This is a genomic window from Klebsiella sp. OBRC7 (assembly GCF_000293135.1).
Lineage (GTDB): Bacteria > Pseudomonadota > Gammaproteobacteria > Enterobacterales > Enterobacteriaceae > Klebsiella > Klebsiella michiganensis.
Genome location: NZ_ALNJ01000076.1, coordinates 1 through 57,671, shown reverse-complemented (window position 1 = coordinate 57,671; position 57,671 = coordinate 1). Strand labels below are relative to the sequence as shown.

General features: G+C 55.2%; 45 protein-coding genes (1 of these 45 running past the window's edge). 30 read left to right on the top strand and 15 right to left on the bottom strand.

The features are described 5' to 3' along the window. From pflB to ycaO, 3 genes are all read right to left on the bottom strand, one after another. Window positions 1-1,373 carry the 5' portion of a formate C-acetyltransferase gene (pflB, locus tag HMPREF1144_RS15050; protein WP_004130933.1) on the bottom strand. The gene continues 910 nt to the left of window position 1, outside the view, so only the first 1,373 of its 2,283 coding nucleotides appear in the window; it begins with the start codon at window positions 1,371-1,373; its stop codon lies beyond the left edge, outside the window. Window positions 1,374-1,424: 51 nt separating this feature from the next. Beyond that, window positions 1,425-2,282 carry a formate transporter FocA gene (focA, locus tag HMPREF1144_RS15045; RefSeq protein WP_004849465.1) on the bottom strand — a complete coding sequence of 286 codons (858 nt, stop codon included), beginning with the start codon at window positions 2,280-2,282 and terminating at the stop codon, window positions 1,425-1,427. A gap of 386 nt (window positions 2,283-2,668) precedes the next feature. After that, entirely contained in the window at window positions 2,669-4,429 is a 1,761-nt protein-coding gene (gene ycaO, locus HMPREF1144_RS15040; protein ID WP_009653290.1) for a 30S ribosomal protein S12 methylthiotransferase accessory factor YcaO, read from the bottom strand. A 114-nt stretch (window positions 4,430-4,543) separates the two neighbouring features. Here ycaO and HMPREF1144_RS15035 point away from each other — a divergent pair, with 114 nt between their 5' ends. The 13 genes from HMPREF1144_RS15035 (at window position 4,544) to HMPREF1144_RS14975 (ending at window position 19,622) form a co-directional block, all read left to right on the top strand. Beyond that, window positions 4,544-5,236, top strand: a complete 693-nt coding sequence (locus HMPREF1144_RS15035) for a DUF421 domain-containing protein (RefSeq protein ID WP_004849469.1) — start codon at window positions 4,544-4,546, stop codon at window positions 5,234-5,236. Window positions 5,237-5,422: 186 nt separating this feature from the next. Further along, entirely contained in the window at window positions 5,423-6,511 is a 1,089-nt protein-coding gene (gene serC, locus HMPREF1144_RS15030; RefSeq protein WP_004849472.1) for a 3-phosphoserine/phosphohydroxythreonine transaminase, read from the top strand. Window positions 6,512-6,584: 73 nt separating this feature from the next. After that, on the top strand, window positions 6,585-7,868 hold the full coding sequence (aroA, locus tag HMPREF1144_RS15025) for a 3-phosphoshikimate 1-carboxyvinyltransferase (RefSeq protein ID WP_004849473.1): 1,284 nt from the start codon (window positions 6,585-6,587) through the stop codon (window positions 7,866-7,868). A 292-nt stretch (window positions 7,869-8,160) separates the two neighbouring features. Continuing rightward, window positions 8,161-8,844 carry a (d)CMP kinase gene (cmk, locus tag HMPREF1144_RS15020; RefSeq protein ID WP_004849475.1) on the top strand — a complete coding sequence of 228 codons (684 nt, stop codon included), beginning with the start codon at window positions 8,161-8,163 and terminating at the stop codon, window positions 8,842-8,844. A 137-nt stretch (window positions 8,845-8,981) separates the two neighbouring features. Beyond that, window positions 8,982-10,655 carry a 30S ribosomal protein S1 gene (rpsA, locus tag HMPREF1144_RS15015; protein WP_009653307.1) on the top strand — a complete coding sequence of 558 codons (1,674 nt, stop codon included), beginning with the start codon at window positions 8,982-8,984 and terminating at the stop codon, window positions 10,653-10,655. Between the two features lie 150 nt (window positions 10,656-10,805). Continuing rightward, on the top strand, window positions 10,806-11,093 hold the full coding sequence (gene ihfB, locus HMPREF1144_RS15010; protein ID WP_004100704.1) for an integration host factor subunit beta: 288 nt from the start codon (window positions 10,806-10,808) through the stop codon (window positions 11,091-11,093). Between the two features lie 215 nt (window positions 11,094-11,308). Then, window positions 11,309-13,564: a ComEC family protein gene (locus HMPREF1144_RS15005; RefSeq protein WP_009653267.1), complete on the top strand. Its 2,256-nt coding sequence runs from the start codon at window positions 11,309-11,311 to the stop codon at window positions 13,562-13,564. A gap of 45 nt (window positions 13,565-13,609) precedes the next feature. After that, the gene (msbA, locus tag HMPREF1144_RS15000; protein ID WP_004849478.1) at window positions 13,610-15,358 is read left to right on the top strand and encodes a lipid A ABC transporter ATP-binding protein/permease MsbA; all 1,749 of its coding nucleotides are present in this window, start codon (window positions 13,610-13,612) and stop codon (window positions 15,356-15,358) included. After that, window positions 15,355-16,335 (top strand): tetraacyldisaccharide 4'-kinase, encoded by a 981-nt coding sequence (gene lpxK / locus HMPREF1144_RS14995; RefSeq protein WP_004849480.1) that lies wholly within the window; start codon window positions 15,355-15,357, stop codon window positions 16,333-16,335. Before msbA ends, lpxK begins: the two co-directional genes overlap by 4 nt. Before the next feature lie 45 nt (window positions 16,336-16,380). Then, window positions 16,381-17,610 (top strand): winged helix-turn-helix domain-containing protein, encoded by a 1,230-nt coding sequence (locus tag HMPREF1144_RS14990; protein ID WP_009653305.1) that lies wholly within the window; start codon window positions 16,381-16,383, stop codon window positions 17,608-17,610. 52 nt (window positions 17,611-17,662) lie between these two features. Next, window positions 17,663-17,845 carry a Trm112 family protein gene (locus HMPREF1144_RS14985; protein WP_009653293.1) on the top strand — a complete coding sequence of 61 codons (183 nt, stop codon included), beginning with the start codon at window positions 17,663-17,665 and terminating at the stop codon, window positions 17,843-17,845. After that, window positions 17,842-18,588, top strand: a complete 747-nt coding sequence (gene kdsB, locus HMPREF1144_RS14980; protein WP_032748911.1) for a 3-deoxy-manno-octulosonate cytidylyltransferase — start codon at window positions 17,842-17,844, stop codon at window positions 18,586-18,588. The genes HMPREF1144_RS14985 and kdsB overlap by 4 nt, the downstream gene beginning before the upstream one ends. 140 nt (window positions 18,589-18,728) lie before the next feature. After that, window positions 18,729-19,622, top strand: a complete 894-nt coding sequence (locus HMPREF1144_RS14975) for a YcbJ family phosphotransferase (protein ID WP_004849488.1) — start codon at window positions 18,729-18,731, stop codon at window positions 19,620-19,622. Here HMPREF1144_RS14975 and elyC read toward each other — a convergent pair. Beyond that, entirely contained in the window at window positions 19,599-20,378 is a 780-nt protein-coding gene (elyC, locus tag HMPREF1144_RS14970; protein ID WP_009653263.1) for an envelope biogenesis factor ElyC, read from the bottom strand. The two genes, HMPREF1144_RS14975 and elyC, sit on opposite strands and share 24 nt — an antisense overlap. A 121-nt stretch (window positions 20,379-20,499) precedes the next feature. Between elyC and cmoM the strand changes: the two genes are divergently transcribed. From cmoM to HMPREF1144_RS14935, 7 genes are all read left to right on the top strand, one after another. Further along, window positions 20,500-21,279 carry a tRNA uridine 5-oxyacetic acid(34) methyltransferase CmoM gene (cmoM, locus tag HMPREF1144_RS14965; RefSeq protein ID WP_004849490.1) on the top strand — a complete coding sequence of 260 codons (780 nt, stop codon included), beginning with the start codon at window positions 20,500-20,502 and terminating at the stop codon, window positions 21,277-21,279. Between the two features lie 3 nt (window positions 21,280-21,282). Continuing rightward, window positions 21,283-22,605 (top strand): chromosome partition protein MukF, encoded by a 1,323-nt coding sequence (mukF, locus tag HMPREF1144_RS14960; RefSeq protein WP_009653260.1) that lies wholly within the window; start codon window positions 21,283-21,285, stop codon window positions 22,603-22,605. Continuing rightward, a complete protein-coding gene (gene mukE / locus HMPREF1144_RS14955) occupies window positions 22,586-23,290 on the top strand; it encodes a chromosome partition protein MukE (protein ID WP_004100725.1) in 705 nt (234 codons plus the stop codon). The genes mukF and mukE overlap by 20 nt, the downstream gene beginning before the upstream one ends. Then, complete coding sequence (gene mukB / locus HMPREF1144_RS14950) at window positions 23,290-27,738, top strand: chromosome partition protein MukB (RefSeq protein ID WP_009653255.1); 4,449 nt, start codon at window positions 23,290-23,292, stop codon at window positions 27,736-27,738. Before mukE ends, mukB begins: the two co-directional genes overlap by 1 nt. 183 nt (window positions 27,739-27,921) lie before the next feature. Then, the gene (gene ldtD, locus HMPREF1144_RS14945) at window positions 27,922-29,715 is read left to right on the top strand and encodes a L,D-transpeptidase (RefSeq protein ID WP_009653282.1); all 1,794 of its coding nucleotides are present in this window, start codon (window positions 27,922-27,924) and stop codon (window positions 29,713-29,715) included. Between the two features lie 301 nt (window positions 29,716-30,016). Beyond that, window positions 30,017-30,568, top strand: a complete 552-nt coding sequence (locus HMPREF1144_RS14940) for a YcbK family protein (protein ID WP_004130967.1) — start codon at window positions 30,017-30,019, stop codon at window positions 30,566-30,568. 13 nt (window positions 30,569-30,581) lie between these two features. Then, window positions 30,582-31,229 (top strand): MBL fold metallo-hydrolase, encoded by a 648-nt coding sequence (locus HMPREF1144_RS14935; RefSeq protein WP_004849494.1) that lies wholly within the window; start codon window positions 30,582-30,584, stop codon window positions 31,227-31,229. A gap of 59 nt (window positions 31,230-31,288) precedes the next feature. Here HMPREF1144_RS14935 and HMPREF1144_RS14930 read toward each other — a convergent pair whose 3' ends face one another. The 4 genes from HMPREF1144_RS14930 to pncB all read right to left on the bottom strand — a co-directional run bounded on the left by HMPREF1144_RS14930 (window position 31,289) and on the right by pncB (window position 37,246). Beyond that, complete coding sequence (locus HMPREF1144_RS14930; RefSeq protein ID WP_009653304.1) at window positions 31,289-32,479, bottom strand: amino acid aminotransferase; 1,191 nt, start codon at window positions 32,477-32,479, stop codon at window positions 31,289-31,291. Between the two features lie 187 nt (window positions 32,480-32,666). Then, on the bottom strand, window positions 32,667-33,749 hold the full coding sequence (locus tag HMPREF1144_RS14925; protein WP_009653256.1) for a porin: 1,083 nt from the start codon (window positions 33,747-33,749) through the stop codon (window positions 32,667-32,669). 591 nt (window positions 33,750-34,340) lie between these two features. After that, window positions 34,341-35,741, bottom strand: a complete 1,401-nt coding sequence (gene asnS / locus HMPREF1144_RS14920; protein ID WP_004130975.1) for an asparagine--tRNA ligase — start codon at window positions 35,739-35,741, stop codon at window positions 34,341-34,343. Between the two features lie 302 nt (window positions 35,742-36,043). Further along, window positions 36,044-37,246: a nicotinate phosphoribosyltransferase gene (pncB, locus tag HMPREF1144_RS14915; protein WP_042927853.1), complete on the bottom strand. Its 1,203-nt coding sequence runs from the start codon at window positions 37,244-37,246 to the stop codon at window positions 36,044-36,046. Between the two features lie 327 nt (window positions 37,247-37,573). On the opposite strand from pncB, the gene pepN reads away from it, so the two are divergent. Further along, a complete protein-coding gene (gene pepN / locus HMPREF1144_RS14910; protein WP_009653283.1) occupies window positions 37,574-40,189 on the top strand; it encodes an aminopeptidase N in 2,616 nt (871 codons plus the stop codon). A gap of 66 nt (window positions 40,190-40,255) precedes the next feature. On the opposite strand, the gene ssuB is transcribed toward pepN, so the two are convergent. Genes ssuB through ssuE form a run of 3 tightly spaced genes read right to left on the bottom strand, consistent with a single transcriptional unit; the run spans window position 40,256 to window position 42,449 of the window. After that, complete coding sequence (ssuB, locus tag HMPREF1144_RS14905) at window positions 40,256-41,029, bottom strand: aliphatic sulfonates ABC transporter ATP-binding protein (protein ID WP_009653309.1); 774 nt, start codon at window positions 41,027-41,029, stop codon at window positions 40,256-40,258. After that, window positions 41,026-41,817, bottom strand: coding sequence for an aliphatic sulfonate ABC transporter permease SsuC (gene ssuC, locus HMPREF1144_RS14900; protein WP_004849501.1), 792 nt, complete (start codon window positions 41,815-41,817; stop codon window positions 41,026-41,028). The genes ssuB and ssuC overlap by 4 nt, the downstream gene beginning before the upstream one ends. 56 nt (window positions 41,818-41,873) lie before the next feature. After that, window positions 41,874-42,449, bottom strand: a complete 576-nt coding sequence (gene ssuE / locus HMPREF1144_RS14895; protein WP_009653287.1) for an NADPH-dependent FMN reductase — start codon at window positions 42,447-42,449, stop codon at window positions 41,874-41,876. A gap of 248 nt (window positions 42,450-42,697) precedes the next feature. On the opposite strand from ssuE, the gene pyrD reads away from it, so the two are divergent. Then, window positions 42,698-43,708 carry a quinone-dependent dihydroorotate dehydrogenase gene (pyrD, locus tag HMPREF1144_RS14890; RefSeq protein WP_004130996.1) on the top strand — a complete coding sequence of 337 codons (1,011 nt, stop codon included), beginning with the start codon at window positions 42,698-42,700 and terminating at the stop codon, window positions 43,706-43,708. Window positions 43,709-43,876: 168 nt separating this feature from the next. After that, window positions 43,877-44,419 (top strand): cell division protein ZapC, encoded by a 543-nt coding sequence (gene zapC, locus HMPREF1144_RS14885; protein WP_004849504.1) that lies wholly within the window; start codon window positions 43,877-43,879, stop codon window positions 44,417-44,419. Here the strand turns inward: zapC and HMPREF1144_RS14880 are convergent. Next, a complete protein-coding gene (locus tag HMPREF1144_RS14880; RefSeq protein WP_009653270.1) occupies window positions 44,416-45,525 on the bottom strand; it encodes a YcbX family protein in 1,110 nt (369 codons plus the stop codon). The two genes, zapC and HMPREF1144_RS14880, sit on opposite strands and share 4 nt — an antisense overlap. A gap of 98 nt (window positions 45,526-45,623) precedes the next feature. Here HMPREF1144_RS14880 and rlmKL point away from each other — a divergent pair, with 98 nt between their 5' ends. The 6 genes from rlmKL (at window position 45,624) to rmf (ending at window position 53,545) form a co-directional block, all read left to right on the top strand. Next, window positions 45,624-47,729 (top strand): bifunctional 23S rRNA (guanine(2069)-N(7))-methyltransferase RlmK/23S rRNA (guanine(2445)-N(2))-methyltransferase RlmL, encoded by a 2,106-nt coding sequence (gene rlmKL / locus HMPREF1144_RS14875; protein WP_009653258.1) that lies wholly within the window; start codon window positions 45,624-45,626, stop codon window positions 47,727-47,729. 12 nt (window positions 47,730-47,741) lie between these two features. Next, window positions 47,742-49,649, top strand: a complete 1,908-nt coding sequence (locus HMPREF1144_RS14870) for an ABC transporter ATP-binding protein (RefSeq protein WP_009653281.1) — start codon at window positions 47,742-47,744, stop codon at window positions 49,647-49,649. A 14-nt stretch (window positions 49,650-49,663) separates the two neighbouring features. Continuing rightward, window positions 49,664-50,932 carry a membrane integrity-associated transporter subunit PqiA gene (pqiA, locus tag HMPREF1144_RS14865; RefSeq protein ID WP_042927837.1) on the top strand — a complete coding sequence of 423 codons (1,269 nt, stop codon included), beginning with the start codon at window positions 49,664-49,666 and terminating at the stop codon, window positions 50,930-50,932. Then, the gene (gene pqiB, locus HMPREF1144_RS14860) at window positions 50,922-52,559 is read left to right on the top strand and encodes an intermembrane transport protein PqiB (protein ID WP_004849511.1); all 1,638 of its coding nucleotides are present in this window, start codon (window positions 50,922-50,924) and stop codon (window positions 52,557-52,559) included. The genes pqiA and pqiB overlap by 11 nt, the downstream gene beginning before the upstream one ends. Beyond that, window positions 52,559-53,122, top strand: a complete 564-nt coding sequence (gene pqiC, locus HMPREF1144_RS14855) for a membrane integrity-associated transporter subunit PqiC (RefSeq protein ID WP_004849513.1) — start codon at window positions 52,559-52,561, stop codon at window positions 53,120-53,122. Before pqiB ends, pqiC begins: the two co-directional genes overlap by 1 nt. A 255-nt stretch (window positions 53,123-53,377) precedes the next feature. Continuing rightward, window positions 53,378-53,545, top strand: a complete 168-nt coding sequence (rmf, locus tag HMPREF1144_RS31600) for a ribosome modulation factor (protein ID WP_004100764.1) — start codon at window positions 53,378-53,380, stop codon at window positions 53,543-53,545. Between the two features lie 64 nt (window positions 53,546-53,609). Here rmf and fabA read toward each other — a convergent pair whose 3' ends face one another. Together fabA and HMPREF1144_RS14840 are read right to left on the bottom strand one after the other, a co-directional pair. Next, window positions 53,610-54,128: a bifunctional 3-hydroxydecanoyl-ACP dehydratase/trans-2-decenoyl-ACP isomerase gene (gene fabA / locus HMPREF1144_RS14845; RefSeq protein ID WP_009653308.1), complete on the bottom strand. Its 519-nt coding sequence runs from the start codon at window positions 54,126-54,128 to the stop codon at window positions 53,610-53,612. A 69-nt stretch (window positions 54,129-54,197) separates the two neighbouring features. Continuing rightward, window positions 54,198-55,955 carry an AAA family ATPase gene (locus tag HMPREF1144_RS14840; RefSeq protein WP_004849516.1) on the bottom strand — a complete coding sequence of 586 codons (1,758 nt, stop codon included), beginning with the start codon at window positions 55,953-55,955 and terminating at the stop codon, window positions 54,198-54,200. A 185-nt stretch (window positions 55,956-56,140) separates the two neighbouring features. On the opposite strand from HMPREF1144_RS14840, the gene matP reads away from it, so the two are divergent. Then, the gene (matP, locus tag HMPREF1144_RS14835) at window positions 56,141-56,593 is read left to right on the top strand and encodes a macrodomain Ter protein MatP (RefSeq protein WP_004849517.1); all 453 of its coding nucleotides are present in this window, start codon (window positions 56,141-56,143) and stop codon (window positions 56,591-56,593) included. A 99-nt stretch (window positions 56,594-56,692) separates the two neighbouring features. Here the strand turns inward: matP and ompA are convergent. Beyond that, window positions 56,693-57,671: porin OmpA (gene ompA, locus HMPREF1144_RS14830; protein ID WP_009653297.1), on the bottom strand; the 979-nt coding region annotated here is incomplete at its 5' end.

Here is a 57,671-nt window from a genome sequence, read left to right as displayed (position 1 = left end):
TGCATTTTCAGTTTTTCATCAACGCCGCCGTTGATTGCGTACAGCATGGTTTTCGCCAGGTTAGCACGCGCCCCGAAGAACTGCATCTGCTTACCAACAACCATCGGGCTTACGCAGCAAGCGATAGCGTAGTCATCGTTGTTGAAGTCAGGACGCATCAGGTCATCGTTCTCGTACTGCAGAGAAGAGGTATCGATGGACACTTTCGCGGCGTATTTTTTGAAGCTCAGCGGCAGTTTTTCAGACCACAGAATGGTGATGTTCGGCTCCGGAGACGGCCCCATGGTGTACAGGGTGTTCAGGAAACGGAAGCTGTTTTTGGTGACCAGAGTACGGCCGTCAACGCCCATACCGCCGATAGATTCGGTTGCCCAAATCGGGTCGCCAGAGAACAGTTCATCATATTCAGGGGTACGCAGGAAACGAACCATACGCAGTTTCATGACCAGGTGGTCAATCATTTCCTGTGCGTCTTGCTCGGTGATTTTACCGGCTTTCAGGTCACGTTCGATGAAGATATCCAGGAAGCTGGAGGTACGACCGAAGGACATTGCCGCGCCGTTCTGAGATTTAACGGCAGCCAGGTAGCCGAAGTAGGTCCACTGGATAGCTTCCTGAGCGGTGGTAGCAGGACCAGAGATATCGCAGCCGTATTTAGCCGCCATTTCTTTGATCTGACCCAGCGCGCGGTGCTGTTCAGAGATTTCTTCACGCAGACGGATCGTTGCTTCCAGATCTTCGCCGTTTTCCAGTTTCTCTTGCAGAGAGACGAACTGAGCGTATTTGTCTTTCATCAGGAAGTCGATACCGTACAGCGCAACGCGACGGTAGTCACCGATGATACGACCACGGCCATAGGCATCCGGCAGACCGGTCAGAACGCCAGATTTACGGCAGTTCAGGATGTCTTTGGTGTAAACGTCAAACACGCCCTGGTTGTGAGTTTTGCGGTATTCAGTGAAGATTTTCTTCAGCATCGGGTCCAGCTCGCGATCGTACGCTTTGCAGGAACCTTCTACCATTTTGATGCCGCCGAACGGGATAATCGCGCGTTTCAGCGGAGCTTCAGTCTGCAGGCCAACGATTTTCTCGAGACCTTTCTCGATGTAGCCAGCGTCATGAGAAGTGATGGTGGACGCAAGGGAAGTATCAAAATCAACAGGCGCGTGAGTGCGGTTTTCCTGTTTAACGCCTTCCATTACGGTGTCCCACAGCTTGGTGGTCGCGTCAGTTGCGCCAGCCAGGAAGGACTCGTCACCTTCGTACGGGGTATAGTTTTTCTGGATGAAGTCGCGGACGTTGACTTCGTTCTGCCAGTCACCTTTCGCAAAACCTTCCCAGGCTGTGGCTAACTTTTCATTAAGCTCGGACATGTAACACCTACCTTCTTAAGTGGATTTTTTATTTACTGCCTGAAACAACCCTTAGTGATGGTCGTCGCCACGCAGGTAAATGACCCAGTATGTCAACCCAACCAGCAGACCACCGCCGATGATGTTCCCGATAGTTACCGGAATCAGGTTATCAGTGATGAAGTTCATGACGGTCAGGTGAGAGAAACTTTCCGGAGTTGAACCGACAGCGGTCCAGAATTCCGGGCTTGCAAAGTCGCGGATAACGATACCCAGCGGGATCATAAACATGTTCGCGATACTATGCTCAAACCCGCTGGCAACAAACATTGCCACCGGTAAAACCATAATCATGGCTTTATCCATCAGGCTGCGGCCGGAGTAGCTCATCCATACCGCAAGGCAGACCATCAGGTTTGCCAGGATACCCAGGCACACGGCTTCAACAAAAGTATGGTGCATTTTGTGGTCGGCGGTTTGCAGAACGTTAAGTCCCCATTGACCGTTGGCAGTCATATATTCGCCTGAAAGCCACATCAGCAATACAAAGAGTAAGCAACCAATCAGGTTACCAACATAGACGTTGAGCCAGTTTTTCGCCAGTTGACCCCACGTGATTCTTCCGCTGGCTTTCGCGACAACGATAAGAACGGTTGAGGTAAACAGGTCGGCACCGCAAATAACGCAGAGAATCAAACCTAGTGAGAAGCAGATGCCTCCAATCAGTTTGGCAACCCCGAATGGCATCCCGGCCGTGCCGGTTGTCGCGGTAATATAGAAAACAAAAGCGATAGAGATGAAGACACCTGCGGTGATCGCCAGATAAAACGTCTTTATCGGATGTTTTGTCGCTTTATAGACACCCGCTTCTTCGGCGACTTTCGCCATGGCAGCAGGGAGTAAAAGATCAAAAGGGTTGTCAGCTTTCACACTAACTCTCTCTTTATGTAAGTTGGCGGTGAGATACTAACAAAGCATTATAGAAGGGAATTTGATGTAGATCATATCCTACCGGAACTATAGGCCTTTTGAGTGTGTGGATTTGCCCCGATGTTGCTTTAGGTTGTTGTTTTTTAATAAAAAAATAAATTTTAAAATTTACAAATAATGTTGATTATTTTCATTTTACCCCCGTTTTTCGGTTAATTAAAATGGGGTATTTTTATTAAAATTAACAATATTTGCGGTGGGATTTTATTATTTCTCACCACTAATTAACTTTATGACTACAATCGGGCCTTGGGGTTGCGGAAAGCATAAAAAATGGGGGCCTTTGCGGGCCCCCATCATAGGGTTATTCAGGCAGTAAAGCGCGCTTATTTACCCCAAAATGCTGCTTTTGCGCGCTGCAGCTTTTCGTAGGCTTTCAGCAGCGACTGATGAGCCGGGAACGCGAGCAGGTCGCTGTCTACTGCCTGCAGGCCGTAGAACGGCGCTTCTCCGCTCAGCGCGGCGCTGGCGGCTTCTACGGCATCGGCGCCGTACATGCGTATAAAAGCGTTCAGATACTGCAGCGGCTGGCGCTCCTCTTCCTGGCTCAGCAGCAGCAGGGTTTGCAGGCAGCGGTAGTAATTGGCGCGCTCGGCGCTAAAGATTGAAGCGTTGAACTCCATGGTCCACTCGGTCCAGATGAGCGCCTGCTCGAGATCGCCGCCCGCCAGCGCGAGCATGGCTTTCAGCTCGCCAACGCGCAGCGTATACCAGCCGTTGTCTTTGCCGGTCGCCAGACCCAGCAGTTCGCGCACGCGGGTGAAGTCATCAAGGCCTTCATCGTCCATTTGTTCGATAAGCGCCAGATAATCTTCTTTTTCCCACTCGCTTTCCGGCAGGGAAAGAATCGTTTCCCGCAGAGGCGCGCCCATGCTGTTATTCGCCAGCCAGAGGTCTTCCGCCGGATAAATATCAGACATGCCCGGGACAATGATGCGGCAGGCGTAGACGCTCAGGTGTTCGTAATCGGCGATGTAAACTTCTTTATCTTCTTGTTTAAAGATAGCCATCAGGGTGGCGAACTCTTCCTCCGTGGTTCCGGAGAAGCTCCAGTCCACGAACGGGTAGTCGGCATCCTGCTTAAACATATCCCAGGAGATCAGGCCGCTGGAATCGATAAAGTGCGTTTCAAGGTTCGCATGTTCGGCGACCTCTTCATCATCGAAGGTGGGCGGCGTGAAGACGTCGAGATCTTTCAGGCTGCGGCCCTGGAGCAGTTCGGTAACGGTACGTTCCAGCGCCACGCCGAAATCGGGATGCGCGCCGAAAGAGGCGAAACAGGTGCCGTTAGCCGGGTTAAACAGCACGACGCAGATAACCGGATATTTGCCGCCGAGCGAACCGTCATAAGCGAAAATCGGGAAACCTTCGGCCTCCAGCTTATTGATCGATTCGACTACGCCCGGATCGCGCGCCATCACCTCCGCCGGGATCTCCGGCAGGCTGATGCTTTCGGCGATAATGCGGTTTTTAATATGTCGTTCGAACACTTCTGAGAGGCCCTGAACGCGGGCTTCGTTGCGGGTGTTACCCGCGGACATTCCGTTAGAAACGTACAGGTTGCCGACAATATTCATCGGAATATAGACCGTTTCACCATCAGACTGGCGGGTGAACGGCAGACCGCAGACGCCGCGATCGTCATTCCCTGACTGCAGATCGACCAGCATGCTGGCGGTTAACTGATCGTCAGGATCGTAGAACGCGCGCAGGCGGGTATCCAGCAGGCCTTCCGGTACTTCGTCATCGTCGGTTAACGGGAACCATTTTTCATTGGGATAGTGAACGAAGGGACCGTTGGCGATAGTCTCGCCCAGCCAGAAGTCGGCAAAGAAATAGTTGGTCGAGAGGCGCTCAAAGTACTCTCCGAGCGCGGAGGCCAGCGCGGCTTTTTTGGTGGCGCCTTTGCCGTTGGTGAAGCACAGGGCGCACTCTTTATCGCGGATATGCACTGACCAGACGTGCGGAACCGGGTTGAGCCATGAGGCCTCTTCAATATCGAATCCGAGGTCGTGCAACTTCTGCTGGAAGCGAGCGATGGAATCTTCCAGGGCGGCATCTTTGCCGGGAATAAATGTTTGAGTCATGGCAGTCACTTTTATCGTACGTAAAGCGCGCAATGATACGGGTTTTAGATGACGGGTGCTATCTCCATCGTCTGGCTATGCTTATGTCACTCAATAACTGTTCAGGCGTTAATCATGAAGACATTTGACTGGCATCGTATGGCACTGGATAAAGTGCCCGTGGAATTTCTGGCCGAGGTGGCATTACGGAGCCTCTACACCTTCGTACTGGTATTTATTTTTCTCAAGATAACCGGGCGGCGGGGCGTTCGTCAGATGTCACTGTTCGAAGTGCTCATCATTTTGACCCTCGGTTCGGCCGCGGGCGACGTCGCATTCTATGATGACGTTCCGATGCTGCCGGTACTGGCGGTTTTTATCACTCTGGCCCTGCTGTACCGATTGATTATGTGGCTGATGGGGCATAGCGAAAAACTGGAAGATCTGCTGGAGGGTAAGCCGATTATTGTTGTGGAAAACGGCGAGTTGGCCTGGGAGAAACTGCAGGCGGAAAACATGACCGAATTTGAATTTTTTATGGAGCTGCGAATCAGCGGGGTTGAGCAACTGGGGCAGGTGCGGCTGGCTATTCTGGAAACCAACGGGCAGATCAGCCTCTATTTCTATGAGGATGACGATGTTAAAGCCGGACTCTCCATTCTTCCTTCCCGCTTTACCGATCGTTTTACCACGATACCCCGGAACGACGAGTATGCCTGCGTTCGCTGTAGCGCAATCCTTACGCTACGAGCCGGGGATAAACAATTATGCCCTCGCTGCGCAAATGCAGAATGGTCGAAGGTCAGCCGGGCAAAAAGAGTCACCTGACAGCAATTATGTCGGTTTTATGACGTCAAGCTGGCAGATTCTTTTGTGTGAGCGAGGCCGCATTTCCCCGACGCTCAGTTTTAGCCATTGCGGTGCGTGTCACTGAATGATAAAACCGATAGCCACAGGAATAACTTATGCCCGCGACGGTTCGCGGGTAAATAACATAGCAAGTGGTGAGGGGAAATGGCTCAGGTCTATAACTTCAGTTCAGGCCCGGCAATGCTGCCGGCGGAAGTACTCAAACTGGCACAAAAGGAACTGTGCGACTGGAACGGTTTGGGGACGTCGGTGATGGAAATCAGCCACCGTGGTAAAGAGTTCATTAAGGTGGCTGAAGAAGCGGAACAGGATTTTCGCTCCCTGCTCAATATTCCTTCCAACTATAAAGTTTTATTCTGCCACGGCGGCGGTCGCGGACAGTTTGCCGGTATCCCGCTGAACCTGCTTGGCGATAAAACCGTTGCCGACTACGTCGATGCCGGCTACTGGGCGGCCAGCGCGGTAAAAGAAGCGCATAAATACTGCACGCCCAACGTGATCGACGCCAAAATCACCGTTGACGGCCTGCGCGCGGTTAAGCCGATGAGCGAATGGCAGCTGACCCCTGGCGCGGCCTACCTGCACTACTGCCCGAACGAAACCATTGACGGTATTGCCATTGAAGAAGCGCCAAACTTTGGCGACGATGTGGTCGTCACGGCGGATTTGTCATCGACGATTTTATCCCGTGAAATTGACGTCAGCCGCTATGGCGTGATCTACGCGGGCGCGCAGAAAAACATCGGTCCCGCAGGTCTGACGCTGATTATTGTGCGCGAAGATCTGCTGGGTAAAGCCAGCGTAGCCTGCCCGTCGATTCTTGATTACTCCATCCTGTCCGCTAATGACTCCATGTTTAACACGCCGCCGACGTTTGCCTGGTACCTGTCAGGTCTGGTGTTTAAATGGCTGAAAGAGCAGGGCGGCGTTGCCGCTATGGATAAAATCAACCAGCAGAAAGCCGACCTGCTGTATAGCACCATCGATAACAGCGGTTTCTATCGCAACGATGTCGCTGCGGCGAACCGCTCGCGCATGAACGTGCCGTTCCAACTGGCGGACAGCGCGCTTGATAAACTGTTCCTCGAAGAGTCCTTTGCCGCAGGTCTGCATGCGCTGAAGGGCCACCGCGTGGTGGGCGGCATGCGTGCTTCCATTTATAACGCCATGCCGCTGGCGGGCGTGAAGGCGCTGACCGACTTTATGCAGGACTTCGAACGCCGTCACGGTTAATCGCCGCCGCGTTTTTTCATCCCCGCAGCCGGTCTGCGGGGTTTTTATTCTGTTTGTTTGAGAGTTGAGTTTAATGGAATCCCTGACGTTACAACCCATCGCACGCGTAGATGGCACGATTAACCTGCCCGGGTCCAAGAGTGTCTCTAACCGTGCCTTGCTGCTGGCGGCTTTGGCCCGCGGCACGACGGTGCTGACCAACCTGCTGGATAGCGACGATGTACGCCACATGCTGAATGCCCTGAGCGCGCTGGGAGTTCATTACACCCTGTCTTCCGATCGTACCCGCTGTGAAGTCACCGGCAACGGCGGCCCTCTGCAGGCGGCTGAAGCATTAGAATTGTTCCTCGGTAATGCCGGAACGGCGATGCGTCCGCTGGCGGCGGCGTTATGTTTAGGCCGTAACGATATTGTGCTGACCGGCGAGCCGCGAATGAAAGAGCGGCCGATTGGCCACCTGGTTGACGCGCTGCGTCAGGGCGGGGCGCAGATTGATTACCTGGAGCAGGAAAACTACCCGCCGCTGCGCCTGCGCGGCGGTTTCAGCGGCGGCCAGGTTGAAGTGGACGGCAGCGTTTCCAGCCAGTTTCTGACCGCGCTCCTGATGACCGCCCCGCTGGCGCCTCAGGATACCGTCATCGCGATTAAAGGCGATCTGGTTTCCAAACCTTATATTGATATTACGCTGCACCTGATGAAAACCTTTGGCGTTGAGGTTGAAAATCAGTCTTACCAGCGTTTTATCGTACGCGGCAATCAACACTACCGCTCGCCGGGTGACTACCTGGTTGAAGGCGATGCCTCCTCGGCATCCTACTTCCTCGCCGCCGGCGCGATTAAGGGCGGGACGGTGAAAGTCACCGGTATTGGCCGCAACAGCGTCCAGGGCGATATCCGTTTTGCCGATGTGCTGGAAAAAATGGGCGCAACCGTTACCTGGGGCGATGACTTCATTGCCTGCACCCATGGTGAACTGAACGCCATCGATATGGATATGAATCATATTCCGGATGCGGCGATGACTATCGCCACGGCAGCCCTGTTCGCGAAGGGCACCACGACGCTGCGCAACATCTATAACTGGCGTGTCAAAGAGACCGATCGTCTGTTTGCGATGGCCACGGAGCTGCGTAAAGTGGGGGCAGAGGTGGAAGAGGGGGAGGATTACATCCGCATTACTCCGCCCGCGAAGCTCCAGTTTGCTGAGATCGGCACCTATAACGACCACCGTATGGCAATGTGCTTCTCGCTGGTGGCGCTTTCCGATACGCCGGTCACCATCCTTGATCCGAAGTGTACGGCGAAAACGTTCCCGGACTACTTCGAGCAGCTGGCGCGAATCAGTACGCTGGCCTGAATAACGCGCGTTTAAGGTAAAAACGCCGGCCATCGTGTCGGCGTTTTTTTATGCCCGCGTGTTAAACCGGCAAGCCCTGGCACAGTACATTCGCGCTGGCATCGCCGCAGATTAACGGTAAAACGGCATCATCTTCCGGGCTGTTGCTCTCTCAGCCCGCTATAATTGCACAATTCTTCCACAGGAGATTTCCTGTTATCCGTAATTTACAAGCAATGCTCACTTTCCGTCGAAGAGATGCGTATAATGCGCGGCGTTTATATATTGATGCGCCTTGCTGAAGGAGAAAAAGATGACGGCAACAGTTCCGGTAATCACCATTGATGGGCCTGGCGGTGCGGGCAAAGGCACCTTATGCAAGGCAATGGCAGAAACGCTGGGCTGGCATCTGCTCGACTCTGGGGCGATTTATCGCGTGCTTGCTCTCGCTGCGCTACATCATCATGTGGATGTTGAATCCGAAGAGGCGCTGGTGCCGCTGGCTGCGCACCTGGATGTTCGTTTTGTCTCCACTAACGGTAGCCTGGAAGTGGTACTGGAGGGGGAGGACGTTAGCGCTGAGATTCGCACTCAGGATGTTGCCAACACGGCCTCTAAAGTGGCGGCTTTTCCCCGCGTGCGTGAAGCGTTGCTGCGCCGCCAGCGGGCCTTTCGCGAATTGCCAGGCCTGATCGCCGACGGACGCGATATGGGCACCGTCGTATTCCCTGATGCGCAGGTGAAAATTTTCCTTGACGCCTCCGCGGAGGAACGTGCTCATCGCCGCATGCTTCAGTTGCAGGAGAAGGGCTTTAGTGTTAACTTTGATCGCCTTTTATCCGAGATAAAAGAGCGCGACGATCGCGATCGCAATCGTACAGTCGCGCCGCTGATCCCGGCTGCCGATGCTTTAGTTCTTGATTCAACAGAACTAAACATTGAGCAAGTGATTGAAAAAGCGCTACACTATGCGCGCGAAAAACTGGCTTCCGCTTAATCGTCTTATCGATAAAGCACAACAGCCTCCAAATTTTAGCAGTACCCCCGCAGCAATGGAGTGTTAGCGGGTATGTTAAACAACCCCATCCGGCATGGAGCCAGGTGGACGTTAAATATGAAACCTGAAGATTAAACATGACTGAATCTTTTGCTCAACTATTTGAAGAATCCTTAAAAACAATCGAAACCCGTCCGGGTTCCATCGTTCGTGGTGTTGTTGTTGCTATCGACAAAGACGTAGTACTGGTTGACGCCGGTCTGAAATCTGAGTCTGCCATTCCGGCAGAGCAGTTCAAAAACGCCCAGGGCGAGCTGGAAATCCAGGTTGGTGACGAAGTTGACGTTGCTCTGGATGCAGTAGAAGACGGCTTCGGTGAAACCCTGCTGTCCCGTGAGAAAGCTAAACGTCACGAAGCTTGGATCACGCTGGAAAAAGCTTACGAAGACGCTGAAACTGTAGTCGGTATTATCAACGGCAAAGTTAAAGGTGGCTTCACTGTTGAGCTGAATGGTATTCGTGCGTTCCTGCCGGGCTCCCTGGTAGACGTTCGTCCGGTGCGCGATACGCTGCACCTGGAAGGCAAAGAGCTTGAATTCAAAGTCATCAAGCTGGACCAGAAACGTAACAACGTTGTTGTTTCTCGTCGTGCCGTTATCGAATCCGAAAACAGCGCAGAGCGCGATCAGCTGCTGGAAAACCTGCAGGAAGGCATGGAAGTTAAAGGTATCGTTAAGAACCTCACTGACTACGGTGCATTCGTTGATCTGGGCGGCGTTGACGGCCTGCTGCACATTACCGATATGGCATGGAAACGCGTTAAGCATCCGAGCGAAATCGTAAACGTTGGCGACGAAATCACTGTTAAAGTGCTGAAGTTCGACCGCGAACGTACTCGTGTATCTCTTGGCCTGAAACAGCTGGGCGAAGATCCGTGGGTAGCTATCGCTAAGCGTTATCCGGAAGGTACCAAACTGACCGGTCGCGTGACCAACCTGACCGACTACGGCTGCTTCGTTGAAATCGAAGAAGGCGTTGAAGGCCTGGTTCACGTTTCCGAAATGGACTGGACCAACAAAAACATCCACCCGTCCAAAGTTGTTAACGTTGGCGATGTAGTGGAAGTTATGGTTCTGGATATCGACGAAGAACGTCGCCGTATCTCCCTGGGCCTGAAGCAGTGCAAAAACAACCCATGGCAGCAGTTCGCGGAAACCCACAACAAGGGCGACCGTGTTGAAGGTAAAATCAAGTCTATCACTGACTTCGGTATCTTCATCGGCCTGGACGGCGGCATCGATGGCCTGGTTCACCTGTCTGACATCTCCTGGAACGTTGCAGGCGAAGAAGCAGTTCGTGAATACAAAAAAGGCGACGAAATCGCAGCAGTTGTTCTGCAGGTTGACGCAGAGCGCGAGCGTATCTCTCTGGGCGTTAAACAGCTCGCAGAAGATCCGTTCAACAACTGGGTTGCACTGAACAAGAAAGGCGCAATCGTAAACGGTAAAGTCACTGCAGTTGACGCTAAAGGCGCAACCGTAGAGCTGGCTGACGGCGTTGAAGGTTACCTGCGCGCTTCTGAAGCTTCCCGTGACCGCGTTGAAGATGCAACTCTGGTTCTGAACGTTGGCGACGACGTTGAAGCTAAATTCACCGGCGTTGATCGTAAAAACCGCGCAATCAGCCTGTCTGTTCGTGCGAAAGACGAAGCTGACGAGAAAGATGCAATCGCAACTGTTAACAAACAGGAAGATGCAAACTTCTCTAACAACGCAATGGCTGAAGCTTTCAAAGCAGCTAAAGGCGAGTAATCTTAGTCTTTCGGGTTACAACAACCTGAATTACGACGAGTTTACTTGACAGATTGCAGGATTCGTCCTGTAATCAAGCACAAAGGGCGGCTACGGCCGCCCTTGTTTAAGCTGTTAGCTAATTTTGCCTTGAAGGAAACCGGAGGAATAATGACCAAGTCAGAATTGATAGAAAGACTTGCCAGCCAGCAATCTCACATTCCTGCGAAAGCAGTGGAAGATGCTGTTAAAGAAATGCTGGAGCATATGGCCTCAACGCTTGCTCAAGGCGAGCGCATTGAAATCCGCGGTTTCGGCAGCTTCTCTCTGCATTATCGAGCACCCCGCACCGGGCGTAACCCAAAGACTGGCGATAAAGTTGAACTGGAAGGTAAATACGTTCCCCACTTTAAGCCGGGCAAAGAATTACGCGACCGCGCCAATATTTACGAAGAGTAAGTTTCGCCGATCGGCGACAACATACTTAAACGTTAAAAAAGCACCTTCGGGTGCTTTTTTTATGCCTTTAAATCTCTCTTTGAAGTGACCTCGCAAAACGCGGGTTCTGTTGCGTTAACGCGGTAGATTTTGCGGATGGCGCGGCGCAGTTCCTTTCCTTGCCTGGCGACACTCTCCCCGTTTAGCGTAACACTCCCTCTGACAGGGAGGTGCTAATGCGTTTACCACAACTTGCCGGCTGTGTGATTATCGGTATTCTGCCGCTGCTCTGGTTGCCAGTGCTGCCCGGGCGGTGGGTTATCTGGGGGCTCATGACCCTGGCGCTACTCATTGCGCAATGTCGACGCAGACCTGCGCAATACGCGGCATTGATAACGCTGTTTTTTGTCTGGGGAGCCCTAAGCGCAGGCGAGGTGCTGTGGCCGACGGAGAGGTTAACGGACGGGAATCGCCAGGTTGACGTTGAGCTAACCGCAACGGACGGGCAGACAACGCATCAGGGGAAGATTATCCGTCTGGATGGGCGACGGCTGTTTCCTGCGCCAGGGATTAGCCTCTACGGCAGCTACCTGCCAGAAACGCCCTGCGCAGGCCAGGTTTGGGCGATGACGCTGCGCGCGCGTCCGGTACACGGACAGCTCAACGATGGCGGGTTTGATAGTCAGCGCCATGCATTGTCGCAGCATCGTCCGTTAACCGGACGCTTTATCACCGCTGACGTTCGGGTGCGGACCTGTAGTTTGCGGGCGCGTTATCTTGCTTCGCTGAATCAAACGCTGAACGCGTTGCCGTGGCAATCGGTGATGCTAGGGTTAGGCATGGGGGAGCGTCTGGCAATACCGCGCGAGATAAAGACCCTGATGCAGGAAACCGGGACATCGCACCTGATGGCGATTTCTGGCTTACATATCGCGCTAGGGGCTTCATTGGGCTGGTTGCTGCTCAGAGGTGTGCAGTTTTTTCTCCCGTGCCGCTGGCTTGGCTGGCGGGCGCCGCTGCTCGTTGGTCTCGCAAGCGCGATTTTTTACGCCGGGCTGACCGGCATGCAGCCACCCGCATTGCGCACCTGCGTCGCGCTGTCCGCTGGCTGCGCGCTGCGGCTATCCGGAAAACGCTGGTCGCCATGGCAGCTATGGGTCTGCTGCATTGGCGCAATACTGTTTGCCGATCCGCTGGCGGTGTTGTCCGAAAGCCTCTGGCTCTCCGCATTTGCCGTTGCGGCGCTTATCTTCTGGTATCAGCTGGCGCCGATGCCGGGCGGCAAAAGGAGCGGGCTACTGCGTCAAAGCCTCGCGTTATGCCATCTGCAGATCGGTTTAATGTTTTTACTTGCTCCTCTACAGATCGCACTTTTTCACGGCATCAGCCTGACGTCCGTGCTGGCCAACTTGATTGCCGTGCCGCTGGTGACCTTTGTCGTTGTCCCGCTAATTCTGACCGCGATGTTTTTACACCTCTGCGCGCCGTTTATCATTGAGATGGCGGTCTGGCAATCGGCGGACCGTGTTCTGGCTGCGCTATTCTGGTTCTTACGACAGCTGCCGCCCGGCTGGCTGGCGCTGGATGCGCGCTGGCTTGGGATAAGCTTGCTGCCGTGGCTGGCGTTAATCGTCTGGCGTTTTCATGCGTGGCGCACGTTGCCCGCGTTTTGTTTAGCATTTCTCGGGCTATTGAGCTGGCCATTCTGGCGGAGTACGGCTGCTAACGAATGGCGAGTCACCATGCTGGATGTCGGGCAGGGGCTGGCAATGGTGATTGAACGCGATGGCGCGGCGCTTCTCTATGATACCGGCCTGGCCTGGCCCGAGGGAGACAGCGGTCAGCAGATCATTATTCCCTGGCTACGCTGGCATCATTTGCAGCTTGAAGGCGTCGTTCTCAGCCACGAGCATCTCGATCACCGCGGTGGGCTAAATTCGGTGTTAAAGGCGTGGCCCCGGATATGGGTGCGAAGCCCTTTAGGCTGGGCGGGTCATTTAGCCTGCCAGCGCGGAGAAACCTGGCAGTGGCGGGATTTAACCTTTCGCGCGCTCTGGCCGCTGCCCGGAGCGACAGCGCAGGGGAATAATCGCTCGTGCGTGGTGCGTATTGATGACGGTAAACATAGTATTCTGCTGACCGGGGATATCGAAACGCCCGCGGAACGGGCGATGATTAGCCGTTACTGGCAGCATCTTACGTCTACACTTATCCAGGTCCCCCACCACGGCAGTAATACCTCGTCGGGAATCGCCCTGCTGCGGAGCGTTGGCGGAGAAGCTGCGCTGGCTTCCGCTTCGCGCTATAACGCATGGCGCATGCCATCAACCAAAGTGATTCAGCGCTACCGAAAACAGAGTTATCAGTGGTTCGACACGCCGCATCAGGGGCAAATTACGGTGGTTTTTTCTCCGGATGGCTGGCAAATCCATGGCTTACGGGATCAAGTTTTACCGCGATGGTATCATCAGTGGTTTGGCGGGAACGCGTAGAACGGGTAGAATATGCGGCTATTTCAACACAAGCTGGTTTATTGAATGCAGAACGATAAAGATCTCTCCACGTGGCAGACCTTCCGCCGACTCTGGCCGATTATAGCGCCGTTTAAACCCGGGCTAATCGTGGCAGCGGTAGCGTTAGTGCTTAACGCGGCTAGTGATACCTTCATGCTATCGCTTCTTAAACCGTTATTGGATGATGGTTTTGGTAAAACGGATCGCTCGGTGCTGATATGGATGCCGCTGGTGGTGATCGGGTTGATGGTTCTGCGCGGCATTACCAGCTACGTTTCGAGCTACTGTATCTCCTGGGTTTCCGGCAAGGTCGTGATGACGATGCGCCGTCGTTTATTCAGCCACATGATGGGGATGCCGGTTGCCTTCTTTGACAAACAGTCCACCGGGACGCTGCTATCGCGTATTACCTATGATTCCGAGCAGGTCGCGTCTTCTTCCTCCAGCGCGCTGATTACCGTTGTGCGCGAAGGCGCGTCGATTATTGGCCTCTTCGCGATGATGTTTTATTACAGCTGGCAGCTGTCATTGATTCTGATCGTGCTGGCGCCGATCGTGTCTATCGCGATTCGCGTGGTCTCGAAGCGTTTTCGTAATATCAGCAAGAATATGCAGAACACCATGGGCCAGGTGACGACCAGCGCAGAGCAGATGCTGAAAGGGCATAAAGAAGTGCTGATGTTTGGCGGTCAGGCCGTCGAAACCAAACGTTTTGATAAAGTCAGCAATAAAATGCGCCTGCAGGGGATGAAAATGGTCTCCGCGTCGTCAATTTCTGACCCGATTATTCAGCTGATCGCCTCTCTGGCCCTGGCTTTCGTGCTCTATGCTGCCAGCTTCCCGAGCGTAATGGAGACGCTGACGGCGGGTACCATCACCGTTGTCTTCTCTTCAATGATCGCGCTGATGCGCCCGCTGAAATCACTGACTAACGTCAACGCGCAGTTCCAGCGCGGGATGGCCGCTTGCCAGACGCTTTTCGCTATCCTTGACTCCGAGCAGGAGAAAGATGAAGGCACGCGGGTTATCGAACGCGCGAAGGGCAACCTCGAATTTAAAAACGTCACCTTCAGATACCCGGGACGCGAAGTCGCCGCGCTGCGCAATATAGACCTGAATATTCCGGAAGGGAAAACCGTGGCGCTGGTAGGGCGCTCGGGTTCGGGTAAGTCGACCATCGCCAGCCTGATTACGCGTTTCTACGATGTCGATGATGGGCAGATCTTACTGGACGGCCACGACCTGCGTGAATACACCCTGAGCTCCCTGCGCGATCAGGTTGCGCTGGTGTCGCAAAACGTTCATCTCTTCAACGATACCGTAGCGAATAACATCGCCTACGCGCGTACCGAAGAGTACAGCCGCGAGCAGATAGAAGAAGCTGCTCGTATGGCTTATGCCATGGACTTTATCAACAAAATGGACAATGGCCTGGATACGATTATCGGCGAAAACGGCGTTATGCTTTCCGGCGGTCAGCGCCAGCGTATCGCTATCGCTCGCGCCCTGCTGCGTAACAGCCCGATACTGATCCTCGACGAAGCCACATCGGCGCTGGATACCGAATCGGAACGCGCTATTCAGGCGGCGCTGGACGAACTGCAGAAAAACCGCACCTCGCTGGTGATTGCCCACCGTCTGTCGACGATTGAGCAGGCCGACGAGATCGTGGTGGTGGAAGATGGCCAGATCGTTGAACGCGGCAGCCATACTGATCTGCTTGAGCACAAGGGCGTTTACGCCCAGCTGCATAAGATGCAGTTCGGCGCATGATTTCACGCATCTGGTCCGGTGAGTCGCCCTTATGGCGGCTGCTGCTTCCGCTCTCCTGGCTCTATGGCCTGGTGAGCGGGTTGATACGGCTGAGCTATAAACTGGGTTGGCGAAAAGCCTGGCGATCGCCGGTGCCGGTGGTGGTGGTGGGTAATCTGACCGCGGGCGGTAATGGTAAAACGCCGGTTGTCATCTGGCTGGTGGAACAGCTCCAGCAGCGCGATATTCGCGTTGGCGTCGTTTCACGCGGCTACGGCGGTAAAGCGGCGAGCTATCCGCTGCTGCTGAATACGGCAACCCCCACAGCGGAAGCGGGCGATGAGCCAGTGCTGATTTACCAGCGTACCGGCGCGCCGGTTGCCGTCTCGCCGGTACGCAGCGATGCGGTACAGGCCCTGCTCGCCGCCCACGATCTTCAGCTTATCGTCACAGACGATGGCCTGCAGCACTATAAGCTGGCGCGCGACAAAGAAATTGTGGTGATTGACGGCGTGCGCCGTTTTGGCAACGGCTGGTGGCTGCCTGCCGGCCCCATGCGCGAGCGTGCTTCGCGTTTACGCAGCGTGGATGCGGTTATCGTTAACGGCGGTCTCGCCCGTCCGGGAGAGATCCCAATGCAGCTTCGCCCCGGGCAGGCGGTAAATCTGCTGACCGGCGAACGCCGGGATGCGGCGGCGTTGGACAACGTGGTGGCGATGGCCGGAATCGGCCACCCGCCGCGCTTCTTCGCCACCCTTGAAAGCTGCGGCGTCAGTCCGGTAAAAACCGTCGCCTTAGCCGATCATCAGGCATTGGCGCAGAGCGCAGTCGCCGCGCTGGCGACGCCGCAGCAAACCCTGCTGATGACCGAAAAAGATGCGGTGAAGTGCCGCGAATTTGCTCAGGCAAACTGGTGGTATCTTCCGGTCGACGCGATAATGACTGACCAACGCGCGCAGCGGTTGCTCACGGACTTAGTTACCCTGGCGCAACGCTAATTGTCGTATCACCGCTTGCGCCGGAACCCTTAACGGAGAAGCTGCATGCCGGTATTGTCCCTCTCGCTTAAAGAAGCCCGCCATCTTCACCTTGCCGCTCAGGGGCTGCTAAAAAAGCCCCGTCGCCGCGCAAAGCCTTGGGATATTCTGCAGACCATTAAGCAGATGTCCCTGCTGCAAATCGATACCATCAACGTTGTTGCGCGCAGTCCTTATCTGGTGCTGTTTAGTCGCCTCGGCCACTATCCGCAGCGCTGGCTGGACGAGGCGCTCCGCGCCGGTGAGCTGATGGAGTACTGGGCGCACGAAGCCTGCTTTTTACCGCGCAGCGACTTTTCACTGGTGCGTCACCGCATGCTGACGCCGGATAAAATGGGCTGGAAATATCACAAAGCGTGGATGACCGAAAACGCCGAGAGCATTCAGGCGCTGTTGGCGCATATAGCCGAAAATGGCCCGGTTCGCTCGGCCGACTTCGAGCATCCGCGCAAAGGCGCCAGCGGATGGTGGGAGTGGAAACCGCATAAGCGCCATCTTGAAGGCTTATTCACAGCCGGTGAAGTGATGGTTATCGAGCGGCGTAATTTTCAGCGCGTTTACGATCTGACGCAGCGGGTCATGCCGGACTGGGACGATGAGCGCGACGGGCTCTCTCAGGAGCAGGCTGAAGCCATGATGTTACGTAATAGTGCTCGCAGCCTGGGGATTTTTCGCGCGCAGTGGCTGGCGGATTATTATCGTCTGCGTCAGCCCCCGCTGCCGCTACTGCTGGCGAGCTGGCAGGAGGAGGGGCTGGTGGTGCCGGTTAACGTTGAAGCGCTGGGCGAAATGTGGCTCCACCGTGATGCTCTGGCGCTGCTGGAATCTTCTCCCGGCGGTAGGCTCGCCGCCAGCCGCAGCGCGGTGCTTTCGCCTTTCGATCCGGTCGTCTGGGATCGCAAACGAGCGGAACAGCTGTTTAACTTTACCTATCGCCTGGAGTGCTACACGCCCGCGCCGAAACGGCAGTATGGCTATTTCGTATTACCGCTGCTGCACCAGGGGAGACTGGTTGGCAGAATGGATAGCAAAATGCACCGCAAAACCGGCGTTCTGGAAATTATCGCCCTGTGGCTGGAGGAGGGCGTCAAGGTGACGTCGGGTCTGGAGAGCGGGCTAAAACGCGCCATTGATGATTTTGCCCTCTGGCAGGACGCCACGCGGGTGAGCTGCGGGAAGCTGCCGGCGGAACTTTTTGCCGGGCGGCAACAGGGTTGGGAAATTGACGCTGCCTGAGCCCACGTGTGATATGCTGCTGAAGAATCTATTCGGTCCATCTGGAGGAATCATGGATCACCGTTTACTTGAAATTATCGCCTGTCCGGTTTGTAACGGTAAGCTGTATTACAGCCAGGATAAGCAAGAACTGATCTGCAAACTTGATCGCCTGGCTTTTCCGCTGCGTGAAGGCATTCCCGTACTGCTGGAAACCGAAGCCCGCCCGCTTCCTGTAGAAGAGGGCCAGTCATGAGTTTCGTGGTTATTATCCCCGCGCGCTTTGCTTCTACCCGCCTGCCAGGGAAACCGCTCCAGGATATCAACGGCAAGCCGATGATTGTCCATGTTCTGGAACGCGCTCGCGAATCCGGGGCCGAGCGGATTATCGTTGCTACCGACCATCCAGACGTGGCCCGCGCGGTGGAAGCCGCCGGCGGTGAAGTCTGCATGACCCGTGAAGATCATCAGTCTGGTACCGAACGCCTGGCCGAGGTGGTTGAAAAATGCGCCTTCAGCGATGACACCATCATTGTGAATATTCAGGGCGATGAGCCGATGATCCCGCCCGCGATCGTGCGCCAGGTAGCCGAGAATCTGGCTGCCAGCACGAGTGGTATGGCAACCTTAGCGGTGCCAATCCACGATGCGGAAGAGGCGTTTAATCCTAATGCGGTGAAGGTTGTCATGGATGCTGAGGGCTACGCGCTCTATTTTTCCCGCGCCACCATTCCGTGGGATCGCGATCGTTTCGCTAAATCCCGCGAGGCTATCGGTGATTCGCTGCTGCGTCATATCGGTATTTATGGCTATCGCGCCGGTTTTATCCGTCGCTATGTGAGCTGGGCGCCGAGCCCGCTGGAGCAAATAGAGATGCTCGAGCAGCTGCGCGTGCTGTGGTATGGCGAGAAAATCCATGTCGCGGTGGCGGAAGTGGTTCCCGGTACAGGTGTCGATACGCCGGAAGATCTGGAGCGCGTCCGCGCGGAGCTGCGTTAATCCCCCCATCCCCTCCGCCAGGAGGGGATATCCTCAGGTCGTTTTTCCATACTTTTTACGTCAATTTTGATCTTACCCGATGACAACCCCGGCCCAGGCGCTCATTATGAAACCGGTAGTATTCATAGGGGTAATCAGAAATGGAACAGTTGCGTACCGAGCTGAGCCACCTGCTGGGTGAAAAACTAAGCCGCGTGGAGTGCGTCAGCGAGAAACCGTCGTCGGCGCTGTGGTCGCTATATGATGCACAGGGAAACCCAATGCCGCTGCTGGCGCGCAGCTTTACGACGCCGGGGATAGCGCGGCAGCTGGCGTGGAAAATATCGACTCTCGCGCGAAGCGGCACCGTCCGTATGCCGGTTGTCTACGGCGTAATGACGCATGAAGAGCATCCCGGCCCCGATGTTCTGCTGATCGAACGGCTGCGCGGCGTCTCGGTTGAAGCCCCCGCCCGCACGCCGGAGCGCTGGGAGCAGCTGCAGGAGCAGATCGTTGAAGCGCTGCTGGCCTGGCATCGTCAGGATAGCGGCGGCTGCGTCGGGATGGTCGATAGCACTCAGGAAAATCTCTGGCCGTACTGGTACCGCCAGCGCGTGGAGGTGCTATGGAGTACGCTGAATCTTTATCAGGATACCGGCCTGACGATGCAGGACAAACGCATCCTGTTCCGCACCCGCGAATGCCTTATGGATTTGTTTAAAGGTTTCAATGATAACTGCGTGCTGGTACACGGTAGCTTCACGCTGCGCAGCATGCTTAAAGATCCGCGCAGCGATCAGCTGCTGGCGATGGTGGGGCCGGGCATGATGCTCTGGGCGCCGCGGGAATACGAGCTTTTCCGTCTGGCCGAGAGCGGTCAGGAAGAGGAGCTGCTGTGGCACTATCTGCGCCGGGCGCCGGTGGCGGAAGCGTTTCTCTGGCGGCGCTGGCTGTATCTGCTGTGGGACGAAGTGGATAATCTGGTGAATACCGGACGCTTTGACCGCGTCCGGTTTGACCTGGCGGCAAAATCAATCCTGCCCTGGCTCGCCTGAAGAACCTTTTAGCCACTGCCAGATGCGGCCTAACGTTTCGTAACCCACCCGATCGCTATGCATGAGCCAGACGGGCGAAGGAATTGCCCGCTCCCACGGGTTAAGCGGTGACTCAATCGCCAGCTGGTTGGCCGGCGCGGGCAGGGGAGTTAGCCCGGCGCGGCGAAAGAAAATCATCGCCCGCGGCAGATGAGAGGCGGAGGTGACCAGCAGGAACGGCGCATCGCCTATCGCCATCTTCACCGCAGCGGCTTCCTCTTCGGTATCTTTGGGTTTATCCAGGACAAGGATTTCGCTGCGCGGTATGCCCAGGCTCTCTGCCACTCTGGCCCCGGCTTCTGCTGTACTGACCGGATTTGTTTTTGCCGCTGCGCCGGTAAAGATGAGTTTCGCGCCCGGATTTTCATACCACAGGCGGATCCCCTCCGTCAGCCGCGGCAGGCTATTATTGATGAGATTGGAGCTGGGCGCCCAGTCCGGGTTCCAGGTGTAGCCTCCGCCAAGCACGACCACGTACTGCACGCGCTTTTCATCTCGCCACGTTGGGTACTTATCTTCAATTGGCTTGAGCAGGCTATCGGCGACCGGTTGCAGGCTCAACAGCAGCAACAGCAGCCAGCCGAGGCTGACGCAGAGCTTGCCGGTGCGCTGGAAACGGCTAAACCACAGCAGGGCTATGCCGAGCGCAATGAGCAGCAGCAGCAGGGGAAGCGGCAGCATCATACCGCCTAAAACCTTTTTCAGCGTAAAAAGCATGCCGTACGGTTCCTTTTTTAACCATATAACCAAAGATATGCCCGGATCTTACAACAGATCGCTTCATTCTCCGCGCGGGTATGACAAAATAGCGGCTTTGTGTTGGCGTGTGGAGTCACCCGTGCAGGATCGTAATTTCGATGATATTGCTGAAAAGTTTTCGCGCAATATATACGGCACCACCAAAGGCCAGCTGCGGCAGGCGATCCTCTGGCAGGATCTGCAACCGCTGCTGGACCGGCTGGGGCCTGGGCCATTGCGAGTTCTTGACGCGGGCGGCGGCGAAGGGCAGACGGCGATCAAAGTGGCGGAAATGGGGCATCACGTCACGTTATGCGATCTCTCTGGAGAAATGGTGGCTCGTGCCAGGCAGGCGGCTGCCGATAAAGGTGTGATCGACAACATGCATTTTGTACAATGCGCGGCTCAGGATATTGAGCAGCATTTGGAAAGTCCGGTCGATCTGATACTGTTTCATGCGGTGCTGGAGTGGATAGCCGAACCACAGGCGATGTTGCGTACCCTGTGGTCGATGCTGCGCCCCGGCGGCGCGTTGTCGCTGATGTTCTACAATGCTAACGGTCTGTTGATGCACAATATGGTCGCCGGAAATCTCGACTATGTGCAAATCGGCATGCCGAAAAAGAAAAAACGCACGCTGTCGCCGGACTATCCGCGCGATCCGCAGCAGGTTTACGGCTGGCTGGAAGAGATTGGCTGGCAGATTACCGGCAAGACCGGCGTGCGGGTGTTTCATGATTATCTGCGTGAAAAACACCAACAGCACGATAAATTTGCGGCGCTGCTGGAGCTGGAAACGCGCTACTGTCGCCAGGAGCCGTATATTAGCTTAGGCCGTTATATTCACGTCACCGCGCTTAAGCCGCAGATGCAAGGATAAACTATGAGTGAATTTTCCCAGACAGTCCCCGAACTGGTTGCCTGGGCCAGGAAAAATGATTTTTCTATTTCGCTGCCGGTCGACAGACTCTCTTTTCTGCTGGCGATTGCCACGCTGAACGGCGAGCGGATGGAAGGGGAAATGACCGAGGGAGAACTGGTGGATGCGTTCCGCCACGTGAGTGATGCGTTTGAGCAGACCAGCGAAACCATCAGCCAGCGCGCCAATAATGCCATTAACGATATGGTGCGCCAGCGTCTGCTGAACCGCTTTACCAGCGAAATCACCGAGGGTAACGCTATTTATCGCCTGACGCCGCTGGGCATTGGGATCACCGACTACTATATTCGCCAGCGCGAGTTCTCCACCCTACGGCTGTCGATGCAGCTCTCCATCGTTGCCGGCGAACTCAAGCGCGCCGCCGACTCGGCAGAAGAGGGCGGCGATGAGTTCCACTGGCATCGTAACGTTTTCGCTCCGCTGAAGTACTCGGTAGCGGAAATCTTTGACAGCATCGACCTGACTCAGCGAATCATGGATGAGCAGCAGCAGTTGGTGAAAGATGATATTGCCCAGCTGCTGAACAAAGACTGGCGGGCGGCGATCTCCAGCTGCGAGCTGCTGCTGTCGGAAACGTCCGGCACCCTGCGGGAACTGCAGGATACCCTGGACGCGGCGGGCGATAAGCTGCAGGCAAACCTGCTGCGTATCCAGGATTCGACCCTGGCGCGCGACGATCTGAATTTTATCGATCGTCTGGTGTTCGATCTGCAAAGCAAGCTGGACCGTATCGTCAGCTGGGGGCAGCAGGCGATTGACCTGTGGATCGGCTACGACCGCCACGTGCATAAATTTATCCGTACCGCCATTGATATGGATAAAAACCGCGTCTTCGCACAGCGTTTGCGTCAGTCGGTGCAAACCTACTTCGACGCCCCCTGGGCGCTTACCCATGCGAATGCCGATCGTCTGCTTGATATGCGCGATGAAGAGATGGCGCTTCATGATGAAGAGGTCACCGGGGAACTTCCAACGGATCTGGAGTACGAAGAGTTTAACGAAATTCGCGAACAGCTGGCGGCGCTGATTGAAGGACAGCTGGTGGTCTATAAAGAGAAGGGACTGCCGCTGGATCTTGGCCTGGTGGTACGCGAATATCTGTCGCAGTATCCGCGCGCGCGCCACTTTGACGTCGCGCGTATTGTTGTCGACCAGGCGGTACGTTTGGGCGTAGCGCAAGCAGATTTCACCGGACTGCCGGCCAAATGGCAGCCGATTAATGATTACGGAGCCAAGGTACAGGCGCATGTCATCGACAAATATTGAACAAGTGATGCCGGTTAAACTGGCGCAAGCGTTGGCTAATCCGTTATTTCCGGCGCTGGATAGCGCCCTGCGCGCGGGCCGCCATATCGGCCTCGACGAGCTGGATAATCACGCATTTTTAATGGATTTTCAGGATTACCTGGAAGAGTTTTATGCTCGCTATAACGTCGAGCTGATTCGCGCGCCGGAGGGTTTTTTCTATCTGCGCCCGCGGTCCACCACGCTGATCCCGCGCTCGGTGCTCTCCGAGCTGGATATGATGGTGGGTAAAATTCTCTGCTATCTCTACCTCAGCCCGGAGCGTCTGGCCAACGAGGGCATCTTCACTCAGCAGGAGCTTTACGACGAGCTGCTGACCCTCGCAGACGAAGCCAAACTGCTTAAGCTGGTCAATAACCGTTCTACCGGGTCCGACCTTGACCGTCAGAAGCTGCAGGAAAAAATGCGCGCTTCGCTCAACCGCCTGCGCCGCCTCGGCATGGTGTGGTTTATGGGCCATGACAGCAGCAAATTCCGCATCACCGAATCAGTGTTTCGCTTCGGCGCCGACGTGCGCGCCGGTGACGATCCGCGCGAAGCCCAGCTGCGTATGATCCGCGACGGTGAAGCGATGGCGCTGGAAAATCGCCTGCAGCTTAATGATGAGAATGAAGAGAATCAGCCGGATAGCGGGGAGGAAGAGTAATGATTGAACGCGGTAAGTTTCGCTCGCTGACGCTGGTTAACTGGAACGGTTTTTTTGCCCGTACTTTTGATCTCGATGAATTAGTGACCACGCTTTCCGGTGGTAACGGTGCCGGTAAATCCACGACCATGGCCGCCTTCGTCACCGCGCTGATCCCGGACCTGACGCTGCTGCACTTTCGTAATACCACGGAAGCGGGGGCGACCAGCGGCTCGCGCGATAAAGGCCTGCACGGTAAGCTGCGCGCTGGCGTCTGCTACTCCGTGCTGGACGTGATCAACTCCCGTCACCAGCGCGTGGTGGTCGGCGTTCGCCTACAGCAGGTGGCCGGTCGCGATCGTAAAGTCGATATCAAGCCGTTTGCGATCCAGGGCCTGCCAACCTCCATCCAGCCAACCCAGCTGCTGACCGAAACCCTTAACGAGCGCCAGGCGCGCGTGGTGACGCTCAACGAGCTGAAAGATAAGCTCGAAGCGATGGAAGGGGTGCAGTTCAAGCAGTTTAACTCTATTACCGAGTATCACTCGCTGATGTTCGACCTGGGCGTGGTGGCTCGCCGCCTGCGTTCGGCTTCGGACCGTAGCAAGTACTATCGCCTGATCGAAGCCTCGCTGTACGGCGGTATTTCGAGCACCATTACCCGCTCGCTGCGCGACTACCTGTTGCCGGAAAACGGCGGCGTGCGCAAGGCGTTCCAGGATATGGAAGCGGCGTTGCGTGAAAACCGCATGACGCTGGAAGCTATCCGCGTGACGCAGTCGGACCGCGACCTGTTCAAGCATCTGATCAGCGAAGCCACCAACTACGTTGCCGCCGACTATATGCGTCACGCTAACGAGCGACGCATTCATCTCGACAAGGCGCTGGAGTATCGTCGCGATCTGTTCACCTCCCGCGCTCAGCTCGCGGCGGAACAGTATAAGCACGTCGATATGGCCCGCGAGCTGCAGGAGCATAACGGCGCGGAAGGCGATCTGGAAGCCGATTATCAGGCTGCCAGCGACCATCTGAACCTGGTGCAGACCGCTCTGCGCCAGCAGGAAAAAATCGAGCGCTATGAAGCGGATCTTGATGAACTGCAGATTCGCCTCGAAGAACAAAATGAAGTCGTCGCGGAAGCGGTTGACCAGCAGGAAGAGAACGAAGCCCGCGCCGAAGCCGCCGAGCTGGAAGTGGATGAACTGAAAAACCAGCTTGCCGACTACCAGCAGGCGCTGGACGTGCAGCAGACTCGCGCGATTCAGTACACCCAGGCGCTGCAGGCGCTGGAGCGGGCAAAAGCCCTCTGCCATCTGCCGGATTTAACGCCGGAGAGCGCCGACGAGTGGCTGGAAACTTTCCAGGCGAAAGAGCAGGAAGCGACGGAGAAAATGCTGTCGCTGGAACAGAAGATGAGCGTGGCGCAAACCGCGCACAGCCAGTTTGAACAGGCTTACCAGCTGGTGGTGGAGATCAACGGCCCGCTGGCGCGTAATGAAGCCTGGAACGTGGCGCGCGAGCTGCTGCGCGAAGGCGTTAATCAACGTCATCAGGCCGAACAGGCGCACGGGCTGCGCAGTCGTCTGACGGAGCTTGAACAGCGTCTGCGTGAACAGCAGGATGCCGAACGCCAGCTCAATGAGTTCTGTAAGCGCCAGGGCAAACGCTACGATATCGACGAGCTGGAAGCCCTGCACCAGGAGCTGGAAGCCCGCATCGCATCCCTTTCCGACAGCGTTTCCACCGCCAGCGAACGGCGGATGACCCTGCGTCAGGAGCTGGAACAGCTGCAGTCTCGGACGCAAACGCTGATGCGCCGCGCGCCCATCTGGCTGGCGGCGCAGAACAGCCTCAATCAGCTGTGCGAGCAGAGCGGCGAGCAGTTTGAGTCAAGCCAGGACGTCACCGAATATCTCCAGCAGCTGCTGGAGCGTGAACGCGAAGCTATCGTGGAGCGCGACGAAGTCGGAGCCCGCAAGCGCGCTATCGACGATGAAATTGAGCGTCTTAGCCAGCCGGGCGGTTCGGAAGATCAGCGCCTGAACGCGCTGGCGGAACGTTTTGGCGGCGTACTGCTGTCGGAAATCTACGATGACGTGAGCCTCGATGATGCGCCGTATTACTCCGCGCTCTACGGTCCTTCCCGCCACGCCATTGTGGTACCCGATCTGTCGTTGATTGCCGATCAGCTGGAAGGTCTCGAAGATTGTCCCGAAGATCTCTACCTGATCGAGGGCGATCCGCAGTCGTTTGATGACAGCGTATTCAGCGTCGATGAGCTGGAAAAGGCGGTGGTCGTTAAGATTGCCGATCGTCAGTGGCGCTATTCACGCTTCCCGACGCTGCCGCTGTTTGGCCGCGCCGCGCGTGAAAGCCGCGTTGAAACGCTGCACGCCGAGCGCGAAAGCCTGTCCGAGCGCTTTGCGACCCTGTCGTTTGATGTGCAGAAAACCCAGCGCCTCCATCAGGCGTTCAGCCGCTTTATCGGTAACCATCTGGCGGTGGCCTTTGAGGAAGACCCGGAAGAAGAAATCCGTAAACTGAATACGCGTCGCGCCGAACTGGAGCGGGCGCTGACCGCCCATGAAAGCGATAACCAGCAGAACCGGGTGCAGTATGAGCAGGCAAAAGAGGGCGTATCCGCACTCAACCGCCTGCTGCCGCGTCTGAATTTGCTGGCCGATGACTCGCTGGCCGATCGCGTGGATGAGATCCAGGAACGCCTTGACGAAGCGCAGGAAGCCGCGCGCTTCGTCCAGCAGCATGGGAATCAGCTGGCAAAACTGGAGCCGATCGTTTCCGTGCTTCAAAGCGACCCGGAGCAGTTTGAACAGCTGAAAGAAGATTACGCATATTCGCAGCAGACTCAGCGCGACGCGCGTCAGCAGGCATTTGCGCTGACCGAAGTGGTGCAGCGTCGCGCCCACTTTAGCTACTCCGATTCCGCAGAGATGCTGAGCGGTAATAGCGATCTGAACGAGAAGCTGCGCCAGCGTCTGGAGCAGGCTGAGGCGGAGCGCGCCCGTACCCGCGAAGCGCTGCGTACCCACGCCGCGCAGCTCAACCAGTACAACCAGGTGCTGGCATCGCTGAAAAGCTCCTACGACACCAAGAAAGAGCTGCTCAACGACCTGCATAAAGAGCTTCAGGACATTGGCGTGCGCGCCGACGCCGGCGCCGAAGAGCGCGCTCGTCTGCGCCGCGATGAGCTTCATGCTCAGCTCAGCAACAACCGCGCGCGGCGGAACCAGCTCGAAAAAGCATTGACCTTCTGCGAAGCGGAAATGGATAACCTGACCCGCAGGCTGCGCAAGCTGGAGCGCGATTACTGCGAAATGCGCGAACAGGTGGTCAGCGCTAAAGCCGGCTGGTGTGCGGTCATGCGCCTGGTGAAAGACAACGGCGTGGAGCGTCGCCTGCATCGTCGCGAGCTGGCCTACCTTTCGGCAGATGAACTGCGCTCAATGTCGGATAAGGCGCTCGGCGCGCTGCGTCTGGCGGTCTCGGATAACGAACACCTGCGCGATGTGCTGCGTATTTCTGAAGATCCGAAACGCCCGGAGCGTAAAATCCAGTTCTTTGTCGCCGTTTATCAGCATCTGCGCGAGCGTATTCGCCAGGATATCATCCGCACCGACGATCCGGTGGAAGCGATTGAGCAGATGGAGATCGAACTCAGCCGTCTGACGGAAGAGCTGACCAACCGCGAGCAGAAGCTGGCTATCAGCTCCCGCAGCGTGGCCAATATTATCCGCAAGACTATCCAGCGCGAGCAAAACCGTATTCGTATGCTCAACCAGGGGCTGCAGAGCGTCTCCTTCGGCCAGGTCAACAGCGTGCGTCTGAACGTCAACGTGCGGGAAACCCACTCGATGCTGCTGGACGTGCTGTCAGAACAGCATGAACAGCATCAGGACCTGTTTAACAGCAATCGTCTGACCTTCTCGGAAGCGCTGGCGAAGCTGTATCAGCGCCTCAATCCGCAGATTGATATGGGGCAGCGTACGCCGCAGACCATCGGGGAAGAGCTGCTGGACTACCGCAACTATCTGGAGATGGAAGTGGAAGTTAACCGTGGTTCCGACGGCTGGCTGCGCGCGGAATCCGGTGCTCTATCGACCGGTGAGGCTATCGGTACCGGGATGTCGATTCTGGTGATGGTGGTACAGAGCTGGGAAGATGAATCCATGCGCCTGCGCGGTAAGGACATTTCGCCGTGTCGTCTGCTGTTCCTTGATGAAGCGGCGCGTCTGGATGCTCGCTCTATCGCGACGCTGTTCGAGCTCTGCGATCGTCTGGAGATGCAGCTGATTATCGCGGCGCCGGAAAATATCAGCCCGGAAAAAGGTACCACCTATAAGCTGGTGCGTAAGGTCGTGAATAATCACGAGCACGTGCACGTCGTCGGGCTGCGTGGCTTCGCGCCGCCGCTGCCCGAAACGCTGCCGGGAACGGCAAATGCTTCATAGGATGGTACAATAACCAGCCAAAGGGCGACGCGATGTCGCCCTTTTTGTTATCCGTTCCTGTACTTTAGGATTGTATAATCTTTTAACTTCTTTACATTTGGGAAGGCAAAAGCGTTTTCGTCTTCATATACTGAAAGTAAGCCCCATTTTAGCGGGCAGCAATGTGTTAACAGGGGGCAAGGGATGTTGCTAAAGAAACGGTATGGTCGTCAATTGTCTGCGCTCAGCCTGAGCCTGACGTTTGCATTTGCTCCACTGTTCAATGTCCAGGCTGAAGAGCCTGAAGTGGTACCATCGGATAGCTCTGCCACCATCAGCGAGCTCTCTTCCGCGCTAAGCCAAAGCGCAAACCAATCCGCGGCGGTCGCTCAAATGGCCGGCGAGCAGGCGCTTTCTGCCGATGCGGCAGCGAAGAGCCGCGCCGGGATTCAGGCGGTACTGCCGTCCGGTTATCAACCCGTATTTATGAATCCGCTGGTATCGCTGTATGCGGCCAGGGATATGAAACCGATGTGGGATAACCGCGAGGCGGTGCAGGCGTTTCAACAGCAGCTGGCTGAGGTCGCTATCGCCGGTTTTCAGCCGCAGTTCACCACCTGGGTTGAGCTGTTGACCGACCCGGCAGTGAACGGTCTGGCGCGAGATGTCGTTCTGTCTGACGCCATGATGGGCTATCTGCATTTTATTAGCGGTATTCCGACTCAGGGCAACCGCTGGCTGTATGGCACGAAACCGTATGCCATGTCGACGCCGCCTCTGTCGGTGATTAACCAGTGGCAGGTGGCGCTGGATAACGGTTCGCTGCCGCAGTTTATTGCGGGTCTGGCTCCGCAGCATCCGCAGTATGCCGCAATGCATCAGGCGCTATTAGCGCAGGTTGCCGATTCCCGTCCCTGGCCGCAGCTCACCGGTAAGACGTCGCTGCGCCCGGGGGAATGGAGCAACGATGCCGGCGCGCTGCGCGAAATTTTACAGCGCACCGGTATGCTGGATGACGCGGCAAAAATTTCGTTGCCCGGCGATGAGGTGGTGAGTCCGTCCGCCGGGAAAAAGGCCAAAAGCAGCGGCCGTGGCGTTTACGATCGCCAGTTAGTGGAGGGCGTTAAGCGCTTCCAGGCGTGGCAGGGACTGGGCGCTGACGGCGTGATTGGCCAGGCGACCCGCGACTGGCTCAACGTTTCTCCTGCGCAGCGCGCCGGCGTGCTGGCATTGAATATCCAGCGTTTGCGCCTGCTGCCGGGTAATCTGGCGACCGGAATTATGGTGAATATTCCCGCCTTTTCGCTGGTCTATTACCAGGACGGTAGCCAGGTGCTGGCATCGCGGGTTATCGTTGGCCGTCCGGACCGCAAAACCCCTATGATGAGCAGTGCGCTGAACAACGTTGTGGTCAACCCGCCGTGGAACGTGCCGCCGACGCTGGCGCGCAACGATATTCTGCCGAAGGTGCGCAATAACCCAGGCTATCTTGAGCAGCACGGCTATACGATGATGCGCGGCTGGAATAGCAAAGAGACTATCGACCCGTATCAGGTGGACTGGGAAACGATAACCGCATCGAATCTGCCGTTCCGCTTCCAGCAGGCTCCCGGCGCGCGCAATTCGCTGGGGCGCTATAAATTCAATATGCCAAGTTCAGATGCGATATATTTGCACGATACGCCCAATCACAATCTGTTCCAGCGGGATGGACGCGCGCTGAGCTCCGGGTGCGTGCGCGTGAATAAAGCCTCAGAGCTGGCCAATATGCTGCTTCAGGATGCTGGCTGGAATGATGCGCGTATTTCAGATGCGCTTAAACAGGGGAATACCCGCTACGTTAATATTCGCCAGAATATCCCGGTTAATCTCTATTATTTGACCGCGTTCGTCGGCGCTGATGGACGTACACAATATCGAACAGATATTTACAATTACGATCTCACCGCGCGATCCAGCGCACAAATTCTACCTAAAGCTGAACAATTAATCAGATAAATGAAGTAGTTCAACGGATTTGGTTGTCCTACCTCTGTGTGAAAACGGGCCTTGCACGCTGCAAGGCCCGAGTTTACTGGGGTTAGGCTACCTTGACGTTGGCAATAATGCCCGGTAAGGTGCCTTTCGTGCGCCAGAAGTGCATATACATATAATCCTGCAAAGGCGCTGTCGCAGTAAGCAGCCCGTTCTCTATAGCTGATATTTATTAGCCATAGGGGAGCGAGCGCGTGCTGGCGGCTAACGGGGCGCATTGCGGGAAAAGTATATTACGATTCATTTACCTGTAGACCTGATTATCATGGACAAATTTGACGCTAATCGCCGCAAACTGCTGGCGTTAGGTGGAGCCGCGCTCGGTGCTGCTGCCATTCTGCCTGCGCCGGCATTTGCCACCCTCTCGACCCCCCGACCGCGTATTTTGACGCTGAACAACCTGCATACCGGTGAATCACTCAAGGCGGAGTTTTTCGATGGCAGAGGCTATATTCAGGATGAATTAGCAAGACTTAATCATTTTTTCCGTGATTATCGCGCGAATAAGATTAAGTCCATCGATCCCGGTTTGTTCGATCAACTCTATCGTTTGCAGGGATTACTTGGTACCAACAAGCCTGTCCAGCTTATTTCCGGTTATCGTTCTGTTGATACCAATAATGAGCTTCGCGCGCGCAGCCGGGGTGTGGCAAAACACAGCTACCACACTAAAGGCCAGGCCATGGATTTTCATATTGAAGGCATTTCGTTAAGCAATGTTCGCAAAGCCGCGTTATCTATGCGCACAGGTGGTGTAGGATACTACCCACGTAGCAACTTTGTGCATATTGATACCGGGCCAGTACGGCACTGGTAACGAAAGGAGCCTCATGAACTATCGTATTATTCCGGTTACCGCGTTCGCGCAGAACTGTTCTTTAATCTGGTGTGAACAAACCAAACTGGCGGCGCTGGTCGATCCCGGCGGTGATGCTGAGCGAATCAAACAGGAAGTCGCGGCGGCAGGCGTTAGCCTGATGCAGATTCTGCTCACGCACGGTCATCTCGATCACGTTGGTGCGGCGGCGGAGCTGGCGCAGCATTATGGCGTGCCGATTATTGGGCCGGAAAAAGAAGATGAGTTCTGGCTGGAAGGATTACCGGCGCAGAGCCGGATGTTCGGTCTGGAAGATTGCCAGCCGCTGCAGCCGGATCGCTGGCTGAACGAAGGCGATACGGTCAGCGTGGGGAATATTTCCCTGCAGGTGCTGCACTGCCCAGGCCATACGCCGGGGCACGTGGTCTTCTTTGATCCTGCTTGCCGACTGTTGATTTCTGGCGATGTGATTTTTAAAGGCGGAGTAGGGCGTAGCGACTTCCCTCGCGGCGACCATAGCCAACTGATCGATGCGATTAAGCGCAAGCTGTTGCCGCTGGGCGATGACGTGTCGTTTATTCCGGGTCATGGACCGATGTCGACCCTTGGCTATGAGCGTCTGCACAACCCCTTCCTGCAGGATGAAATGCCGGTCTGGTGACCGAAGCCAGCATATAAAAAAGGCCGCACATGCGGCCTTTTGTTTGCCCTGCGCTGAGATTACAGTACGGCAACAATCGCTTCGCACAGCGGTGCCATGTTGTCAGGCGTCATACCGGCGACATTTATACGTCCGGACGCCACCGCGTAAATTCCGAACTCTTCACGCAGACGCAGTACCTGCTCTTTGGTCAGGCCGCTGAACGAGAACATCCCGTTTTGCTGAATGATGAAAGAGAAATCGCGGCTGGCGCCTTTTTCCTGCAGGGTATTAACGAACAGCAGACGCATACGCTGGATGCGTTGACGCATGTCAGTCAACTCTTGCTCCCAGATGGCGCGCAGCGCGTCATTGCTGAGAATGGTCGCCACTACCGAGGCGCCGTGAGCGGGCGGGTTTGAGTAGTTCGCGCGGATAACCGACTTCATCTGGCTGAAAGCGCGGTCTACCGCTTCCTGGTCAGCTGCGACCAGCGTACAGGCGCCCACGCGCTCGTTGTACAGGCCGAAGTTTTTCGAGTAGGAGCTGGCAACCAGCAGCTCTTTATGCAGCGCGGCGAAAGCGCGCAGGCCTTCAGCATCTTCTTCCAGGCCGCGGGCAAAGCCCTGGTAGGCAAAGTCAAACAGCGGCAGCCAGCCTTTCTCTACGGAGAGCTGCGCCAGCTGTTGCCACTGCTCCAGCGTCGGATCGATACCGGTTGGGTTATGGCAGCAGCCGTGGAACAGAACCACGTCGCCGGCCTGCGCTTCGTTCAGGCTGGCCAGCAGCCCGTCGAAGTCGAGTTTGTGGTTAGCGGCATCGTAGTAGGTGTATTCGCGAACTTCCAGCCCGGCTGAATTGAACACGCTTTTATGGTTCGGCCAGCTGGGGTTGCTCACCCAAATACGTTTAACGTCGGTGTTCTTCGCCAGAAAATCGGCGGCGACGCGCAGGCCACCTGTACCGCCGGGCGTTTGCGCGGTGCGGGCGCGTTTATCATTGATAATTGCGCTTCCTTTCCCGAACAGAAGCTCCTGGGTGCAGCGGCCAAATTCCGGAATACCATCGATACCCAGATAATTTTTAGTGGTTTCATTTTCCAGCAGATACTGCTCTGCTTTTTTCACGCTAGTCAGGACCGGTGTTTTACCCGTTTCATCTTTATAAACACCAATTCCAAGATTAATTTTTGTTGGGCGGTCATCGGCACGAAACAGATCGGCCAGGCCCAGAATTGGGTCGGCAGGGGCGGCGGTAATGTTCTCAAACATGACGAGGTTCCATTGTGATTACTGAAGGGAAATCCGCTATCAGGTTAACGGGAGTTATGTTAATTGCCAACCGTTTGCGACAAAAAGCGAGAAGGTTTTTAAAAGTTACGATCTTCCTCTCAGGAACGCAGAAAAGCAGGACCGAAGTCCTGCTTTTTAGGCATATCACGAAGGGGTGTACTGCAGATTAGAACTGGTAAACGATACCAACCGCTGCCTGATCGTCGGTCGCGACTTTCGCAGCACGGGTGTAGTCGTTATCGTCCAGCTGGTTGAATTTATACGCAGCGTAGACGTTCATGTTTTTGTTGAAGTAGTACCAGGTACCCACTTCGACGTATTTAACCAGGTCAGCATCGCCGCCTGAGAAGCCAGCGCGGGAGCGCAGGTCTTTACCTTTAGTCTGGACGTAGCCGATGGACGGACGCAGGCCGAAATCGAACTGATACTGAACAACGGCTTCGAAGTTCTGAGTTTTACCAGCGAAGTAGTTACCATCGCTGTTTTCTGGGGTCATGTTGTAGGTCTGGGAGTACATGACCGCAGCGTAGACGTTGTTAGCATCGTACTTAGCGGAAGTTGCCCATGCTTCAGCTTTATTACCGTTTTTGTCAGCTTTCTGAGCGCCGGTACGGCTGGAGTTGGCATAACCAGCGGACAGCGCAACGCCGTTGTCAAACGCGTAGGTTGCGGAGGTGCTAAAGCCGTCGCCGTTTTGTTTCTTAACATCACGGTCTTTGTTTTTACCCTGGTACTGCAGCGCGAAGCTCAGACCGTCAACCAGACCAAAGAAGTCGGAGTTACGGTAGGTCGCCACGCCGTTGGTACGGCCGGTCATGAAGTTGTCGGTGTAGTTCCAGCCGTCGCCGCCCCATTCAACCAGCATATCGGTTGCCGCTTCGACGTCGTAGATGGCGCCATAGTTACGACCGTAATCAAATGAACCGTATTCACCGGCTTTTAAGCCTGCGAAAGCCAGACGAGTTTTAGTGGTCTGTTTACCTTCAACATTGGACGCATCCATGTTGTATTCCCACTGGCCGTAACCGGTCAGCTGATCGTTGATCTGGGTTTCGCCTTTCAGGCCGATACGGGCGTAGGTGGTATCATCGCTGCTGGTGTCGCCGTTGGTGGTCCAGACGTGCTCGCCAACCATTTTTCCGTAGAAGTCCAGTTTGTTGCCGTTTTTGTTATAGATTTCTGCAGCGTTAGCTGCACCGGCTACCAGCAGGGCAGGAATTACCGCTGCCAGAATTTTGCGCTTCATCATTATTTATTACCCTCATTTATATTTTTTTATGAACACTTGCCACTGCCGTCAATAAGTTTCGTCAATAAAAATTTACAGAACTATTGATGATAGTTTGGTGTCTGGAGGCATCTTTCCATTCAGAACAACGTTTCGCTAGCCTGAAAATGCTACCAATATCGCATATGAGTAACAAAAGGAAATTCTATGTAACTAAATATGTATTTTTGGGAACTTTGTGAACTCAATCAACATTCCGCCCCTGTTCGCCGATTAAATGACCTGTCTTTATATATCTATATGAATTAATTATGATTAATTTAGATAAGAGAGGGTTTGCGCATTTTACGTCAGCATTTTGCTTTATTTTTATTCAAATCTTGTCGTTGCAAGTTGTGCTGTGACTGGTTATAAAACGAGCAACATAATCAGCATGTTTGCCAGTTTATGAACAAAAGGTGCGGTTTTAATTAGCGGTCGCTAATGAAATAGTGCGTAACATAATTGTGAATCAGGATGATTGATGTTTAAGTTTTCTGATATTCATTAACGTAAATTGACATAAAAAAAGGCCAGCTTGCGCTGGCCCTGGATGTAAATTGCAGAAAAAAATCAGAAAGTCGCGTTACGCGGGGTCCGCGGGAACGGAATGACGTCGCGAACGTTCTGCACGCCGGTCACATAGGCGATAAGACGCTCAAAGCCCAGACCGAAACCGGAGTGCGGTACGGTGCCGTAACGGCGCAGATCGCGATACCACCAGTAGTCTTCTTTATTAAGACCCATTTCCGCCATACGCGCGTCAAGCACGTCCAGGCGTTCTTCACGCTGGGAGCCGCCGATGATTTCACCGATGCCCGGCGCCAGCACGTCCATAGCAGCGACGGTTTTACCGTCTTCGTTAAGGCGCATATAGAACGCCTTAATATCTTTCGGATAGTTTTTCACGACAACCGGCGCTTTAAAGTGCTCTTCCGCCAGATAGCGTTCGTGCTCGGAGGAGAGATCCACGCCCCAGTAGACCGGGTTTTCGAACTGCTTACCGCAGTTTTCCAGAATAGTGACCGCGTCGGTGTAATCAACCTGGGCAAAATCAGCGGAAACAAAACGCTGCAGGCGGTCGATGGCGTCTTTATCAACCCGTTCGGCAAAGAACTGCATGTCATCCGCGCGCTCTTCGAGAACGGCTTTGAAAACGTACTTCAGCATCGCTTCTGCCAGACCTGCCACATCGTTCAGGTTAGCAAAGGCGACTTCCGGCTCCAGCATCCAGAACTCCGCAAGATGGCGGCTGGTGTTGGAGTTTTCCGCGCGGAAGGTTGGGCCAAAGGTGTAGATTTTAGACAGCGCGCAGGCGTAGGTTTCGCCGTTCAACTGGCCAGAAACGGTCAGGAACGACTCTTTGCCGAAGAAGTCTTTATCGAAATCGACTTTGCCCTGGTCGTTTCGCGGCAGGTTTTCCAGATCCAGCGTTGAAACGCGGAACATCTCGCCGGCGCCTTCAGTATCGGAAGCGGTAATCAGCGGAGTCGAAACCCAGAAGAAGCCCTGCTCGTCGAAGAAACGGTGCAGCGCCTGCGCCAGGGTATGGCGAACGCGCGCCACCGCGCCAATCAGGTTGGTGCGCGGGCGCAGGTGGGCAACTTCACGCAGATACTCAATGCTGTGACGTTTAGCCGCCATCGGATAAGTATCCGGATCTTCAACCCAGCCGCTGACTTCAACATGGCTGGCCTGGATTTCAAAGCTCTGGCCCTGTCCCTGAGACGCCACGACTTTGCCGGTTACCACGACCGAGCAGCCGGTGGTCAGGCGCAGCACTTCCTGATTGTAATTGGGAAGAGAATTACTAATAACGGCCTGTACAGGATCAAAGCAGGAACCGTCATAGACGGCGAGGAAAGAAAAGCCAGCTTTAGAATCTCGGCGGGTACGCACCCATCCGCGCACGGTGACTTCGCTGTCAACGGCAACGCGGCCCTGGAGTACGTCGGCTACAGGCACAACGCTCATAATAGTCTCTCTTGTTAGTCCAATAGAAAAATCTGTATTCCCCTGCAACAGGGGGATATCTATGTTACCTGTCATCTTCCATCAGACAAGTAGATTTCGCACAAGAAAGGGGGGTTTTAGGAAATAAAAAAGGAGATCGCCTACTTTGCTGCGTGAGAGCCTGATATTCAGAGAGATTCGTTTAGCGCGATTATCCCATGCAGGGCGAACGGGATTCTTAATGCTTGATTGCGTCTCGGTGTGATAAGTGGAGGAGAATAAAAATGCGCCCGTTTGGCGGACGCATTTTGTCTTTATATGACCTAGCTGGCTTTTTTAACCGGCGGTACATCGAAAGCTTTGCGCAGGGCGCGGACGAAAGCTTTATCGTGACAAATCGTTTTACCCGGGCTATCCGAAAGTTTCGCCACCGGCTTACCGTTGCACTCCACCAGCTTGATAACAATATTGAGCGGCTTCACCTGGGGAATATCGCAGGTTAAACGCGTGCCGATACCGAAGCTCAGATTCACCCGCGATGAGAAGTGGCGATAGAGATCAACCGCTTTTGTCAGGTCGAGATTGTCGGAAAATACCAGCACTTTGCTTAGCGGGTCGATGCCCAGCTTTTTGTAGTGGGCGATAGCCTTCTCGCCCCATTCCACCGGGTCGCCGGAGTCGTGACGCAGCCCCTGATAGCGGGTCGCAAACTCCGGCCCGAAATCGCGCAGAAAAGCGTCCATCGTAATGCAGTCGGTCAGCGCAATCCCCAGCCGATCGGGATACTCTTCCAGCCAGGCTGCGAGAGCCGCGCGCTGGCTGCTCGCCAGGTTCGGGCTGATCTGCTGATGCGCCTGGAACCATTCGTGAGCCTGGGTCCCCATTGGGGTCAAATTCAAACGCCGCGCCAGATCGTAATTGCTGGTACCGGTGAACCAGGATTCTTGCTGAAGACGCTGAACAATCGCCTGCTGCACCTCGCGGGAGAAGCGGCGGCGGGTACCGAAATCCATCAGGCGGAAGCCCGACATATCGATATCAGCAGTGAGGCGGTTAAAGTCAGTCAGCTTATGCTCAAGGGTGTTCAGCGCGAGATCGACGCTGATTTCCGGCGAGCGATAGCGATGAACCATCTCGCTTATCACCGCCAGCAGCGGAACTTCCCACATAATAACTTCAAGCCAGGGGCCGGAAAGGCGAATATTCAGCTTGCCGTTGTCATTGATGACCGTGACCTGGCGCGGGTCGTAGCGGAAGCCGCGTAGCCACTCGAGATAGTCTGGCGCAAAGAAGGGCAGGCTCGACAACCAGTGATATTCATCGTCCTGCAGTCTCAGGTCGCGCATCGTCTCAACCTGCTCGCGAATCGCATCGGCGTAGATGCCGAGCAAATCGTCCCCGCGGCAGCGGAACTCCGCCGCAACCTGTACATTATTGTAGCGGTGGAAGACAGCCTGCTGCATGTGCAGCTTGTAGGCATCCGTATCAAGCAACGAGTGCAGTACAGGAGAAGTGAATTGGGTCATGGTGCGCAGTAGCATCCTCTCACTGGAGCGTTTCCATCAAAACCAAAGCGGTAAAAGGAGGCGGAGTATACCTGTAATACCCGACGCTGTCCCGCGGTGACGGCTGATGGCGACGCTGACGGTCATTTGCGAGGCCTAGTTTAATATATTGAACACGCATCACACCACAAGCTTTGCGCCTGGTCGAGCGCATTTCGTGCCTCTTGTGTTATCAAAATGTAGCAATTTTCATGTTTAGCATTGAAAAGATGAAGATTCTGCATAGCGAGATTTGCGCAACAGGAATAGACTGAGTCGACACTTTACAGGACACGCTAAAGGTTTTTTATGACACAACAGCCCCAAGCCAAATACCGCCACGACTACCGTGAGCCGGAGTATCTGATTAGCGATATCGATTTGACCTTTGACCTGGATGCCGCGAAAACCGTTGTGACGGCTGAGAGCAAGGTCTCCCGCCACGCGGCTACGTCTGATGTGCCATTGCGTCTGGATGGCGAAGACCTGACGTTAGTCTCTCTGCGGATTGATGGTCAGCCGTGGAGCGACTACAAGGAAGAAAATAACCAGCTGGTGATTAGCGGGTTGCCGGAACATTTCACTCTGACCATCGTCAATGAAATCAGCCCGGCGGCGAATACCGCGCTGGAAGGGCTATATCAGTCCGGCGAAGCGCTGTGTACCCAGTGCGAGGCGGAAGGCTTCCGCCACATTACCTGGTATCCGGACCGCCCGGACGTTCTGGCGCGCTTCACCACCAAAATCATCGCCGATAAAGCAAAATACCCGTTTCTGCTCTCCAACGGTAACCGCGTGGCCCAGGGCGAGCTGGAAAATGGCCGTCACTGGATCCAGTGGCAGGACCCATTCCCAAAACCGTGCTACCTGTTTGCGCTGGTGGCCGGTGATTTTGACGTCCTGCGCGATACCTTCAAAACCCGTTCTGGGCGTGAAGTGGCGCTGGAGCTCTACGTTGACCGCGGTAACCTTGACCGCGCGCCGTGGGCGATGACCTCGCTGCAAAATTCGATGAAGTGGGACGAAACCCGCTTTGGTCTCGAGTACGACCTCGACATCTATATGATTGTCGCCGTCGACTTCTTCAACATGGGCGCCATGGAAAACAAAGGCCTTAACGTCTTTAACTCCAAATACGTACTGGCGCGTACCGATACCGCGACCGATAAAGATTACCTGGATATCGAGCGCGTGATTGGTCATGAATATTTCCATAACTGGACCGGCAATCGCGTGACCTGCCGCGACTGGTTCCAGCTCAGCCTGAAAGAGGGGCTGACCGTTTTCCGCGATCAGGAATTCAGCTCTGACCTCGGCTCGCGCGCGGTCAACCGCATCAATAACGTACGCACCATGCGCGGCCTGCAGTTTGCCGAAGACGCCAGCCCGATGGCGCATCCGATTCGCCCGGATAGCGTGATTGAGATGAACAACTTCTATACCCTGACGGTGTATGAAAAGGGAGCGGAAGTGATCCGCATGCTGCATACCCTGCTGGGCGAAGAGAATTTCCAGAAAGGCATGCAGCTCTATTTTGAGCGCCACGACGGCAGCGCCGCGACCTGCGACGACTTTGTCCAGGCGATGGAAGACGCTTCCAACGTCGATCTGTCCCACTTCCGCCGCTGGTATAGCCAGTCCGGTACGCCGATTGTCACCGTCCATGATGACTACAACCCGGAAACGGAGCAGTACACGCTGACCATCAGCCAGCGCACGCCGCCGACCGCTGAGCAGGCGGAGAAGCAGCCGCTGCATATTCCGTTCGACATCGAGCTGTACGATAACGAAGGCAAGGTAATCCCGCTGCAGAAGGGCGGTCACCCGGTGCATCACGTGCTGAACGTCACCCAGGCGGAGCAGACTTTTGTTTTCGACAACGTTTACTTCCAGCCGGTCCCGGCGCTGCTTTGCGAATTTTCCGCGCCGGTGAAGCTGGAGTACAAGTGGAGCGATCAGCAGCTGACCTTCCTGATGCGCCACGCGCGGAATGATTTCTCCCGCTGGGACGCGGCGCAGAGCCTGCTGGCAACCTATATCAAACTCAACGTTAACCGCCATCAGCAGGGGCAGCCGCTTTCGCTGCCGATCCACGTCGCCGATGCGTTCCGCGCGATTCTGCTGGATGAGAAGATCGATCCGGCGCTGGCGGCGGAGATCCTGACCCTCCCTTCGGCGAATGAAATGGCGGAGCTGTTTGCGATTATCGATCCGCTTGCCATCGCGGCGGTGCGCGAAGCGCTGACCCGCACGCTGGCGAAAGAGCTGGCGGACGAGTTCCTGGCGGTTTACAACGCCAACAAGCTCGACGGCTACCGCGTTGAGCATGCCGATATCGGTAAGCGTTCTCTGCGTAATACCTGCCTGCGCTACCTGGCGTTTGGCGATACCGAGCTGGCGGATAAACTGATTAGCGCGCAGTATCACCATGCGGACAATATGACCGACGCGCTGGCGGCGCTGGCGGCGGCCGTAGCGGCCCAGCTGCCGTGCCGCGATGCGCTGATGCAGGAGTATGACGACAAGTGGCACCAGGACGGACTGGTCATGGATAAATGGTTTATCCTGCAGTCCACCAGCCCGGCGGATAACGTCCTGGAGACGGTTCGCGGCCTGTTGCACCATCGCTCGTTCAGCATGGGTAACCCGAACCGCGTCCGTTCTCTGATCGGCGCCTTTGCCGGCAGCAACCCGGCGGCGTTCCATGCAGAAGACGGCAGCGGCTATCAGTTCCTGGTCGAGATGCTGACTGAGCTGAACAGCCGCAACCCGCAGGTGGCTTCGCGTCTGATTGAGCCGCTGATTCGTCTGAAACGCTATGACGAGAAACGTCAGGCGCTGATGCGCGGGGCGCTGGAGCAGCTGAAGGGTCTGGAGAATCTTTCCGGGGATCTGTTCGAGAAAATCAGTAAAGCGCTGGCGTAACGCCAGCGCGAGTCTAAACCTGTAGCCCCGCTAAGCGCAGCGCGAGCGGGGGGAACGTCGCAGTCGTTAACCGTGGCTCACTAAGCGTGGCGAGGATTCATTCTTGCCGCGCTGCATCACCCGATTCAGTACTTCCGCTTCCAGTTCGGCCAGCTTCGCTGAACCCGTGCGTCGCGGACGGGGAATGTCCACCAGCAGATCCAGCCCTATCTTCCCCTCTTCAATCAGCAAAACGCGATCGGCCATCGCCACCGCCTCGCTGACGTCATGGGTGACCAGCAGAACGGTAAATCCATGCTCCTGCCACAGCGAGACAATCAGATCCTGCATCTCCAGGCGAGTGAGGGCGTCCAGGGCGCCCAGCGGTTCATCAAGCAGTAATAATCCGGGGCGATGAATTAACGCGCGAGCCAGCGCCACGCGCTGCTTTTGCCCGCCGGAAAGCGCCGCGGGCCATTCACCGGCGCGATCTTCAAGGCCGACACTCGCCAGCGCCCTGAGCGCCGCCTCGCGCCACTGCCCCTTCAGCCCGAGACCGACATTGTCGGTCACCGTTTTCCACGGCAGCAGGCGGGAATCCTGGAACATCATCCGGGTATCCTCCTGGATTTGCGCCAGCGGCGTCGAACCCGCCAGCAGCTGCCCGGCGTTGGGTTTTTCCAGCCCGGCCAGCAGCCGCAGCAGGGTGCTTTTACCGCCGCCGCTGCGTCCGACCACCGCGACAAATTGCCCGGTGGGAATATGCAGATCGAGTTCATTCAGAATCGTTTTGCTGCCGTAACGCTTGCTTACGCCGTTTAGCAGCAGCGGGATCCCCGGATTAAGACGCGCGGTTGTCATGCGTTGGCCTCCTGAAGGTGGTAAGCCGGATTCCAGCGCAGCCAGACGCGTTCAAGCAGCTGGGCGCTGAAGTCGGCCAGTTTGCCGAGAATAGCGTAAAGAATAATGGCGACGACCACGACATCGGTCTGCAGAAATTCGCGGGCGTTCATCGCCAGATAGCCGATACCGGCGTTAGCCGAGATGGTTTCAGCCACGATCAGCGTTAACCACATCAGGCCGAGCGCAAACCGGATGCCGACCATAATGGAGGGCAGGGCGCCCGGCAGGATCACGTGACGGAACAGAGCAAAACCCGATAAGCCATAGCTGCGGGCCATCTCCACCAGACCCCGGTCAATGTTTCGAATACCGTGCCAGGTGTTGATATAAATCGGGAACATCGTCCCCAGCGCCACGAGGAAAATTTTGGCGCTTTCATCGATGCCGAACCATAAAATCACCAGCGGAATCAGCGCGAGGTGCGGCACGTTGCGCAGCATCTGAATGGAGGTGTCCAGCAGGCGTTCGCCCCAGCGCGACAGGCCGCTGATAAGCCCGAGAACCAGGCCAATGGAACCGCCGATGCTGAAACCAATAAGCGCCCGCCATGAGCTGATGGCCAGATGTTGCCAAAGCTCGCCGCTGGCGGAGAGCGTCCAGAAGGCTTTGAGTACCCCTTCCGGTGACGGCAAAATACGGGTAGAGAGCCAGCCAACGGAAGAGGCGAATTGCCATACAATCACGCTGCCAACCGGCAAAAGCCAGGGGGCTATGCGGATCAGGAGTTTTTGCGAAAGCGTCGCCATACAGTGTTCCTTTATTCTTTAGCATTTTGCCTGGTGACGGGCATCAACGCTGAACTTTAAACGTGCTCAACCCGCTGTAAGGTTTTCAGCGCCGGCGCGCGGCTGCTGGGGCGATGCAGCGCCTGCCAGAAGGTTTCCAGCGCCTGGTCGAGGCGGCCCTGCAGATTCGGGGTAAACTGCGGTTTATGCTGATAATCCGTGACCTGGCTATCGTCAGCGAAAACGCCGTGGAGGATCTCCTGGGCTTTCAGCGCGTTGAGTACCGGTTTTAAGGCGTAATCCACCGCCAGCATATGGGCGATGGTTCCGCCGGTAGCCAACGGCAGAACGATTTTGCCCTCCAGCGCGCGCTCCGGCAGCAGGTCCAGAAGCGTCTTTAACGCGCCGGAAAAAGAGGCCTTATAGACGGGCGTCGCGATGATCAGCCCATCGGCGCCGGCAAGCTGTTCATTTAACGCATGGAGGGCTGGGTTATCAAAGCGAGCGTAGAGCAGGTCTTCCGGAGCGAAATTCTGCAGATGCCAGTGGCAGACCTCGATATCCGCCGCCGAGAGCGTCTCTCTGGCGTATTCCAGAAGCGCGCTGGAGCGGGAAGGGTAGCGCGGGCTGCCCGCAAGTGTGATGACTCGCACATTCTCTCCTTATAACTAAATATTTGCATTTATCTATAATTGATAACATTTAGCCGCAGTGTGACAGAGCGTTTTTATTTCCCTAAATGATTTATCCGGCGTTGGATTGTCAGAAAGTGCATAACGAGCGGGAGAAAAGTAAACGTTTGCGTTGGAGGTAAGATTTTTTGTCGTAGGTCAATTCCCTTTCCAGGGTGGATCGCACATAATACGCCCCCGGTTTGCACACTGGGAATCCAGGAGAGTTCATGTACTACCCCTTCGTTCGTAAAGCCCTTTTTCAGCTCGATCCTGAGCGCGCTCATGAAGTCACTTTTCAACAATTACGCCGTGTTTCGGGTACCCCGCTGGAAATGTTGGTTCGCCAGAAGGTGCCGACAAAGCCGGTAACCTGTATGGGGCTCACATTTAAGAACCCGCTGGGCCTGGCCGCCGGGCTGGATAAAAACGGCGAGTGCATTGATGCGCTCGGGGCGATGGGTTTTGGTTCCATTGAAATTGGTACTGTGACGCCGCGTCCACAGCCGGGCAACGATAAGCCAAGGATCTTCCGCCTGGTCGATGCCGAAGGTTTGATCAACCGCATGGGCTTTAATAACCACGGTGTTGATAACCTCGTGGAGAACGTAAAAAAGGCGCATTTTGACGGCATTCTGGGTATTAATATTGGCAAGAATAAAGATACACCGGTAGAACAAGGCAAAGATGATTATCTGATTTGTATGGAAAAAATCTATGCTTATGCCGGCTATATCGCCATTAATATCTCCTCGCCGAATACCCCAGGCTTGCGTACTTTACAATACGGAGATGCGCTGGACGATTTGCTTTCTGGTATTAAAAATAAGCAACGCGAGCTACAAGAGAAACATCAAAAATATGTTCCTGTGGCCGTAAAGATCGCTCCGGATCTTTCCGTCGAAGAATTGATCCAGGTAGCGGACAGTTTAGTCCGGCATAATATAGATGGCGTCATTGCTACCAATACCACTCTGGATCGATCGCTGGTGCAGGGGATGAAACATTGTGATGAAACCGGTGGGCTTAGCGGACGTCCATTGCAGCTGAAGAGTACGGAAATTATCCGCATGCTGTCTGCGGAATTAAATGGCCGTCTGCCCATTATCGGAGTCGGCGGTATTGACTCGGTGATTGCCGCCCGGGAAAAGATAGCCGCCGGAGCGACGCTGGTGCAGATTTATTCCGGATTTATTTTTAAAGGCCCGCCGCTGATTAAAGAAATTGTTACCCATATCTAATCTTTTCCCCCTCTGATACTCCGCCAGGGCTTTATTTATAGCCCTGGTTGTTTTATATTCCTTCATTGTTGCTTATTTAGACATTTTAGTCTTTTCTTAATTTTTGAAATATTCTGTAGCAGTTTACCTGTTTATTACAGACGGAAGTGGAAGAGGACGGGGGTAGAAATGCGGATCAAACCTGACGATAACTGGCGCTGGTATTACGATGAAGAGCATGACCGCATGATGCTCGATCTGGCTAATGGTATGTTATTCAGATCGCGTTTTGCTCGCCGCATGTTGACGCCCGACGCCTTCGCGCCTTCCGGATTTTGCGTTGATGACGCAGCGCTCTATTTTTCATTTGAAGAAAAGTGCCGCGATCTCGAATTATCAAAAGAACAGCGCGCTGAATTAGTGCTCAATGCGCTGGTCGCTATTCGTTTTCTCAAGCCGCAAATGCCGAAAAGCTGGCATTTCAATACGCATGAAGAGAGCTGGCAGCCCGGCGTTGGCGATGCCGCCAGCGCATGGCTCAGCGATACCGGCCAGCAGGTGAATCTGCTGGTGGTTGAGCCCGGAGAAAACGCCGCGCTGTGCCTGTTAGCCCAGCCCGGTCTGACGCTTGCCGGGCGAGTGATGCAGCTCGGCGACGTGATTAAAATTATGAACGACAGGCTGCAGCCAGCGCCAGGCGTCGCCAGCTACAGCCTGGGTCAGGCGGTTTAAGGCGCCAGCTTCACCGCGGTTTTCGGCACGCAGCTACAGCATAAAATGGTGCCATCTGCGGCGACCGCGTTTTTCTTCAGCGCGCTGACTTCTCCTTCTTCCAGCCGGATGCGGCAGCTGCCGCAAATCCCAGCCCGACAGGAGTAAGGAATACGAATTCCCTGTTGCTCCAGCTGCTCCAGCAAGATTTGCTGATTATTACCGGTAAAACTCACTCCCTGCCACGCTATTTCCACCGTCGCGTTCTCCTGCGCTTCAGGTGCCGGCGTAGTATCACTCTCGCCTGCGCCGTAGGCCTTCGCCGGGCCGCTGGCCAGCACTTCTAACGCATCGCCCACGCGGATTACGCCGCTATTTCGCGCGATCAGGTTCTGGCCAAAATCGACATCGCCGTTGTCCAGCGCCGTGCGGAAACGCTGCAGCGTGCTTAAGGGCTCCCCGGAAGGATGCTTTTGCCCGCGCTCCGGGCTGACGGTAGTCAATACGCAGCGGCTGCACGGTTTGACGACATCAAAAATGACCTCGCCAATGCGCACCACTTTCCACGTATCTTCTTCCCAGGCGGCCGCGCCGGTCACCAGCAGATTTGGGCGAAATTGTTCTATGCTTACGCTGGCCGGACAGCGATTTTGCAGATCGCGCAGCGAAGCTTCATTGGCCAGCAGATAGGGAAAACCGTCGGCAAAAGAGAGGGGGACGGCATCGTGACGTTTTACCCTGCGGCTAAGCGCTGGCCCCAGCCAGCGGAGCTGAACGCTGCGGTTGAAGAACCCGCTTAGCCACTGGTTCACCCGGTCCGGGGCAATCAGGGCGGTAAAATGGTTGCCCCAGACTTCGGTCGGCTCCTGCTGTATGGAGAAATCGCTGAAGCGCACCATCGCGCTGCTGCCGTCCGGCGCGGTCAGATGCAGACCATCATGGAGCGGCGCGGGAATAAATTTGACCATTTGCGGAAACTGACGGGCGGTAATGAAGGTGCCGTCGGTTTCCGTCACCATAAATATACGATCGAAGGCCAGCCCGCTGCTGTCTGCATAAGCGTGGCTGAGCCCCATTCCCCGCATCGATTTGACGGGATGAATAAAAAGTCGCGAAAGGGTTACCATACGCTGCCCCTGGCTTTAAAAATAAGCCTTTAACTTTATGACATGGGGCGCATATTGGCTATAATGCGCACCAATTTTCTTTTAGTAAAAGTGACGATATGAATTCTCTGTTTGCCAGTACGGCTCGTGGGCTGGAAGAGCTGTTAAAAACTGAACTGGAAGGGCTGGGCGCAGTGGACTGCCAGTTGGTCCAGGGCGGGGTCCATTTTCAGGGAGATACGCGGCTGCTGTATCAAAGCCTGATGTGGAGCCGGCTGGCTTCGCGGATTATGCTGCCGCTGGGGCAGTGCAGCGTATACAGCGACCTGGATCTGTACCTTGGCGTACAGGCCATTCCATGGACCGAGATTTTCACTCAGGATGCCACTTTTGCCGTGCACTTTAGCGGGCTGAACGAAGAGATCCGCAACAGCCAGTACGGGGCGTTGAAGGTGAAAGACGCCATCGTCGACAGCTTTACGCGTAAGAATCTGCCGCGTCCCAACGTCGATCGCGAAAATCCCGATCTGCGTATTAACGTCTGGCTGAATAAAGAGACTGCGCATATCTCCCTGGATCTTAGCGGCGAGGGGCTGCACCTGCGCGGCTACCGCGACGGTACCGGTATGGCGCCAATCAAAGAAAACCTGGCTGCGGCGATAGTGATGCGTTCCGGCTGGGCTGCCGGTACGCCGCTGCTCGATCCCATGTGCGGTTCCGGTACGCTGCTGATTGAAGCGGCGATGCTCGCTACCGATCGTGCGCCGGGCTTACACCGCGGCCATTGGGGTTTCGGCGGCTGGGCGCAGCATGACGATGCTCTCTGGAAAGAGGTGAAGTCCGAAGCGCAAACCCGCGCCCGTCAGGGGCTGGCGGCGTATGAGTCGCGCTTTTACGGTTCCGACGTTGACGCCCGCGTCATCGAACGCGCGCAGCGCAACGCCCGCCGCGCCGGTATTGGCGAACTGATTAGCTTCGAAGTGAAAGACGTTGCCCAGCTTAGCAACCCACTGCCGAAGGGCCCTTACGGCACGGTGATAAGCAACCCGCCGTACGGCGAGCGTCTGGAGAGTGAACCGGCGCTGATTGCCCTGCATAGCCTGCTGGGGCGGATCATGAAAAATCAGTTTGGCGGCTGGAACCTGTCGCTGTTTAGCGCCTCGCCGGATCTGCTGAGCTGCCTGCAGCTGCGCGCTGATAAGCAGTTCAAAGCGAAAAATGGACCGCTCGACTGCGTCCAGAAGAACTACCATCTCGCGGAAAACGAAGGCGGCAAAACCGCGATGCTGGCGGAAGATTTCGCCAACCGTCTGCGTAAGAACCTGAAAAAATATGAGAAGTGGGCGCGTCAGGAAGGCATTGAATGCTATCGCCTGTATGATGCTGACCTCCCGGAGTACAACGTCGCTATCGACCGCTACGCCGACTGGGTGGTGGTGCAGGAGTATGCGCCGCCGAAAACCGTTGACGCGCACAAGGCCCGCCAGCGCCTGTTTGATATTATCGCCGCCACCATTGCCGTACTGGGGATTGCGCCGAACAAGCTGGTGCTGAAAACCCGCGAACGGCAGAAAGGGAAAAACCAGTATCAGAAAATGGGTGAAAAAGGGGAGTTCATTGAGGTGCAGGAGTATAACGCACGTCTGTGGGTAAACCTGACCGACTACCTGGATACCGGGCTGTTCCTCGACCATCGTATTGCTCGCCGCATGCTCGGCCAGATGAGCAAAGGCAAAGATTTCCTCAACCTTTTCTCCTACACCGGTAGCGCCAGCGTCCACGCCGGCCTTGGCGGCGCGCGTTCCACGACGACGGTCGATATGTCACGTACCTATCTTGAATGGGCTGAACGTAACCTGCGCCTCAATGGCTTAACCGGCCGCGCGCATCGCCTGATGCAGGCTGATGTGCTGGGCTGGCTGCGGGAGACCACCGAACAGTTTGATCTGATCTTTATCGATCCGCCAACCTTCTCCAACTCCAAGCGTATGGATGATGCGTTTGACGTTCAGCGCGACCATTTGCGCCTGATGACCGATTTAAAACGTCTGCTGCGTAAAGGCGGCACGATTATGTTCTCGAACAACAAACGCGGTTTCCGTATGGATCATGACGGGCTGGCGCAGCTGGGCCTGAAGGCGCAGGAGATCACGCAAAAAACGCTGTCTCAGGATTTTGCCCGCAACCGTCAGATTCACAACTGCTGGCTGATTACCGCAGCCTGAAAGGAATAAAGAATGTCTTTAATTAGTATGCACGGCGCCTGGCTCTCTTTCAGCGATGCGCCGCTGCTGGATAATGCTGAACTGCATATCGAAGATAACGAACGCGTCTGCCTGGTAGGGCGCAACGGTGCGGGTAAATCGACCCTGATGAAGATCCTCAATCGTGAACAGGGTCTTGATGACGGGCGCATTATCTATGAACTGGATCTGGTTGTGGCGCGTCTACAGCAGGATCCGCCGCGTAATGTGACCGGAACCGTCTATGACTTTGTGGCGGAAGGTATTGCTGAACAAGCGGCATACCTCAAGGGTTATCACGATGTTTCGCAGCTGGTGATGACCGATCCGAGCGACAAGAATCTCAATGAGCTGGCGCGCCTTCAGGAACAGCTGGATAATTTAGGGCTGTGGCAGCTCGATAGCCGCATTAATGAAGTGCTGGAACAGCTGAATCTGGATCCTAACGCCGAGCTTTCTTCGCTGTCCGGCGGCTGGCTGCGTAAAGCGGCCCTCGGCCGCGCGCTGGTAAGTGGGCCGCGCGTGCTGCTGCTCGATGAACCGACCAACCATCTCGATATCGAAACTATCGACTGGCTGGAAGGTTTCCTGAAGATGTTCAAAGGCACCATTATTTTTATTTCGCACGACCGTTCCTTTATTCGCAACATGGCGACGCGAATTGTCGATCTCGATCGCGGTAAGCTGGTGACCTATCCGGGGAACTACGATCAGTATCTGCTGGATAAAGAAGAAGCGCTGCGCGTGGAAGAGTTACAGAACGCGGAGTTCGATCGCAAGCTGGCGCAGGAAGAAGTGTGGATCCGTCAGGGGATCAAAGCGCGTCGCACCCGTAATGAAGGGCGCGTGCGGGCGTTGAAAGCCATGCGCCGCGAACGCGGTGAGCGCCGTGAAGTGATGGGCAGCGCGAAGATGCAGGTGGAAGAGGCCGCACGTTCGGGCAAGATTGTGTTCGAAATGGAGAACGTCAACTACCAGGTTGATGGCAAGGTGCTGGTTAAAGACTTCACCGCCCAAATCCAGCGAGGCGACAAAATTGCGCTGATTGGCCCGAACGGCTGCGGCAAAACTACGCTGCTGAAGCTGATGCTCGGTCAGCTGCAGGCGGATAGCGGACGTATTCATGTGGGTACCAAGCTGGAAGTGGCTTACTTCGACCAGCACCGCGCGGAACTTGATCCGGATAAAACGGTGATGGACAACCTTGCGGAAGGTAAACAGGAAGTGATGGTGAACGGCAAGCCGCGCCACGTCCTGGGCTATCTGCAGGACTTTATGTTCCATCCGAAACGCGCGATGACGCCGGTGCGGGCACTGTCGGGCGGGGAGCGTAACCGCCTGCTGCTGGCGCGCCTGTTCCTCAAGCCCAGCAACCTGTTGATACTCGATGAACCGACAAACGATCTGGATGTCGAAACCCTGGAGCTGCTGGAAGAGCTTGTCGACGGTTATCAGGGAACCGTGATGCTGGTTAGCCACGACCGTCAGTTTGTGGATAACACGGTAACGGAGTGTTGGATCTTCGAAGGCGTGGGGCAAATTGGCCAATACGTGGGCGGCTATCATGACGCGCGCGGTCAGCAGGCGCAGTATCTGGCGAAAAAACAGCCGGTTTCTAAAAAGACAGTTGAAGTTGCTCAACCGAAAGCAGAAAGTGTCAAACGCGCTGCCAGCAAACTAAGCTATAACCTGCAGCGCGAGCTGGAACAGCTGCCGCAAAAACTGGAAGAACTGGAAGCCCAGCTGCAGAATTTGCAGGAGCAGGTTGCCGACCCTTCTTTCTTTGGTCAGTCGCATGACCATACGCAGCAGGTGCTCGCACAGCTGAGTGAAGCGGAGCAGGCGCTGGAAACCGCCTTCGAACGCTGGGAATATCTCGAAGGTTTAAAAAACGGCGCATAAGCTGAGGAGTTTTCATGTGCGATCATCATCATGCTGCGCGGCATATCCTGTGTCGACAATGTGATCTGCTGGTGGCTTTGCCGCAGCTGGAGCATCGCCAGAAAGCTACGTGTCCGCGTTGCGGAACGACATTAACAACGTCATGGGACGCGCCCCGGCAGCGTCCCACAGCCTACGCGCTGGTCGCGTTGTTCATGCTGCTGCTGGCCAATCTGTTCCCCTTCATCTATATGAAGGTTGGAGGGATCAGCAGCGAAATCGAGCTGCTGGAAATTCCGAACGTGCTGTTTAGCGAGGATTACGCCAGCCTCGGTACCTTCTTTTTACTTTTCGTCCAGCTGGTGCCGGCTTTCTGCCTGGTCACCATACTGCTGCTGGTCAATCGGGTGAGCATGCCTTCCGGGCTAAAGGCGTTTCTGGCGCGGATCCTGTTTCACCTTAAAACCTGGGGGATGGCGGAAATCTTTCTCGCCGGGGTGCTGGTAAGCTTCGTTAAGCTGATGGCCTACGGCGATATCGGCATCGGCCTGAGCTTCGTTCCCTGGTGTATGTTCTGCCTGTTACAGCTGAGGACGTTCCAGTGCGTGGATCGCCGCTGGTTGTGGGATGATATTGCATCAATGCCGGCGATTACACAGCCGCTGAAAGTCGGCGTCTCCGGTCTGCGTCAGGGGCTACGCTCGTGCTCATGCTGCACGGCTGTTTTGCCCGTCGATGAGGCCGTTTGTCCGCGCTGTCGGACAAGGGGAACCGCCCGGCGTAAAAACAGCCTGCAGTGGACGCTGGCGCTGTTGGTGACTTCGCTGATCCTCTATATGCCCGCCAATATTCTGCCGATCATGATTACCGACCTGCTGGGCGATAAAATGCCTTCCACGATTATGGCGGGGGTGATCCTGCTGTGGAGCGAAGGATCGTATCCGGTGGCGATGGTGATATTTATTGCCAGTATTATGGTGCCGACGTTAAAAATGATCGCCATTGGCTGGCTATGCTGGAACGCCAGCGGCAAGGGAGCGCGCGACTCGGAGCGCATGCATCTGATTTATGAAGTCGTCGAGTTTGTTGGCCGCTGGTCAATGATTGATGTGTTTGTTATCGCAGTCCTCTCCGCTCTGGTTCGCATCGGTGGATTAATGAATATCTATCCGGCGATAGGAGCAGTGATGTTTGCGCTGGTCGTAGTAATGACAATGTTTTCGGCCATGACCTTTGACCCGCGTTTATTGTGGGATCGTGAGCCAGATTCAAGCCATGAGGAAAGACTGCAGCATGGAAAATAAGAGCGGAGAAGCGAAAGTGCAAAAGGTGAAGAACTGGTCACCGGTGTGGATCTTCCCGATAGTCACGGCGCTGATTGGCGCATGGATTCTCTTTTATCACTATAGCCACCAGGGGCCGGAAGTGACCCTGATAACCACCAACGCAGAAGGTATTGAAGGGGGCAAAACCCGGATAAAAAGCCGCAGCGTTGACGTCGGCGTGATTGAAAGCGCGACGCTGACGGACGACCTGACCCACGTGGAGATTAAAGCGCGGCTGAATTCAGGTATGGAAAAACTGCTGCACCAGGATTCGGTTTTTTGGGTGGTTAAACCGCAGGTCGGCCGTGAAGGGATTAGCGGTCTGGGAACGCTGTTATCCGGCGCCTATATCGAACTGCAGCCGGGTAGCAAAGGCTCTGTTCCTGCGCAGTATCCGCTGCTGGATTCACCGCCGCTGGCCTCCCCTGATGCTAAAGGTATTCGCATTCTGCTGGAAAGCAGCAAAGCGGGGCAGCTTTCACCCGGCGATCCGGTGCTTTTTCGCGGCTACCGCGTAGGTTCAGTTGAAACCAGCACCTTCGATGCGCAAAAACGCAATATTACCTATCAGCTGTTTATTAGCGCGCCTAACGATCGGCTGGTGACCAATAACGTGCGCTTCTGGAAAGATAGCGGTATTGCGGTGGATCTGACCGCTGCGGGTATGCGCGTTGAGATGGGATCGCTGTCGACGCTGTTTGGCGGCGGCGTCAGCTTTGATATCCCTGAAGGGCTCCCGCTAGGGGAACCGGTGGCGAATAAAACCGAATATCATCTGTTTGACGATCAACGCAGCATCCAGGATTCGGTATTTACCCAGCATATTGACTACGTGATGTTCTTTAAAGATTCGATTCGTGGTCTGCAGCCCGGCGCGCCGGTTGAGTTCCGCGGTATCCGTCTGGGGACCGTCGGCAAGGTGCCGTTCTTTATTCCAGGGCTCAAGCAGAACATCAACGACGATTACCGTATCCCGGTAGAAGTGCGGATTGAACCGGAACGTCTGATCAATCAGTTAGGCGCTAATCCTGACATTCGTAAGCATATCGATGATCTAATGAATCGCGGGCTGCGCGGTTCGCTTAAAACCGGTAACCTGGTGACCGGCGCGCTGTATATCGATCTCGACTTCTACCCGAAAGCCCCTCCGCGCGGCAAGATGCAGGAGTTTGGCGGTTATCCGATTATTCCAACCGTGAGCGGTGGCCTGGCGCAGATCCAGCAGCGCCTGATGGACGCGCTGGATAAAATTAACAATCTGCCAATTAACCCGCTGCTGGAGCAGGCAACCAGTACGCTGGCGCAAAGTGAAAAAACGATGCAGCACGTACAGGCGACGCTGGACAGTCTGAACAAGATAACGTCAAGTCAGTCGATGCAGCAGCTACCGGGCGATATGCAGAATACGTTGCGCGAGCTTAATCGTAGTATGCAGGGCTTCCAGCCGGGATCTGCGGCATACAATAAGATGGTTGCGGATATGCAGCGTCTCGATCAGGTTCTTCGTGAACTGCAGCCGGTACTGAAAACGCTCAATGATAAGAGCAATGCGCTGGTATTTGAGGCGAAGGATAAAAAAGATCCGCAGCCGAAGGGAGCGAAATAATGAAGAAATGGCTAATAGCGGCGGCGGTATGCGCGCTGACGGCATGCAGCAGCGGCGGTGAGAGTAAAACTTACTATCAGCTTCCCGTGGCGCAGGGTGGCGCGCAAAGCGCCGCCCACCAAAGCAAAAATTTGCTTTGGGTCGAGCAGGTGAGCATTCCGGATTATCTTGCCGGTAACGGTGTGGTCTATCAGACCACCGATGTTCAGTATGTGATTGCGAATAACAATCTGTGGGCGAGCCCGCTCGATCAACAGCTGAAAACGACGCTGGTGGCGAACCTTAGCAACCAGCTTCCGGGTTGGGTGGTTGCCTCTCAACCGCTGGGGAGCGAGCAGGATACGCTGAACGTGTCCGTCAGCGGTTTTCACGGCCGTTACGATGGCCGGGTCATCGTCAGCGGCGAGTGGCTGCTGAAGCATCAGGGGCAGCTGATTAAGCGGCCGTTCCATATTGAGCTTAAGCAACAAGAGGATGGCTACGACGCGATGGTGAAAACGCTCGCTCAGGCCTGGACCCAGGAAGCGACGGCGATTGCCAGCGAGATTAACCGCTTGCCATAAGTAAAATTAATAAGAATAAAAGCCGCTGCGACAGTGAAAATCGCAGCGGCTTTTTTATTTGTCTCATCAGTTTGTTACTTGTGCTGGTTCACAGTTTTTGTACAAACGAAGTTTCATGTAGCTCACAAATATGACAATGGCGTGAATTTTGCGCATTGACGCTATCCCCGATTCGCGGTATTCGTTAACCGTGGTTGCGTATTTAGTGACCATTGTTTTCTTTTCCACCAGATCAAAGTATGAGGGAAACGAGGCATGAAGAGACAAAAACGAGATCGCCTGGAACGGGCACATCAGCGTGGGTACCAGGCCGGTATTACCGGAAGGTCGAAGGAAATGTGTCCTTACCAGACCTTAAACCAAAGGTCTTATTGGCTAGGAGGCTGGCGAGAGGCCATGGAGGACAGGGTACAAATTGCCTGACTGTCTCTTTAAAAAGAAGCCTCCGCTGCGCGGGGGCTTCGCCTTTTCTAACGCGTGATGCTTATCAGAACGCGGAAGTGTCCTGGAACAGGCCCACTTTCAGATCGGTTGCGGTGTAAATCAAACGACCGTCAACCAGCACTTCTCCATCCGCCAGCCCCATAATCAAACGACGGTTTATCACGCGTTTGAAATGAATACGGTAGGTCACTTTCTTCGCCGTTGGCAGTATCTGACCGGTGAGCTTCACTTCGCCCACGCCTAATGCACGTCCTTTACCTTCGCCGCCTAACCAGCCCAGGTAGAAGCCAACCAGCTGCCACATGGCATCCAGGCCCAGACAGCCCGGCATCACCGGGTCACCAATGAAATGGCAACCGAAGAACCACATGTCCGGGTTAATATCGAGTTCTGCCTCAACATAACCTTTGTCATAGTTACCACCGGTTTCGGTCATTTTGATGACGCGGTCCATCATCAGCATACTTGGCGCCGGCAGCTGTGGGCCTTTGGCGCCAAAGAGTTCACCACGACCAGAGGCAAGAAGGTCTTCTTTTGTATAGGATTCGCGTTTATCTACCATGTTTTCAGTAAGCCTTATTTTGAGTTCGGGACGCAGGATAGCTAACACGTGTACGCTGAACAAGTCCGATCAGTTCGAACCTGAACCGCCTAACCAGCGTAGCGGCCACGGAAAGCGATGACGACTCTCTTGCTGTGTCGCCTGCGCAATTCGTTCCTGAATGGTTTGCCGTAACGTTTGTCCTTCGCCGTCCCAGAGTAACTGGGTCAGAATGGGCAGCGCTTCCGTCACGTCATCGACTGCCCAGATAAAGAACTGCTCATCCGCAACGGCCTGTTGCAGTTCCTGCGCCAGGCTCAGGTGACGAACGTTGGCGGAGGGAATGATGACTCCCTGTTTACCGGTCAGCCCACGCTGCTGGCAAATAGCAAAGAAGCCCTCAATTTTCTCGTTAAGCCCGCCAACCGGCTGTACGCGACCAAACTGATCGACAGAGCCGGTAATGGCGATGCTCTGATTAATCGGCACATTGGCCAGCGAGCTGATCAGCGCGCACAGCTCGGCCATGGAGGCGCTATCGCCATCCACTTCGCTGTAGGACTGCTCGAAGGTCAGGGAGGCGGTGAAGGGGAGCTGTTGTTCGAGCTCCAGCTCGGACATCAGGAACGCCTGCATGATCATCATGCCTTTTGCATGAATGTTGCCACCAAGCTCGGCCTTACGTTCAACGTCAATAAATTCGCCGTCGCCAATATGTACGACGCAGCTAATACGCGAAGGCTCGCCAAACGCACGCGGATGGCCCGGAAACTCAATGACGGAGAGTGCGTTGATTTGTCCGACGCATTCGCCTTCGGTCTCGATCAGGATTTGCTCCTGCAGTATTTCATCCTGGATGCGTTCAGCAAGGTAGCCTTCGCGCCACAAACGACGCTCCAGCATGGTTTGCATCTCTTCAGCGCTAATCTCTTCACCTTCACAGAATGCGGCGGCTTCGCGAAGCTGGCGAGCAATCCAGAGTACGCACAGCGGCAAGGTTTCCTGATCGCCTGTATAACGCGCACCTTCCTGGATCAGCAGCGGCCAGGCGTTAGCTGACAGCCCCGGGAGTTCGAGCAGCTGAGCATTTTGCCAGACCCACTGGCACCACTGCTTCAGCGTATCGGCGTCAGCGATTTGCAGATTATCTTCATATTCGCTGTAGATAGCCTGCGCAGAAAGCTCGGGTTCCATCTCCTGAAAATCCGCAAGAGATTCCCGCTCGCCGACCAGGATAACTTTCAAACTCAGGGGCATAGAGGGAATGCTGACCGGAAGAGGGCGAGACTCATCGAATGATAACCAGTCAAAACGCTGGCGGGTTACCATATTTTTTAGCCGCATCCACAGCAGGGGCTGTGCCAGTAATGCGCGGAGGGAGAGAATTAATACCCCGCCGTTAGCACGATGGACCAGACCGGGTTGTAACGTGATTTCACCATTAAACTGGCGCACGCAGCCAAAAAGCTGCTCTGCTTCGATCCAGTCCGCGGCTTCAACCGGCGCAACGCTGGCAAAATCATCTTCAACCGTTTGCGCCGGGGAGAGCGAGATTTTTCCGCCATCAACCTGATAGCGAACGCCACAGAGCGTTTGTGCCGGTTGATGTAAAGTACGGGTTTCGTTAGCCAACCACTGCAGGTACTCCGGCTCTTCCGGAATTTTAACCAGCATAAACGGCGAAATGGCCGGAGTGACCAGGAGCTGCTCCAGGCCATAGAAGAGTCGGGGCTGGAGTTCGCCTGAGAGCGATGCCTCTGCGTGAGCTAAGTCGGCTTGTGCAAACAGCGCCTGATAACTTTCCGTATCAGGAGCGAGGTCGTTTCGGGTAAGTTTCGTAATGGTCAAAGTCGCTGTTTTTTAGTCAGATGTAAAACGCGCGATTATACATTATGCGGCGTCCGAGCACACGAGGGATTGCGATTGTCGCGGTGATAACGAATCTACCAACATCACGAAAGATCATTTATTCTCAGCACATCAGGAAAAAACTGATATCCTGAAATGAGTTACACGGTCACATTGAGATCGCAATGAAATATCAACAACTGGAAAATCTTGAAAGCGGCTGGAAATGGACTTATCTGGTAAAAAAGCACCGGGAAGGTGAGCTTATTACCCGCTACATTGAAGCCAGCGCTGCGCAAGCCGCCGTCGATTTATTACTGACGCTCGAAAATGAACCCGTGCTGGTGAATACCTGGATTGAGCAGCATATCAATCCGGCGCTGATAAACCGCATGAAGCAGACTATCCGCGCCAGACGTAAGCGTCATTTTAACGCGGAGCATCAGCATACGCGTAAAAAGTCTATCGATCTGGAGTTCATGGTCTGGCAGCGTCTGGCAGGTCTGGCGCAAAGACGGGGTAAAACGCTGTCGGAAACCATTGTGCAGTTGATTGAGGATGCTGAGCATAAAGAGAAGTATGCCAGCAAGATGTCCAGCCTGAAGCATGATTTGCAGGTACTATTAGGAAAAGAGTAGCAATACAAGCGTCGGGCTATCGGTGCGTTGCTGCTTTTGATAGCGGAATTTAAGGTAAAAAAAACCCCGCAATGCGGGGTTTTTTATTAACGAGATAACTTAAGCCTGCGGCTGAGTTACAACGTCTTTGTAGCCTTTAACTTCGATTTCTACACGACGGTCCGGCGCCAGGCAGTCGATCAGAGCTGCGCGAGCTTTCACGTTGTCACAGGTGTTGCCAGTGACCGGGTTGGATTCGCCCATACCGCGAGCAGAGATTTTGCTAGCCGGGATACCTTTAGATACCAGGTAATCAACAACGGACTGAGCACGTTTCTCAGACAGCTGCTGGTTGTAGGCATCAGAACCGATACGGTCGGTGTAGCCCAGAACAACTGCGGAACCGTCTTTCGGATCCATGTTGCTCAGCTGGGTGTACAGCTGATCCAGAGCCTGCTGGCCTTCTGGTTTCAGAGTAGATTTGTTGAAGTTGAACAGAACGTCAGACTTCAGGGTGAAGTGCTTGGTAGTCACTTCTGGAGCCGGAGCCGGCGCCGGAGCTACAACCGGAGCAACGTCGTCCTGACCAAAGCGGTAGGATACGCCCAGGCTCAGCATGCCGTTATCAGGACGGGTACCAACGGTGCCAGCGTCGCCGATGTTGTTAACCCACTGGTATTCCAGACGGGTTGCGATGTCACGAGTAACAGCCCACTCTAAGCCGCCCGCGAATACCGGGGAGACGCCAGTGTCGTGTTCGCTACGGGAAACGCCGGTAGAAGCGTAGTTACCTTTGGAGTCAGCGCGCCAAACCATACCACCCAGACGGGTATAGATATCCAGATCGTCAGTGATCGGGTAACCCAGTTTAGCAGTCAGCTGAACGCCCTGAGCTTTGAAAGCGCCGTTGTCAACGCTGCCTTTGTAAGCCATACGGCCCAGCCAGTCGTAACCCATTTCAAAACCGAGGTACGGGTTAACCTGGTAACCACCAAACGCACCAGCACCCAGCTGATCGTTACGGGTCGGGCCGTTGTTGCCCTGGAAACCGTTACCGTAGAAACCGGTGTCGTGATACTGGGACCAGCCCAGTTTAGCA

What these genes read in the sequence shown, in the direction of transcription:
- ycaO (WP_009653290.1), bottom strand. Translation starts at nt 4,429, where the DNA reads ATGACTCAAACATTTATTCCCGGCAAAGATGCCGCCCTGGAAGATTCC.
- HMPREF1144_RS15035 (WP_004849469.1), top strand. Translation starts at nt 4,544, where the DNA reads ATGAAGACATTTGACTGGCATCGTATGGCACTGGATAAAGTGCCCGTG.
- serC (WP_004849472.1), top strand. Translation starts at nt 5,423, where the DNA reads ATGGCTCAGGTCTATAACTTCAGTTCAGGCCCGGCAATGCTGCCGGCG.
- aroA (WP_004849473.1), top strand. Translation starts at nt 6,585, where the DNA reads ATGGAATCCCTGACGTTACAACCCATCGCACGCGTAGATGGCACGATT.
- cmk (WP_004849475.1), top strand. Translation starts at nt 8,161, where the DNA reads ATGACGGCAACAGTTCCGGTAATCACCATTGATGGGCCTGGCGGTGCG.
- rpsA (WP_009653307.1), top strand. Translation starts at nt 8,982, where the DNA reads ATGACTGAATCTTTTGCTCAACTATTTGAAGAATCCTTAAAAACAATC.
- ihfB (WP_004100704.1), top strand. Translation starts at nt 10,806, where the DNA reads ATGACCAAGTCAGAATTGATAGAAAGACTTGCCAGCCAGCAATCTCAC.
- HMPREF1144_RS15005 (WP_009653267.1), top strand. Translation starts at nt 11,309, where the DNA reads ATGCGTTTACCACAACTTGCCGGCTGTGTGATTATCGGTATTCTGCCG.
- msbA (WP_004849478.1), top strand. Translation starts at nt 13,610, where the DNA reads ATGCAGAACGATAAAGATCTCTCCACGTGGCAGACCTTCCGCCGACTC.
- lpxK (WP_004849480.1), top strand. Translation starts at nt 15,355, where the DNA reads ATGATTTCACGCATCTGGTCCGGTGAGTCGCCCTTATGGCGGCTGCTG.
- HMPREF1144_RS14990 (WP_009653305.1), top strand. Translation starts at nt 16,381, where the DNA reads ATGCCGGTATTGTCCCTCTCGCTTAAAGAAGCCCGCCATCTTCACCTT.
- HMPREF1144_RS14985 (WP_009653293.1), top strand. Translation starts at nt 17,663, where the DNA reads ATGGATCACCGTTTACTTGAAATTATCGCCTGTCCGGTTTGTAACGGT.
- kdsB (WP_032748911.1), top strand. Translation starts at nt 17,842, where the DNA reads ATGAGTTTCGTGGTTATTATCCCCGCGCGCTTTGCTTCTACCCGCCTG.
- HMPREF1144_RS14975 (WP_004849488.1), top strand. Translation starts at nt 18,729, where the DNA reads ATGGAACAGTTGCGTACCGAGCTGAGCCACCTGCTGGGTGAAAAACTA.
- elyC (WP_009653263.1), bottom strand. Translation starts at nt 20,378, where the DNA reads ATGCTTTTTACGCTGAAAAAGGTTTTAGGCGGTATGATGCTGCCGCTT.
- mukF (WP_009653260.1), top strand. Translation starts at nt 21,283, where the DNA reads ATGAGTGAATTTTCCCAGACAGTCCCCGAACTGGTTGCCTGGGCCAGG.
- mukE (WP_004100725.1), top strand. Translation starts at nt 22,586, where the DNA reads ATGTCATCGACAAATATTGAACAAGTGATGCCGGTTAAACTGGCGCAA.
- mukB (WP_009653255.1), top strand. Translation starts at nt 23,290, where the DNA reads ATGATTGAACGCGGTAAGTTTCGCTCGCTGACGCTGGTTAACTGGAAC.
- ldtD (WP_009653282.1), top strand. Translation starts at nt 27,922, where the DNA reads ATGTTGCTAAAGAAACGGTATGGTCGTCAATTGTCTGCGCTCAGCCTG.
- HMPREF1144_RS14940 (WP_004130967.1), top strand. Translation starts at nt 30,017, where the DNA reads ATGGACAAATTTGACGCTAATCGCCGCAAACTGCTGGCGTTAGGTGGA.
- HMPREF1144_RS14935 (WP_004849494.1), top strand. Translation starts at nt 30,582, where the DNA reads ATGAACTATCGTATTATTCCGGTTACCGCGTTCGCGCAGAACTGTTCT.
- HMPREF1144_RS14930 (WP_009653304.1), bottom strand. Translation starts at nt 32,479, where the DNA reads ATGTTTGAGAACATTACCGCCGCCCCTGCCGACCCAATTCTGGGCCTG.
- HMPREF1144_RS14925 (WP_009653256.1), bottom strand. Translation starts at nt 33,749, where the DNA reads ATGATGAAGCGCAAAATTCTGGCAGCGGTAATTCCTGCCCTGCTGGTA.
- asnS (WP_004130975.1), bottom strand. Translation starts at nt 35,741, where the DNA reads ATGAGCGTTGTGCCTGTAGCCGACGTACTCCAGGGCCGCGTTGCCGTT.
- pncB (WP_042927853.1), bottom strand. Translation starts at nt 37,246, where the DNA reads ATGACCCAATTCACTTCTCCTGTACTGCACTCGTTGCTTGATACGGAT.
- pepN (WP_009653283.1), top strand. Translation starts at nt 37,574, where the DNA reads ATGACACAACAGCCCCAAGCCAAATACCGCCACGACTACCGTGAGCCG.
- ssuB (WP_009653309.1), bottom strand. Translation starts at nt 41,029, where the DNA reads ATGACAACCGCGCGTCTTAATCCGGGGATCCCGCTGCTGCTAAACGGC.
- ssuC (WP_004849501.1), bottom strand. Translation starts at nt 41,817, where the DNA reads ATGGCGACGCTTTCGCAAAAACTCCTGATCCGCATAGCCCCCTGGCTT.
- pyrD (WP_004130996.1), top strand. Translation starts at nt 42,698, where the DNA reads ATGTACTACCCCTTCGTTCGTAAAGCCCTTTTTCAGCTCGATCCTGAG.
- zapC (WP_004849504.1), top strand. Translation starts at nt 43,877, where the DNA reads ATGCGGATCAAACCTGACGATAACTGGCGCTGGTATTACGATGAAGAG.
- HMPREF1144_RS14880 (WP_009653270.1), bottom strand. Translation starts at nt 45,525, where the DNA reads ATGGTAACCCTTTCGCGACTTTTTATTCATCCCGTCAAATCGATGCGG.
- rlmKL (WP_009653258.1), top strand. Translation starts at nt 45,624, where the DNA reads ATGAATTCTCTGTTTGCCAGTACGGCTCGTGGGCTGGAAGAGCTGTTA.
- HMPREF1144_RS14870 (WP_009653281.1), top strand. Translation starts at nt 47,742, where the DNA reads ATGTCTTTAATTAGTATGCACGGCGCCTGGCTCTCTTTCAGCGATGCG.
- pqiA (WP_042927837.1), top strand. Translation starts at nt 49,664, where the DNA reads ATGTGCGATCATCATCATGCTGCGCGGCATATCCTGTGTCGACAATGT.
- pqiB (WP_004849511.1), top strand. Translation starts at nt 50,922, where the DNA reads ATGGAAAATAAGAGCGGAGAAGCGAAAGTGCAAAAGGTGAAGAACTGG.
- pqiC (WP_004849513.1), top strand. Translation starts at nt 52,559, where the DNA reads ATGAAGAAATGGCTAATAGCGGCGGCGGTATGCGCGCTGACGGCATGC.
- rmf (WP_004100764.1), top strand. Translation starts at nt 53,378, where the DNA reads ATGAAGAGACAAAAACGAGATCGCCTGGAACGGGCACATCAGCGTGGG.
- fabA (WP_009653308.1), bottom strand. Translation starts at nt 54,128, where the DNA reads ATGGTAGATAAACGCGAATCCTATACAAAAGAAGACCTTCTTGCCTCT.
- matP (WP_004849517.1), top strand. Translation starts at nt 56,141, where the DNA reads ATGAAATATCAACAACTGGAAAATCTTGAAAGCGGCTGGAAATGGACT.